Below are 41,489 nucleotides of genomic sequence, written 5' to 3'. Positions count from 1 at the left end.
TGCCGCAGCATCGGCACTGGGGCAGATGAAAGCGACAAACTTTGCCCCAGATGTTGCCAAACTGCTCAAAGATTCTGACACAAGTGTCCGTTCTGCCGCAGCATCGGCACTGGGGCAGATGAAAGCGACAAACTTTGCCCCAGATGTTGCCAAACTGCTCAAAGATTCTGACTGGAATGTCCGTTATGCCGCAGCAGAGGCACTTCCAAAGCTAGGTCAGCAAAATTTGTCATTCATTGTGCAGGTTCTGGACGCAGTTTTGCAATCTCGTCCAGAAGAAATTGCTCAACCGAGATTCCTAGCTCATTTTATAGGTGGTGGAGAGCAAGATGTAGAAACTCTCATGCAATGGGTGGGTAGACCCAAAAGTAGACCAGAGAAGCTGACCCTTGACAAGGGCAGAAACATAATGACAGTGTTCGAGAAAGCTTGGCAAGACAGTAAATCAACGCCAGATTTGCGACAAGAACTAGCAGCACAAATTGCCGAAGTTGCTTACAAAGTCTCCTGGGAAGCACAGGACATCAGTTCACTTCGAGATCACTACAACAATCTCAAACAAGCCAAATCCACCCATGCTGATGCTGTGCATTCAGTCATCAATAATCTGGAATTTCGGGACTGGTTTTCCCTTGCAACAAAAATCATCCTCATTCACCTTGCCATTTGGCTTACCCTCATCCTTGCCTACCCCAAATTTCCTCAAGTTCTGGCAACCTTTTTCTGGAACCCTTGGATAAGGCGGATTCTAGGTTTTGGTTACATCGGCTTACTCCTAACTTGGGTTCCTTACCTGCGTCGCAGACTGTTTGAACCATTCAAACCTACCTTGCTAGCTGATGCAGGATTAGATAATTTCAATGAGCAAACTTATTTTCCCGAATCTTTTGTTAAGGTTCCGCCGGGTAGCACCCCACCCCCAGCCCCTCCCCGCAAGCGAGGAGGGGTAAAGCAAGCGGCGAGAGATTCTGCAGACAACCTAGCACCAGAGATTCAATCAGTTACCCAAGCACTACCCGATATCACGGGGCAAATCGTCTTAGAAGGCGACTCTGGTTTAGGCAAGTCAATGTTTCTACGCCATTTGGTGAAAACCTCCCAGCGAATCGTCGCCTTTCTACCCGCCCAAAAATGTGACAACGGCATCATTGACGCAATTTATGCCAAGCTGCAAGGACAGGTACAAGATGCGAAATTCCTGAGAAACCTCATTTATTATGGTGCTATAGACATCTGCATCGACGGACTCAACGAAGTCACCGCCGACACGCGGGCAAAAGTCTCGCAGTTTGCAGAAAGTTATTTCCGGGGCAACATTATTATGACGACACAGCCCTTGGATTGGATACCGCCCTCAACGGCAAAGAAATATGAATTGCAGCCGTTGGAACGTGAACAAATACAGGAGTTTTTGCTTTATCGTCAGCAGATGAACCTCACCCTGCCCTATCGGGCATCCCTCTCCTTGGTAAGGAGAGGGAAAGATTTTAGCGCAGCTAAAAGCGAGGGTGAGGTGAAAAGCGAGACGTCTGTATGGCGAAACCTCACCCTGCCCTATCGGGCATCCCTCTCCTTGGTAAGGAGAGGGAAAGATTTTAGCGCAGCTAAAAGCGAGATGTCTGTACGGCGACTTAACCCCACCCCGCCTTCTTTCCCCCTCCCTGCTAGCGGGGAGGGGTTAGGGGTGGGGTTCCGAGATTACGAACAAGCCTGCGCCCGCTACATAGCAGCAGCCTTCAACAATCAACAATCCCCAGAAGATTTAGCAGCAGCGAAGCGAATTCTTTCCAACCCAATGGATTTAACGCTGGTTGCCCTGATGCTATCACAAGGTAAACAACCAGACTTGTTTCGCCTGCAAGAACAGCAATATCAGCTGATGGCGGAAGAATACCTGCGAGAATGGAAACACGAATTTCCACTCAAGAAGTTCTCGCAAGCAGTTTACCAAATGCGACTCAACGACGAAAGCGCCATTCCTGCTGATGAATTTAGGCAAGAATTAATCAGTATGGAAGATGAAAAATATAAAATGGTCATCAGCCGTCAGTGGGAAGATGCTGAAGGAGAACCGCACAAAAGCTGGTACTTTCGCCACGACAAAATAATGGAATTCTTCCTTGTACAAAACTTTCTTGGCGAAGGTAAAGAAATTCAAGAGCGTGTTAATCAACACATAAACGACCCACGTTTTCGCGGTGTTTACTTATTGTTGGCAACCTTACTCCCCTTAGATACAGCCTTAGAACTACGAGAAAGATTAATCGAATACGCCGCTAATACCAAAGACCATACATTGAGTGATAAATATGTACAGTTATTAAAGTTACGGTTGCCACAATGGACACAAGACGGTACATTAAAGCAACTTCTACAACAACACGAACAGAAAGCTAAGTGTTTGGATTTAGCAACTAAGTTTCTGGAACTCGTAGGTGCGAAAATAAAACGAGAGAAAGAACTGCACCTCACAATCGAAACTATCGAAGGCACTCTCAGTACCTACACGCCTTTACCAGTTTTGCTAACTGTGGATACGCCAACTGACCAAGATATCATCCGACTCGTTCAATCCCAACAATTGCCAAGGGAGCAGACACAAAGGGCTGGCTTGCTGATATACAGAGTTCCACCGGATACCACCGCCAGAATGGAAACGGCTAAGGTACGGTTACGCGACCATTTTGTGCTGATTCCAATTCCTCTAGCGCAAGTGGAACAAGCGCTACCCAACCAAGACGAGTGCAGAGGTTTGCTGGAACTGTATTGCGATCGCTACCTCCAGCGTGTTGATTTCTTTGATGACAAAAACGCCATTAGCGACACATTTTCTTTCTTTGGTCGCACAGAAATACTACAGCGTTTGGCAGAAGAACTGCTGAGATATCAAGGAATTGGGCTATTTGGATTACGCAAATCAGGCAAAACCTCTGTGCTGCTTCAGTTAGGATTCTTGTTGCGACAACATCCCATCGTACATATTGACCTACAACGGTATGGCGGCTCTCGTTACGGTGCAGCTTTGTTCAACGATATCCTTCAGCTTCTTTCCACCCTAGAGACTGAGGCGAAACTCCCATCTTTTGAACCATTTCCCCTAGAGAAACCAGCCGCAGAGTTAACTGGAGAATTCATCCAAAGAGTGATTGACTTTGCCAGTGCAATCCAGCAAACTAAAAAGTATAAATTGCCCATCCTGTGCTTTTTGGATGAAGTAGAACGAATTCTTCCCAGTCCAGAAGACTCGCGGGAGAAAGCAGAAGAATTTAATGCTTGTTTTGGGGCGCTACGAGTGTTGTGTCAAGAACAGCGTCAACTGTCACTTCTCGTCGCTGATGTGCATCCAGATTGCAATCGAATCAATATGTGGAAGCAACAAGGAGTGGCAACAAATCCAGTTTTTAGCTTCTTCAAAGAAGTCTTTCTGCCTCCTTTTGCTGAAGAAGAGACGAAAGATATGCTCATTAACATCGGCAAATTGATGGGCTTAGAGTTTGATGAGCAAACCCCTAAACAAATTCATCGGCAAAGCGGTGGACACCCGTTTGTCTCTCGTCAACTTGCTCGCTTTTTAACAGAAAGAATAAAAGATAAAAATCAAGATAAAAATACAAAGCCTTCTCAAAGCAGAAATATGCTCATTGAATGGGCGACGGTAGAGCGATATTTAGAAAAGACTTTGAGTCATAAAGGCGAGTTGAAAAATTACTTAGAAAAAAGCATTTGGGAAGATTTAGAAAAACGTGACTTTGAAGTGGCGATCGCCCTGCTTCGAGCCATAGCCTGCAACGAACATTTTCGTGAGGGGATAACAGAACAAGCGTTACTCAACCAACTCAAAGATAATTTCACAACAAGTCAGTGCTTAGATGCTTGCTTGTGGCTCACAAATGTTGGATTGTTGTATCACAAGGAAGTGGAACATCAGGATTTTTACCAAATCCGGATTCCACTCTTATCGCGGTGGATCCAAATGCAGATGACTGAGGAGGAGATTGAACAATGCAAAATTTTCCAGTAGAACGCCCGTTTGATAACTTCCGAGTCGCAATCACTGATCCTTCCCACTTCTTTGGACGCAGCGAATTGCTCAATACCATGCTAAGATCGCCCTTTCAAGTACGGATTCTCCTCGCTGGGCGGCGTTTGGGTAAAACAAGTGCTTTGCGTGCTGTTGAGTGGAATTTGCTGAATCCAAATACTGGTAATCCCCGGCGAGCATTTCCTGTACTGATAAACTTACAGTTAGAACAACCCAAAGACTTAGACAATCTGCGTTATCTCCTCATAGCCAGACTCCGCGAAGCAATAGAACGCTGGCGAGAAGTTCCTCTAGCGAGTCTTAGGCAGATGTACCACCAATTTCTAACTCAAGTCAAAGGTGGCGAAGTTACTCTTAGCTTTCTCAAGCAGTTAAATATTAAATTGAATATAAATAATCCCGACTACGAACGACGCTTAGATAATGATAGCTTCCGCTTGGCGTTCCTTAAAACTATAGAGGAACTTCGCAAGTTAAATTTTCAAGGTGTCTGCTTTCTCATCGATGGCGCTGAGTTTATTGTGGATAAAAATTGGGCAAGTGATGCTTGGTCATATCTGCGAGGATTGAAAGATACCGACACTGCTATCAAGCCTTTTTTGGGTCTTTTGCTATCAGGTTATCGAGATTTGAAGGAATATCAGCAGCGCGTAGGTTCTCCATTATTAAATATAGCAGAAATCGAATGGTTAGCTCCCTTAAGTGAGGAAGATACAAAGAAATTGATAGGCGATCGCGCAGAACAGGAACAGATTTCTTTCCCCGATCAAAAAATGACCTCTATTATAGAATGGTCAGGATGCCATCCATATTTAATACAACAAACTCTCAATATTATCTTCGACCACCAAACAGACTCCTGCACGAATTTAATAAATAAATTAATCCAGTATCACGACAAAGACTTTTCCTCATGGTGGAATGAAGAACAGCACTCTGGTTGCTTTGGAGAAACTGAACGAACAGTTTATCAAGCCCTGGTTGAGAACCGCAAAGGAACTCCTAAAACTTTGGCACAATATACAGGTTTAAGTCGAGGAAATGTGGCAGATGCTTTAGAAGTCATTGCGGGGACTGGTGTGATTCGGCTGTTGGATGAGGAGTATTATGCTGTAGGTTCTCAACTCTTCAAGGAATGGGTAACACAACAGACACCTTGAGTTTATATTTATTTATTCAATTCACAAAAGTCATACATATATTATTACAGTAATCTTGTTTTCTTATTCTCGACTTTAACAAGAAACAAAACTTTTATTAAGGACTCCGCTTATGACTGCTTCTAGGGAATAGACTAATACGCTTGGTGATAAAACCAGAATCTTTATCAGGAACACAATGTAGAGACGCGCCACCTCTCGTCTCTACAAAGAACGCGAATCCCACCAAAAATCCTTAACTGAACTGTATTGGGGAATACTATAGCGCTTCTCGGTTGCGTGCAATACACAACTGTAGAGACTGTACTGTACGGTCTCTACATTATTTGTGGTGGTGTATGTGATTCAAATGAGAACCGCTATATTCCAAGCTCCTCACCTTGTTATGCCCCGACGGGTTGAGCAGACGTTGGAATCATCGATGGGTCGATCGCAACCCCCAACCCTTCTGCCACACGACGACCGTAATTCACATCTGCCCGGAAGAAATGGCAGAGTTGGCGCATTTGAATATCACGTCGTGCCTGACTCAAACTGCCTACAATGTTTTGGATCAGACGCTCCTGTTGTTCGGGTGTCATGAGCCGATAGAGATCTCCCGCTTGGGTGTAATCGTCATTTCCTGCACGGTGATCATAGCGATCTGCCTTAACATTGCCTAAGTCCACAGCTGGCTCTGCATAAGCACAATTTTGCTTCGGCGTATCCTCATAGCTGTTGGGTTCGTAGTTGGGTGCATTGCCTCCATTGTTGCCGAATGCCATAGCACCATCGCGCTGGTAGTGCATCACCGGGCACTTCGGTTGATTGACAGGTAATTGCTGATAGTTCGCACCGATACGATAGCGCTGAGCATCGGCATAGGACATGATGCGAGCTTGCAATACTTTATCGGGAGAGAAGCTGATACCAGGAACGACGTTAGAAGGAGAAAATGCCGCCTGCTCAACTTCAGCAAAGTAGTTTTGAGGATTGCGGTTGAGTTCGAGAATACCCACATCAATCAAGGGATATTCTGAATGCTTCCAAACCTTGGTCAGGTCAAAAGGATTATCTCGATGGCGCGCTGCCTGTTCCTCAGTCATCACCTGAATGCAGACTCGCCACTTAGGATAGTCTCCGCCCTCGATCGCTTCAAACAAATCGCGAGTTGCATGGTCTGGATCTTCGCCCTTAACCCGTACTGCTTCTTCCGACGTAAAGTTTTCAATGCCCTGCATGGTTTTGAAATGGAACTTGCACCACACCCGTTCGCCTTGAGCATTGATCAGGCTGAAGGTGTGACTGCCAAACCCGTCCATGTGCCGATAGGTTTTGGGAGTACCGCGATCAGAGAATAGAATCGTGACCTGATGCAGAGCCTCTGGGCTAAGTGACCAGAAATCCCACATGGCGTTGGCATCTTTGTAATTAGTTTGCGGATTGCGCTTTTGCGTGTGGATGAAATCAGGAAACTTGAGCGGATCGCGGATAAAGAAGACTGGCGTATTGTTGCCTGTTAAATCCCAGTTGCCTTCTTCTGTATAGAACTTGACTGCAAAGCCTCTGGGGTCACGCTCAGCATCGGCTGAACCTTTTTCGCCTCCCACAGTAGAGAACCGGAGAAGAACTTGGGTTTGCTTGCCAATCTCTGAAAAAACTTTGGCTTTACTATAACGAGTAATATCGTGAGTAACGGTGAACGTGCCAAATGCAGCGGCTCCTTTCGCATGGACGACGCGCTCAGGAATCCGTTCCCGGTTGAAGTGAGCTAGCTTCTCCATCAGGTGAAAATCTTGCATCAGCACAGGACCACGAGCACCTGCTGTCAACGAGTTCTGGTTATCTGCAACCGGAATTCCCTCAGCGGTTGTCAATGTTTTGGGGTCAGCCATACTGGGTGATTTCTCCATCAATTTAGTCAGAGGTTGTAATTTCTTTTCAATAAGTCGAGCTTGAATTCATAAACAACCGCCTTAGTCGTAGCCGTTATGAGTTCATGGTAATATCGTAGTCGAAATGACTTTGACATAGTAGCCTCTAACCAGAGATTGCAATAAACTGTAACATTTCATCCATTCCTGAAAAGGAACTAGCGCAACCAGTATGCCCTTGAAAACGGGATTTGGCAGAAAACACCATGAAAAGTTTAAGAAAGTGATTGTGTCTCCTTTCCAAAGTGCATCGCGAATATGCAGCAGAACTAGCCTTGCTGCTGTAAAATCAATCGAGCTAACTTTCCCTAAAAAAGGTGGCACACGTGACGGGAGACGGCTCAATGCTTAAGATTGCTGCATCTACCTGTTTCAGTATAATTTCGATAATAGAGGAATTATTTAACACAATATCTGCACTGGCTACTTTTTCTGCAATTGGCATTTGACTCATAATCCGGGCTTGCGCTTGCTCTAAAGTTAAATGATTCCGCCGCATCAATCTTTCTAATTGCTGTTGTTCAGAACAGCTGACAACCCAAATTTCTGTGACTAAATCAGTCATTCCTGCTTCAAACAGCAAAGGCACAACTAATACTAGTGTTTGTGCTGATGATACGGCAATTTCTTCGAGAAAGCGATCGCGCACGTATGGATGAATCAAACCCTCTACCCAGTTGCGTTCCTCTTGATTGTTAAAAATAATCTCTCCCAACTTCTGACGGTTGAGGTTTCCATCTGCAAGTAAAATTTGTTCTCCATAACGTTGAGCGATCGCCTGAAGAATGGGTGAACCTACAGATACTGCTTCTCTGGCATAAATATCTGCATCCAAAATAGGCAAATTGTAAGCACTAGCCAAATAATTGGCAACAGTGGTTTTGCCTGTAGCAATGCCTCCAGTTAACCCGATGATGTGTGTTGTCATGAGTTGATTAAAGCAATTAGCAATTAACCATTAGCAACTACCATTATCTGCGTGGAATTGATTTAAGTCAGTGGGTGACAATAGCATCGAACGAGTGAATGGCTCGCGGCTTGATTGCTTCAAAAACAGCTATTTAACGCATTCGATGCCAACCATCGGCGCATAGTTAAGGAAATCTTGCCAAAACTCTTGACCCTCTTGCCTCACCCCATCAGGAGAAACTATCGGTTTTTGCCACCGAACCTCTTTGAAGCCGACACTTCTCAATGCCGATTCGTAAGTGGCTTGGCTAAGGTAATAGTTATCAAAGCTGAATTTCTCTCCATCAACTTTGAATGTGTATTTTATAGGTGTGCCTTCTGTGAGCGGTTCATCCACGCTTTTGATAAATCCATATTTTTCAGTTATGGGATAGGACGCAGGAGGTTGTTCGCTATTATTGTTGAGAGTGACGAAACGACCGCCCGGTTTCAGGTTGGCGAAGATGCTCTGACACATTTTAAGCAGTTGTTCTTTGGTTTGGGCGTAATTCAGCAGATAGGCAGCCACCACTAGATCAAAACTGCCAATTTCACCAAGTTCGAGTACATCAGCGACAATATATTCAATTTCTTGGGGTTGGGAGGCTTCTTCCTGTCTTGCCAGTTCGATCATTTTGTCGGAATTGTCTACCCCTACTACCCGTGCAGCGCCCTTCTGTTTGAATTGTCTGGTGTAGAATCCTTCCCCGCAAGCCAGATCCAAGAGCGATTTTCCGTTCAGATCACCTAGCAGATTAAAGAATGTATATGCCTCAATATGCAGCCGAAACGGCAATTCTTTGGATTTTTTATACTGCTGGGCAATACTGTCATAATTGGCTGTCATTTTCGTCTCCTACTGATAACACTTTTGTCAATATACAATTGTGCTGAATCTTGAGTGATTCAGATATTAAACTAACCGTTACTTCTGACAATAGATACTTGTCTTACCAAAACTGCAATTATGCTTTTAAAGATTTAAGTAGGAAATATGACAGAAAAAGTAGTTAATCACTGCAACATATGTAATAGCGTTAAGTCAAGAGGAAAATAAATTACAAACTGCTGGCTTTCCTCAAAGTATTAAAAATTGTAAATTAGTTACTTCTATCACTTGGTAGAGTTTCTGTTCTCAATGAGGCATCTTTTAGCTAGAACAAAAAAAAGCCTCACATCTCACAAGCGCGATCGCTGTTGTAGTGCAGTGCCGAACAAAGAGCAATAAACCCTCGTCTTTGCGTCAGAGAAAATAATAATTAAGCGTGCGCTGCAACTAACATTTCCTTAACTGCCCGCACAGATGATTCCACTGCACCCTCTATCCAGGCGTATTGCGTTGAAGTATGTTCCCCCGCAAAATAGATGCGACCTTCAGGTGCAACTATATCCTTATACAATCCCGTTTGCTGATAGGGCTTCATGAAAGCGAAACCCGCTAAGCTCCAAGGGTGATTGTCCCAATACCAACTCTCCATCCGCCGCAGCACGCCTTCGTTATTAATTTGAGGATGAATCAAGCCCAGATATTGCTGGATAACCGCATGGCGTTCCTCTGGGGGCAGCTTCCCTAAATGGCGTGCCAGACTTCCCCAAGTGTAGGAAGCTAATATCACGCCAGCACCAGCTGAGACTTCCGGGTCTTTAGCAGAGGCGTTGTCATTGGGATAGTAGGTTGTACCAATGGGCAAATCGCTGTACGTCCCGCCACCGTAAATCCCGTCGTCGGTTTCCCAAAAACGGCGGTTGGCTACAGCTTGCACTTTCATTGCAGAGTTATATGACAACCCACGAATCGCTTGTTGTTTGGTTCCAGAAAAAGGTGTATCGAGCCGAGACAAAACTGGGAAGGGGATGGTACACAGGACAAAATCCCCTTCCTCCCGCTTGGTGGTGCCATTTTGCGTATAAACTGCTGCTGCCTTGTGCGCTTGGTCGTCTCGTTCTATTCGGATGACTTCACAGCCCATTCTGGGTTTCGATTTGAGGAGGTGTGCAATAGCAGCAGGTAAGCGGTCTGTACCGCCGACAATTTCATCTAAATCGTTCTTCAAGTTCTCTTCAATACGGATAATGCTGAGGGCAGAGAAGTCAACTGTGTCACCCACTAATCCTCTAGCTGCTAACATCATTTCGATCGCCTCATCCGACAATCCAGCAGCTTTACACCATTGCAGAAAGGATTGCTCATCCATAGAGCGGACGAGCGCGTTTTGGGGGTACTCAGCAAATATCTCAGCTTTTTCCGACTCGCTCAGTTCGTTGAGACGGCTTTCCACTGCAAGATTCCAAACATCATCTGGTGTTAACCCACTTTCAGAACCAGACAGACCATAAATCTCAGGCAGCTTGTCTGCTTCCTTGGCTCGTATGCGCTGACCGCGCATATAATAGTATGCCTCTGGGTTCTCCGAAACAAATGGACGAAGTTCCAACTCGCACAACTCAATGTAATGGCGCGTCAAAGTGTGCGTTTTGGGAATTCGCATTGCACCCACATCACCATACAAACCATCTTCAAAGCGTAGCGTACGAACCCGACCGCCAATATGGCTGCGATCGGCTTCCAAAATCACGCAGGTATGTCCCCGCTTTTCCAATTCATAGGCGGCGCATAAACCCGCCATCCCTGCTCCCAAAATCACAACTTTTAAGGGTCTACCTGGATTGGGAATAGACTCTAACTCGTTTAGTAGGTTAGCTCCATTGGCTGCTGCTCCTTGTGCCTGCGCCCTAGTCAAACTCCTCAACTGAGTTAAACTTGAGAAGAGTGCAGCACCACCTGTAAATGCAAGACCGCGTAAAAACCAGCGACGGTTGAATGAGAGGAATTTGTTTGGTTGACTCATAAACGCAAAATAGAAGTATTTGAATCTGATAAACACAAGTGCGGTACGAGTAGCGTGTTACTGTTTAAATAGCTCTGCTCGCAGTTGGGATACTTTGTCTGTAAAGTGCTGTAAATAATCGGAGCGCGCCGCCGAGTCCATAAAAGCCGCCATAAAGCTGTTCCGTGCCAGCTTCTCGATATCATCGGCTGTTAAGTTAAATGTGTCAGCTACCTGCAAATAGTTTTCAACAACGTCTGCATGAAACATCGGCGGATCGTCCGAGTTGACGGTGACAAAAACGCCAGCATCCATCAGTCGCTTGATTGGGTGAGCTGCCATATTTGGGAAGATTTTTAACTGAATGTTACTAACTGGGCAGACCGTCAGGGGAATTTGGATTTCCACTAAGCGCTGTAACAGTTTATCATCTTCTATAGAGCGCACACCGTGGTCGATGCGTTCAACACCCATATCGAGTGCATCCCAAACACTCTCTGGACCTGCGTCTTCACCTGCGTGAGCAACAAGCCTAAAGCCTAATTCTTTTGCCCGATCGAATGCTACCTTGTGACGGGAAGCAGGGTTAAGAGCTTCCTTACTGTCCATCCCAACACCAATGATTCCGGCTTGTTCTCGGCTTTTGTGAGCTAGTTCCACCATACTCAGGCTCGCTTCTGGATCGGTTGTCCTGTCCATGTCTGCAATAAACCACATTTCTACACCGTATCGTTCTTTGCTCTCAATGCGACCAGCAGCAATACCCGAAATCACTGTTTCCCACTCAATTCCACGGTTTCGATGAGCATCATAACTGAAAAACACTTCGCGGTAGGCAATATTTTGTCGCGCTGCGTCGGCACCAAATTCAACGGTAATGGTCTTAAAGTCTTCTGCTGTTTGTAAAGTTGAAGAGGTGAGCGATAAGATATCAATAAACTGGTTGAGGTTTTCAAATTCGTAAAACTTCTTAGCGCTTTCTTCGTCTTCAAAAGGTAACTTAATAGAGTGGCGTGCAGCTAGCTTTAATAAAGTTGCTGGTTGAATTGAACCTTCTAAATGACAGTGCAATTCAGCTTTAGGGATGCATTGGATAAACGCTTTGAGCTCTTTTGTAAGCATGAAAGACCTCTACTGATTAGAAATACTTCGGTTTAGGAGCGAGATTGTTAAATACTCCTGCAAGACATTCAAGTTGGCATCTACTTGCGGGCGTGGAATGTTATTAAGAACTCAAGCATTTAACGAGGTCGCGGAAGTCCCCACCCTCAACGTACCCTAGTGGTGTGTATGGACAGCAGGCTACGACGATTGCCGAAGCGTGACCAATAGTAGCCTACGGCTACTGAGGGAAAAGATGTATGAGGAGTAGCCAAATCAATCGGTTGGTTCTTCTTGAGATTGAATGTAGTGCTTGATTCTTTCAATCTTGTCGCCGCCAGTAGATGCAACATAATAAGAACTAGACCACAGCACGCTTGTTTTGTATATAGTTGCTAAATGTTCTGAGAATTCTTTTTGAATAATTCTGCTGGACGCTGATTTTAAACTTCCAGCAAGCGCAGAAAGATTATTGTCAGGATGAAAGTCTATTAGCAAATGAACATGATCTGACTCTCCTGAAAATTCAATTAGCTGACATTTAGTTTTGATGCATACATTTGCAAATATTTCTCGTAACCGTGACCGTATTGGGGCGGTTATTGCTTTGCGTCGATATTTGGTTACAAAAACAAAGTGTAGGTGAACAGAGAAAATAGAATGAGACCCTTTTCGCAAAGCCACTTGATATACCTCTACTTCAACGATAGCATCAGTATAACCAGTAAAAAGTAGGAGGTAAATAAAATAGTGGCGACAAGGCGAATGACTTTTCGGTTATACCCAAACAAGCAAATAGAACAGTCTTTGCGGTATCACCGGAAACTTCATAAAGACTTGTTCAACGCTGCTGTATATAACAGATTCACCCAATACCAAAAGTTCAAACATTCTGTTAGCTACATAGAGCAACAGAATAGTTTGCCTCCATTCAAAGAGGTTTGGACAGAGTACAAAGAAATTAACTCTCAAGCCTTGCAAGCTACTCTTAAAAGAGTAGATTTTGCATTTGAACGGTGGTTTAAAGCCTTAGGTAAGCGTCCAAAGTTCAAGTCAATCCGTCATTACTCAGGATGGACGTATCCAGCTAAAACTGGCTATTCTGTTGAATCAAATGGTGAAAACGGATATATTGTTTTGTCTAAAATTGGACGCATTCAGATGCGTGGCAAGGCTAAGTATTGGGGAACCCCAACTACTTGCACAATTGTTTATCGCAACGGCAAATGGTATGCATCTATTACCATTGAGGTGTTGGAACAAGTACTGAAACCCGAAATATTACCAACGAATGCAGTTGGTATTGATTTGGGTTGTAAGTCAGCTTTGTCTATTACCGACGGAGAGAATCATCAACACATCGACGCTCCCAAGTTTGTGCGTAATGCTGAACGCGAGATAAAACGAGCATCTAAACACAAAAGACGAAAACAAGCGCCAAACAGAAAAAAGAAGCTTAAAGCTTCTAGAAGATGGAAGAAAGCCCAATTTAAGGTGAGTAAGCTAACTCGTAAAGTTGCTAACCAGAGACAAAATTGGGTACATCAAGTTGCAGCAGAAATTGTAAGCGGTAATAGCTTCGTTGCAACTGAAAAGCTAGAAGTCGTCAAGATGACAAGTATTGCGAAGAAAGGTAAGCGTAAAAAACAAAAGGCTGGCTTGAATAAGTCAATACTCGATGTTGGGTTTGGAATGCTCAAAAGTACCATCAAATACAAAGTTGAACAGATTGGTGGTGTGTTCATTGAAGTTCCAACCAAAAAAGTAAAGCCCAGTCAAACTTGTCCTAAATGTGGACACCAACACAAAAAGACACTCGATGATAGAGTTCATGAGTGTCAACAATGTGGATATGTCCAAGACAGGGACATCGCTGCCGCAGAAGTTATGCTTTATTGGGCAAAAGGAATTCTACCGGGGTTTGGAACGAGCCTCGTAGACGCTGATGTCGCTAGCTCTACTTCATATACCCGCAAAACTGCGGGAAGTATGAAGCAACTGGGGCGCGTGAAGCGTCAGAAATCTACTCTTACTGGGCAGGATGTAGAAACCCGCTCTTCAACGAAGTAAGGGCGGGTAGTTCATAGCTCTCCAAACTCTTTCTGGTGTCATAGGAAGTTGAGTCAGCCTGACACCCGTTGCATGAAAAACGGCATTGGCGATCGCAGGTGCAATACAATTAATCCCAATTTCTCCTATCCCCTTAGCACCAAACGGACCATTGGGATCTGCTTTTTCTACCAAAATGATTTCTATCGGTGGTACATCCTGTGCGGTGGGAATCCGGTAGGTACGCAGTGCTGGGTTAAGAATCCGTCCGTATTCGTCCTTGCGGAGTTCTTCCCACAAGGCATATCCTAGTCCCATGACAATTGCACCAGTCGCTTGACCGTGGCAAATTCTGGGATTAATTGCAGTACCTATATCAAAGGCTTGGACGCAACGCACAACTGTAATCCGTCCAGTCTCAGTATCAACTTCGACTTCGACCCCCGCAACTGTAAAGCTCAAAGAAGACACATCTGCTGTATAATCTATCTCTACTTCTAGAGATTCCTGTTCTTTTTGAGCCAATGCCACAAGTTCTTGTAGAGAAATTTCTTGCTGTTTTGCCTTCACAGTTAACCCAGCAAGGATAATTTCTTCTGGTTGAGCATGCAAGAGTTTTGCCGCAAATTCTACCAGACGCGATCGCAATTTTTGCGCGACTTTATTGACAGCTTGACCTGATATGCTAGTGGTGGAAGAAGCGTAAGCTCCGGCATCAAATGGTGTGCGGTGCGTATCAGCAGCAAGGAATTCAATATCAGCAACCTCTGCACCAAGAACCTGGGCAGCAATTTGCCGCAGGGAAGTATCTGAACCAGTGCCAACGTCAACTGATCCAGTTCTCAGTTCATACTTTCCATTGGCTTTTAGTGATAGTTTAGCCCCAGCATGATGTATTTTGGTTAAACCACTGCCCTGCATTGCAACTGCAAACCCAACAGAGCGTCGCAGATGTCCATCTATAACTCTTGGCATTCCAGGAGCATAACCCAGCGCAGAGGTGACGACATCAAAGCATTCTTGCACTGCGTAGCTGCCAATTACGTTGATGTGATCTTCTTTTTCACTTCCTAGTTTGATTTCATCGTCTGGACGAATGATATTTTTCTGACGGATTTCAATCGGATCTATACCCAATTTCTCAGCAATTTCATCCATATGAGATTCAATGGCAAAGGAGCCTTGAGTTACACCATATCCACGAAAACCCCCACCAGGCATGATATTAGTGTAAACAGCTAGCCCCATAAATCGTTGATGCGGGCAACGGTACAAACCAAGAGGAAAGCGACCTGTGTTATAAATAACAGTTGAACCATGATTGCCATAAGCTCCGGTGTTTGCTATGACTTCCATATCCTGAGCCACCAGCGTACCATCTGCTTTCACCCCAGTTTTCAGGTGAATTGTCATCGCATGGCGGCTATTAGTTGCGGTGAATTCCTCTTCCCTTGTGAATTCCCATTGCACTGGCTTTCCGGTACGTAGCGTTGCTAAGGCGCAAAGGTCTTCTGTAAGATACTCTTGTTTGTTGCCAAATCCTCCACCAATCTGTGGTTTGTAAATCCGAATTTTTTCCTTTGGTAACTGGAAAATTTGACTAAGCTGCCTTTGACAGTGAAATGGGACTTGGGTGCTGGAGCGTATCACCAGTGTTCCGTCAACTTCAAGCCAACTGACACTAACGTGAGGCTCCAAGTGAACGTGCTGAACAGCTGGAAGATGATAAGTGTTTTCGACAATCAAATCAGCTTGTGCAAATCCCTGTTCTACGTTGCCATTCTCTAGAACAACTTTAGCTGCAATATTATGCTGGGCATCATAAATTTGGGACGACTCTTGTTCATCATGAATCACAACAGCGCTATCGTTCATTGCTGCAATTGGATCGGTGACATGGGGTAGGATTTCGTAATCTACTTCAATCAATTGACACGCGAGTTCAGCAATGCTTGAAGATTCGGCAACGACAGCGGCAACGCGATCGCCAATAAAGCGCACTTTGTTGTCCAGCAAATAGTGGTCCAAGGGGTCTGGCACTGGCTCTCCTCTACCAGCAGTGCTGTAGGGTATTCGCGGTACATCCTCATGGGTAAAAACTGCATGCACGCCACTTAAGGCTTTTGCTTTTTCTGTGTGGATACACCGGATACGGGCGTGGGGATGAGGCGATCGCAGTACCTTCAAATGCAACAACCCTTCAGGCGTCCAGTCTGCTGTGTAGGCTGGTTGACCTGTGACGATTCTTACACCGTCCTGCTTGGGAATACTCTGCCCAACTGGTCCGGAGGTAGTCGTCAACTGCAAGCGTTCTGGCGTCCGACAGCTGCCCTTACCAGTCCGCATGAGAATGCTATCGATGATTGCCTGGTAACCAGTACAGCGACATAAATTTCCTTCTAAAGCTCTGCGAATTTCTGCTTCCGTCTCTTGTAGAGACGTTGCATCCAAAAGTTCTACAATTTTCTCGGCACTCATAATCATGCCGGGGGTGCAGAACCCACACTGGAACCCTTGGCAATCTAAAAAAGCTTGCTGCATCGGTGCCATTTCACCATCCACCACAAGTCCTTCAATCGTGGTGACAGAGTGACCTTCAATTTGCATGGCTGGGTAAATACAGCTATGAATCGGCGCGCCATCTACCCAAACAGTGCAACTGCCACAATCGCCAGTTTCGCAAACACGATGCACACCAACCCTGCCTAGATTGCGTAACAAACTGAGTAAGCTTGTTCCTGGGGAACAGGTTTCGCTATAGGTCTTGCCGTTGAGTTGAAAAGTTATCGATTCTGGCATAAAATTTCTGAGAGCGATCGCTGCATTAAAACTTTCGTGACGTGTTGGCGATAAGCCGCACTTGCCCTTTCATCTTCTAGAAAACAATCAACCGGAAGCTGCTCCAAGAGTGCTTCGCAGAGTTCTTTTGGAGTGGGAGGTGCTGCAAACTCCACGACTCGTGGCGCGGGTACACTAGCACCGAGTCCAAACCGTACTTGGGCTGTTTTTGGATTATAAGCTGCTACCACTATTGACACTGCATAACCGGCAGTGGCAACGCAAATCCGCTGATAGCTAATTTGCCATTCTAAGTTAGATACAGGAATCAAGATTCTTCGCAAAAGTTCTCCGGGTTGCAGGATTGTTTGCTGCACCCCAATTTGGAAATCTCTGGCTGGAACAAAGCGAGGTGGAGAACCTGAACTCACGATTTCGTAGCTTGCCCCCAACGCAACCATAACGGGTGCAAAAGTACTTGCAGCTAAGGCTAAACAAAGGTTGCCCCCCACAGTCGCTTTATTGGTGACTTTAAATGATGCCAACTCGTCAATGGCGCGGTGAAGTGCTTTCACAGATGTCCAATTGAGAGGACAGTCCCATTGGCGCAATTTTGCCATAGGGCAAGTTGCACCGATCGCTAAACCAGATGGCATGATTTCAATTTCTGACCAGCCTAATTTCTCCAAATCTATTAGCACTTTTAAATCAGGTTCGGCCTGGGAGAAGATCCAGGTGCCGCCAGCAAGAGGTACCCATCCCTGCTGCCAGTTTTCGACTGAGAGTAAATCTGTTGGACGAATGTACGTTTCGATGTTAGGCAAATCCATAAAAATCTAAAAAACTAGCTTCTTGGGTTAGAAAAACTAGTGCTGCTCCTAGTAAACATTGTGACAAAGCAAATTGTCACTTTGGAAGTTGACTCAAAAAACACAACATTTCATTAACAAACGTTTTTGGTCGGTCTATGAAAGGCCAGTGACCTGCATCTTCAATTGCTCGCCATTCAACATCTGATGCAGTCAGCATAGAACGAGAAAGTTCTGCCGTACCGCGTGGATTTCCCAGCAAATATATCAAAGGAATTTCCAGGGTACTGAGCCTTTTAGCTAACTGAGCGCCTCTAGAAAGTTCAACTAATTCTTTGCTGTTTAAGTAGTATGTCTCTTGCTGACACAAGCAGAGGCTGGCATAATAACTACGCAGTGCAGGGTCTTCCAATCCATCAGAGTATATAGAGTTGCGGATAGTGTCGAACCCATATCTCTGGAAATCTTCTAAAGAATAGGACACAGCTTGACTACTAAAGGTACAGTCTTCGATAGAAATATTACCTTCAACGTTAATGAAACCTTGCACAAGTTCAGGGTATTTCTCAGACAATATCAAACCAATCACTCCTCCCATCGAATGACCTACTATTATTACCTGACTGATGCTTTTGAATTGCAGCCACCTTGCTAAGCTATCAGCGTGTTCTTCGAGAGATTTTGGCGTCACAGACCAAAGACTTTTTCCATAACCTTCAAGGTCTAATGCAATGTGAGACCATTGGCAAAGATGCTCATTTTGAACCAGTGATTCAAAGCAGAGACCAGATTCACCCAAACCATGAATATATAAGATAGTTCCTACAGAATTGTCAGAGTTAATCCATCTGCAGAACATATTATGTTCAAAGCTAGTGTAAAACATGGCAGTATAAGGGTAATTAACAATTGTGGCTACACGCCTACATAAACTTTTGTCAAATACATTTTTCGTTCAGTGAGGTTTTTATAAATAGGACATTTCATTCTTTCAAGAAGTAATAGATAGTTGCCAACAGTACAATTGTCATTGTTTTATTTTCCATTTATTATCACTTCTTGCTGTTCAGGGGAAAATGTCTTCAATTCGTGCTTGAGACAACGTAGCCGTGGTTTTTGGGGGTCAGTCAAATCCAGCTTGTCCCAAGGCACCCTGTACCCACCCATACCTTGACGCGCTCCCAACAGGTGCAAAATTTTGAGTCCAATTGTCCAAGCTGATAGCCGTTCTAAGATGGCAGCAGATCCAATCAGATATTCCTGGACGATCCATTCATTCCCTTGCTTTTGGGCACGTACCTCTTCAATACGTCCAACCTCTTTGCCTTCTAGATCCAGCACCGGTTTGCTAAGCAATAATTCAAGATGAATTTCACCCGAAGCCATTACTTTCCCCCTGGAATCCGTTCGATAATGTGTTCGCGTAGCCATTTTTCGTTAGCTAACACTGGCGTTGCTTCGGCATCGAGGTCAACATTTACATCAATGCCAACGTCGCGCACTTTTGAAAAGGGAATCCGAAACGACTCACTGTGCTTGGCACCCCACTTGCTTGCAAGTGCTGCTACCCAACCTTCCAAGCGTGGATGCAGCCTTCGGGCAAGGGTTGGCACACCCACTTCGATGTAAGCCAGTCGTGGTGGTTGCCCTTCGGGTAACTCCATGACAATCCCATCGACTCTGCCCATTTTGCAATTATTGCGGTCAACCAACTGGTTATCCAAAACATCTCGGATCACGTCCATTTCAACCTCCAAGAAATTCCAAAGGGATGGCAATAATTGCCAAGACAAACGAGAGGGCGATCGTGAAAATGATCACGCTATTACTAATCCAACCATTGCGATACTTGCCAACGTAGTGCTGATCATTCATCAAGACAACAAAAGGTACGATCGCCGGCGGTAAGATGAGTACTGTAATCGCCATTGTGAACAGCGTCAGTTTTAAGGGGTCGATGCCAACGACCATCAGCAATGATGCCAGAAACACAAACACCGTGTAGACGAAACTAAACCGTGCCGCTTCCTTCGGTTTGAGATTTTCGCCCCAATTCCACCCCAAAGCTTGAGCCACAATATAGGTGAAGCTAAGGCTTGCCTCCAGTGCAGCCCCAAAGCAGCCGATACCCAGCGACGCTGCGAACAGCACGAAACCCCAGTAACCGAAGGGTTGGGTCAGCATCAGCGCTGCTTGCAAGTAGTTATCAACGTGGATACCCTTGGGGTGAAGTACCATCGCTGCTACAATCAGCACACCCAGCGATACCGTGCTACCGAAGCCCATGCCTAAAGAGGCAACAGCGCGATTAGCACCGATATTCTTTTCATCCCATTGGTCTTCTACTACAGTCGATGAGTAGAAATAAAACAGGTGAGGTCCTATCGATGCGCCCACGATACTAACCGCAATGTATAAATAATTTGCGGTGTTAGAGTGTGGCAAAGTCGGCAACAAGCCAGAACCGATTTGTGTTAGTTCAGGATGAAGCTTGAAAGTTGCGAAAACAAAGGTCAGCGTGATCAGTCCAAGCAGGGAAACGCCATTAGAGATGATGCCCAAGTTGCCTTTCCAAAGTACCAACCAAATCACCATAGCAACGGGCAGAGCAAACCATTGAAAGCTAATCCCCGTTAGCAGTTGTAGTGCGATACAAACGCCACCGATTTCAACCGCCAGTCCCAGAAAATCGACCACAATTTCGCCGCATAGTGGAATGACAAAATAGTTGAACCCAAAACGCTCGCGGATCGCCGAGGCTAACGTATGTTTGCTTACGGCTGCCATCCGCCCTGACATTTCTACCAGAAAGATTACGCAAATCGCGCCTAAGAGGATTGCCCAGATCAGTTGGAAGCCAAACACAGATCCAGCTTCTGCTGCTGTAGCGATCGCGCCTGCGCCCAGAAAGCCACCGATACTCGTGACGATGCCAAGCGTAATTTGCAGAATTTTATTCATGGCTGCTCACCTGCTACCGTGGCAAACGTGCTAATTGTTTGCTTTTGGGTTGATAGCTGTCTTAGCTTTTGAGCAGTCGCAGTGCGGTCTTTTTGTTCCACCGCCCTTGACATCTGACCCACTGTGGATTCAAGACCCTGTAGATGATCCAGTATCGTGCGATGTTGCGTGGGGTCAGATGATGACTGTGCTATCTTTTCTGTTTCTTTATGAAGTTTTTCAAGCGTTGTAGAGAGTGTTTGTTTTGCGTAGATCGTCGGGACATTGCCGCGTATCCAGGCATCGCCAGTCATCTCGGCAGTTGCTGCCCATGACGTCACTGTTTGTAACTCTTTTGTAAGTTCTGAAGTGGAGGATTTGCTACTACACGCGGTCAATAGTGTCAGCAACAAAAAAGCGCCACCTATCTTGTTCAACAAAAATCTGGCAGGATTGCCCATTTGATTATCTCATAAAATAGCGTCGAGTTAAGAAATAAAAAATTAGAATTTGTTTGCTATCGTTAGAATATTAAAAATTGTAAATTATTTATTTCTATCACTAGGTAGAGTTTCTGCCCTGAGTTCGGGTGCTTTTAGTCACTCATAGTTTCTGACTAAACATAGCAATCCGTGTAGGAGTTACGAACAAAAAGATCCCCGACAACTTCGGCGAAGTCGGGGGAAGCATCATAAATTGCAATGCTTTGACATCCTCTCCCGCCTGAAGTCGGGAGATTCCCGAAACAGATGGATAGGTTCCTAATTCATCGACCCAGCTTACTATCAATTGTCCTTTCGGCTTCGCTAATTACGATCAACTTGTTTTTCCGCTTTTATCGCGCTAGTGCGTTGAAAAAGTAGTTGACACTCTCCGCCCTATAAGGACGGAGAGTGTCAAATCTGCGCTACCGCCAGCATGAAATGATAGTAGAATATTGCATCTGGGAGAAAAGTAGCGATCTGCCGTTCGCGTTCGCGGAGCGTGCGCTTTGCGCTCAGCGTGTCCGTAAGGACTCAGGGACTAACGCGAGTGCGTGCGCTTTGCGCTTAGGCAGCAGCGAAGCGATCGCCGAATTCGTGGGGATTTTGTTCAAAAAAGATTCGTTAAATGATGTTGGCTGTATTTAACGCGTTCAAGCTGTCCGTTGGCAACAAGGCATTTTGGACTACATCTTCGCCTAGCATTTCTCCCAGTCCAAAAGATACTTCATGAGTGAATCGATAGTGAAGCCCTGCGTAGATGCGGCTTAAAGAAGCTTCTAAACCGGCTTCGTAGAAACTATCATATGAGCGGACAACACCAGGTAGTTCTGACGAAGTCGTACTAAAGCTGTAATCTTCACCAAAAAAGTCTTCTAAAACTGCGACGGCAGCCCCGGCAACAATCGAGTGCCCTCCTATATACTCGGGAGTAGATGAAAGGTTGATCAGTGATATCCAGTCCGGATCGGCAACTGTGTCTGGATTGCCATCAGTGTCAGCTTCCCTAATGGCAGTAATCGGTCGCCAGAAATTATGGAAGTACTTGGAATCGATCACAGTAATGCCTGCGTCAGCCTGTGCTAAGTTTAGCAACGCAAAAAACCGAGCGTTTTCGACCAACGTATTCCCCTCTTTCAGGGCTATTTCTTCCCCAATCTTGTTCCAGAAACCCTGAATACTGAAGGAGTATGGGTGGTCAAAAGACCAAAACTTAGCAATTTCTGTTTGTTCTGGTGTGCGCGTTAAGCTATTGAGGCTGCCCAAAGACTTGACTTCATTAAGGTTCTGTGCATATAACTCACTAGTCAAATCAGGAGGACCATCCGTCCGATAGTCCAAAACTGAGGGGATGACAAAGGGAGTGACTTCGCCCCAATTTGTAAATCTTGCAGGCAGGTAGTTAGGAAAAGTTGGTCGCCACTCACCTGGTTGATCGCCTGGTATGTAGTCCTGCTGGGAATTAGACGAACCATCTTGGCTACGAGCAGCGAGGAGCTGATCGGCAACAAATTGTCCTAGAACAACGCCTTTATCCTCAGCCAAACCATCAGGAATTGCCGCCAGTGACTTACTTAGCTGCTGGTTCAACTCGACAGCTTGCTGTGGGTACAAATTGAGTAGTACACGATGTGCGGCAGCAGCAGCAGCAGCCTCTGGCGATGCCCCTTTTGCTTCTTTTGGCTCTACTTCTACCAGATAAGGCATGTAGCTTCGATCAATCGCGTTCACAGCGTCGTACACTGCCGCGTGCATAATAGCTAAATTGCGTGCTAAAACTGGCGGAAACAGCCGCTCAGTGTCGGCGGCGAGGTTCAAAGCTACTGCATTCCAAGTGATGATGACATCGCTATCTTCTGCAGAAACTTGCGTGCTAGCTAAATTGTTTTCTTCATTGCTTTCAACAACGGTGTTAGCAGGGTCAACTTGTGCAATCAGATGGTAAGAACCGGGCGCTACTACAGAGGGAACACGGAGCCTGGAATCGGCAAAATTTAGAGTAATGGTTTCCGACTCACCTGACCCCAAGCTTATATCTGGTTGAATAAAGCCTAACAGTTCATCTCTACCCTGTTGGGTACCAGAGTTCAGAGGTAGTTCAAGAACTGAGTTTGTTGATGCATACAGGTTCACACCGAAACGACCCTCGACACGCTCTTCACCTTGATTTGCGATCGTAATCTCCACTTCTCCTCTGTCGTCAGGAAGGCTTGTGATTTCCCTAATGTCACCAAACTGTATTACCAAATCCGCAAAAGATCCCGCTGTAGTCATAGAGGCTTTATTCCTTTACAAATGATGTGCTGATGTTCCCACAAAAAGCAGAAAATTTAATAGCTTTTTACAAGCATCTGATTTTTACAGACATAACTAAAATTATTTATGTCGGAAAAATTATGTCGGAAAAATTTTTCTAACTACTAGGCAAAAAATGCTTTGGTCTATGACAACCCCTAATCCTGGTCTGGTAAATGTATAGTAAGTGAATATACCACAAGGAAGCATAGGAGTGCGATCGCCCATTACAACACCTTTTAAACTATGGAGCATTTCAGCCTTTGTTGTACTAGTTCGTTCGCTATTTCTACGACATCCATTGCGCACCCCCATGACAAAGTCACACCCGCACCGCCATGTCCATAGTTATGAATGATGCTTGTGTCTTGTTCTCTTTCCAAACGGACATTCTGCCTTCTAAAAGGACGCAAACCTGCACGAACAGGCTCATTAAAATCAATTTGGGCATCTTTTAGCGCTGGCATAAACTCAACACATCGCCTCAGCATATCCCTTACTGGATCGTAATTTTCTAAGTTAATATTCAAATCCCATTTATCTGGTTCTACCAAACCTCCAAGAAGGAGGATGTTATCTCCTTTTGGCACTATGTAAATCATGTCCTCGTCGGAGGATTCTTCGTGGGATAACCAATGAGCGTTGGTGATTCGAGGTATCGTTTTGCCATCGTTGTAAACACGAATCCATGCTCCTCTAAGAGGATACATATCTTCATTAGTAAGTTCTATAGCTCCCAGACCTGCACAGTTGACAATCACGTCAACATCAAAGTCTTTTTTGAGCTTTTCTTCTTCATCTTTTAAATTGCCAGATATTTTCCTGGTTAACACCTGACCATCAGCTTGCTGAACTTCTTTAAGCAACCAGCCCATGAAAATATCCATATCAATCATGGGCGCAAGATGTGAATAAGCGTCTAGTAAACCTATCTCAGTATTGATTTGATTTTCTGTTATCAAAGCAGGAGTATGCACAAAATCATAAACTTTATCTTGCAGTTCGTTCGTTCTCGATTGAGCACTAGGATTATCCTTGACCAAATGCTTAAAATAAACCACTACAGGTCGCATAAAAACACCTGTTTCTGGCGAGGAGGCAAGATTAGCAAAATAATCGTAGGAAGCCATGCACCATTTCTTGGAGCGTGTGAGCGAGATTTGGTCGTGATCATCTTCACCTAGCGCTGGAGGCGGCCATTGCCACAAAGCTGCTGCGACAACTGAAGTTATTTCTGGAGCAAAATTAGATGCTACCAGTGTTACCTTAAATCCATTTCTTTGCAAACAAAGCGATGTCACGAGACCACTTACACCCGCACCAATAACAAGTACTCTGCCTTTATATTTTTGATGACTCTCAATTGTCATTTTTTTTCCTAAATTTATTGTCTTGCCAAAACTTCAATCATGCTTTGAAAAACTTTAGTAGTAAATCTGATATGATAATTAGTTAAGTTTTACAAATTAGGTCAAAAAATAGCGTGGAGGTAAAAAATCAAAAATTAGAAATTGTTTGCTATGGTTAGAGTATTAAAAATTCTAAATTACTTACTTCTATCACTAGGTAGAGTTTCTGCCCTCAGTTCGGGTGCTTTTAGTTACTCATAGTTTGTGAGTAAATAGGTTACGCGTGAACGAGGGCGTGAATTGCAGCGAAGATTTTGTGCAATCGCCTTCACAAATTCGTCACACTTAAGTGGTATAGCTTCAAATCTATCTACCAACCCCATGTAATTGACCTCTGGTCCGAAATAGGCGAGATACCAAGGTAAGGCGTCGGCGGCATTCCAGTTACTCAAGATTGTGTCAAAACCGCCCGCATAGCCCATGAATTCGTAGGCTTCGTTGCTGATCACATTGAGCACATTCCGAAACCTCACACTGTGCAAGCTCTTTGGGCATACCCGGTGGCACAAGCGACAATAAACGCCCACCTTCGGCGATCGCTTTGCAAGGGACACGCCGATTTTCAGTTTGCCTGTTGGACTTCTTTAGCCTCTGCTTTGAGGACGGGAGCATGTACTTAGGTCACACTGCATTAGGCGTCAAGCACTGTACATTCTGCAAACACCACCGCCAACAATAGCAACATCCAACTTGATCGCTCTTCAGTGTATTATCTGTTGTTAGTTTCCATAAATTGGTGTCGTCAGCAACAAAGCCAACGCAATTATTAAGGTTTTGTGTAACTCCTGCTACCAGTATCCTTCATCTATCTTAAATATGATTAACAGTGTATAAATAATCTCCTTTTAAACTGATTTAGAAATATAATTTTTGTTAAAAAATAGACAACAGAGTCAAAAGTATGGCAAGGCCAAATTAAGTCCTGCGGTCAAGCACAACGATATCCGGGAGCGTCCAAGGTAATGTTCACGCTCAGTACTCTCCCAGATAGTTAAGTTCTCCACGGAGTCGTAGAGAATTTTTGAGTAAAATTACTTATTGACGCAGTGGTTAATTTAACTTCTGATGAATGATCCAAGGTAACTTTTAAGCGAAACAACATCAACTTCATTAACCCTAATTATGCTCAATCAAGCAGAATTCCCACAGCAACAAACAAAGCCAACACTTGATTTGATTAATTTAACCGTATTATTTATAGCAGTATTGATTTTATCCTTCGCTGCAATCTTTATCAAATTGAGCGAAAACGAACTTGGTCCAAATGCCACAATCTTTAATCGCCTTTGGATAGCGAGTTTAACACTGTTGATGTGGAAAGGGATCAACAGGGCACGCAACACAAGACCCCACGACTCTGAAGTGCAACCAAAGTCATGGACAATTCGCGATCTAGCCCTCTTTGTGGTAGCATGTGGTATTTCTGCGCTGTGCTTACTCTCTTGGGCTTGGTCTCTGACTCAGACCAGTGTTTCCAACTCAAATTTATTACATAATCTCACCCCAGTTTTCGCTACCATAGGAGACTGCCTATTTTTGGGTCGTTACTTTGATGGCAAATTTCTGATTGGCTTAGCACTAGCATCAGGGGGAGCGATCGCCGTTGGAGTTGAAGATTTGCAAGTGTCTCCCGAACACTTCATTGGTGATGCTGTTGCTTTACTCTCTGCTGTGTTCTATGCTGGAAGCTTTCTGATTAGCGAACAGCTACTAAAGAAGTTTTCAGTGACAACTATACTCCTGTGTAATTGCGCTGTTGGCTGTTTGTTGACCCTCCCAATTGTCCTACTAAACGAAAATAAAGTTTTCCCCAATTCTGGTTTGGGATGGCTAGCAGTCATCGGTCTAGGTGTTCTCTGCCAAGTGATAGGTCAGGGAATTATAACTTATAGCCTGAAAAATTTTTCTGCAGGATTTGTTTCGCTTTTCTTGCTGTTGGAGCCAATTATAACTGCAATCTTTGCCTGGGAAATCTTTGGAGAAAGGTTAAGTATCCTCAACTGGGTAGCTTTTTTCGTGGTTTTGGCTGGCATATACCTAGCAAAATCAGGTAAAGGAGCTGAGCAGTAATGGGTCAAGAACCCACGGCAGACATGCCGTGGGCTTCAGGCTACTAAGTCCCAAAAGCCCTAGTTGACCAGACTACCATTTAGGGCAAGGGAGCGGAATTTATAGCGGTAAGAACCCGGAGTAAGGTACACAAAGAAATAATGAACCACAGATGGACACAGATGGACACAGATAAATAATTACTTCATTCAATTGAATTGCGCTATATCATCCTCAGTCTTGACCCAACATTTCTGGCTGGTCTGGCTGCTGAATCTTCAAAAGAGAATGGTGTTCATTCAGACATGATATTATTCAAGCTATGGCGATCGCTCTTAAGGCAGAACTAATTCGTAACTACTATCTACCCATTTCAGGGACGGGTAGATTTACTGATCCAACATTTTTAAGAGAACTTCTGGGCTGTCCATTTTGTCCATCACCACCTCAATGAAGGCAAGTTTGTCCCTAGATTGTTCGGCTTGTTGCAGTGCTGACTCTAACTCTGACTCGGTCTTTACCTTAATGCCCCAGCCATTGTTAGCAAAAACTTCATGGAGCTTGTGATATTTCCACGGCTGGATGTCATTGTATGGCATCTTCTCACCGTGGATATCACGCTCTATTGTGTATCCATCATTGTTGATCAGAAAAATAATTGGCTTGAGGTCGTAGCGTAATATCGTTGACAATTCTTGTGCCGTCATTTGAAACGATCCGTCACCAACTAGTAGGATAGACCGTCTTGAGGGAGCCGCACAAGCACACCCGAGCAGAGAGCCTACTGAGTAGCCAATAGAACCCCAAAGTACTTGTCCAACGAAGGTGGTTCCCTTTGGCAAAGGAACTACTGCGGCTGCAAACAAACAGGTTCCAGTCTCGGCTACCACAATGTCATTTTCTCTGAGGAAATGAGCCAGTCTGTACCAAAAACGCTGCTGTGTAATAGCTGCTGTTGAGTTGGGTTGTCCGGGAGTCATGAAGCCAGCATCCAAATTCTCCCTCTTCGGCTTTAAGTCCAGCGTTTTGGCATCGCGGTGCTTCAGGTGTTTGCTTAAAGCAGGTAGAAAATCCCCCATCGCCACGTTGTTATACAGCGCACGCTTAATTTTCAGATACTGCCCATGCACTTCAATCGTTCGACCTGGATCGAGTTTAGCGGAAAACTTCCCTGTGTTGAAATCAGTCATCAAAGCACCGATACTCAATACACAATCTGCTTCTTCAATACGTTTTCGCACATAGTCCTCAGTGGCAACACCGTTATATATACCAATGAATTGGGGATGCGTTTCCTCAAGAAGCCCCTTCCCCATGTTCATCGTGGCATAAGGGTATCCAGTGGCTTCTAGAAGCGATCGCAATTCCTCATGTAGGCGAAGGCGATCCACACCCACATCAGCGAGAATGACTGGTTTAACAGCCTTCTCCAACATCGCCACACTCGCATCAACTGCCTCAGCTAAAGTGGCAGGATCGCTCTTAAAGACAGGGGGTATGAATGAATCTGACGGTGCAGCCACTTCGTGTGATGCAACATCCATGGGTAGGGAGATGTAAACAGGTAACTTCTTGAGAAGGCAGACACCCAGAACTCTGTCAATTTCTGCTGTTGCATTCTCTTGTGTCAAATACGCTTGCGCCTCCGTTACCTTCTCATACATCCGGGCAAACATGGTAAAATTACCAGTGCCAAAAGTATGGTGGACAAGCGCCCCAGATGATTGTTTTTTAGTCGCAGGAGATCCAGTAATTGCTACAACAGGAACGTGTTCAGCGTAAGCGCCAGCAATCCCATTAATGGCGCTGAGTTCACCAACACCAAACGTCGTGACTAACGCTGCAATACCATTAATTCGACCATAGCCATCAGCAGCGTAGGCTGCGTTGAGTTCGTTGCAGGTTGTCACCAACTCAATGCCCGGCTGATTGACAATAGAGTCGAGAAATTCCATATTGTAGTCACCTGCGACACCAAAGATATGCTTGACACCAATCTGCTTCAGACGAAGCAGCAGATAGTCACCAACAGTACAGTTTGTCATTTTTTTAGCTTCAATTTATCGTCTTAGGAATACACATATTTTCTATAAAGTCCACTAGTTCAGACTTTTTTAGCAAACGCGGCATTTTGAACTGTGACTTGGAAGAACCTTGAGAAATAATTTTGTTTTTTAGTTGATTCAAAGTGTCTATTTTTGAAAACGTGATACTTTAAACAGACTAAACTTTATTAGTATTAGATGCGCTAGCTTATCTACTAAAAAGCAGATGTTGTAGAGAACATTAATTACTTACTTAGATTGATGACGGCACACCGTTGCTAGCTCATCCAGGAAGAGTTTTAGGCTCCACAGTGATGAAATGTTTGGTCGGTCAGAATATCCGCAACCGAACCAACCAACAGTAAACCAAAAAGTTTTTTCCAAAGGGCATCGCTAACTGAGAGTACAACCAGAACCACCAGCGAAGGCTATAATAAAAGCTTATTAATAACCCGACGATTCAAAAATGTGAAAGTATAGAGGTTCAACGTTATCAAGAATTTTTAATATTAAGAATTCGTCGCCCATTTTATCACTGCTTGAGTCAATCCATCTAAAGTATATTCCTCTGCTTCTACATCTACACGTCCGAATAAAGAACGACAAGTTTTAGAAGTTTGGGGACCAATGGAAGCAATACAAGCTCCCTTCAACGCATCAGCAACCAGAGATGATTGATTGTCTTGAGTATTTTCAGAAAAGATCTTTTCTGCTAGTTGATAAAAAAATTGCACAGTTTTGGAACTAGCAAAGGTAATAACATCCACATTTCCACTTTGAAGAGCTAATTCTGCTGAAGGAGGTACACTTTTGGGACAGCAAGATTGATAAGCCGCCACTTCTATAACTTCTGCTTTCTTGGTGGTTAATTCTTTCACCAAAACTTCCCGTCCGCCGCTTTCTACTCTGGGAAACAAAACCTTTTTACCTGTGAGTTCTTCGGGAAAGTTTTCCACCAACGAGTCGGCGACAAAGTTGGGAGGAATAAAATCTGGTTGCAGACAGCGTTGATTGAGACTTTTGGCTGTTTTCTCACCGACAACGGCAATTTTGATTTCAGCCAAAGCGCGAGCATCTTTACCCTGTGCGAACAGTCTTTCAAAAAAGTAATCTACGCCGTTGGTGGAAGTGAGAATTAACCAGTGAAAATTGGATAAATTGGCGATCGCATTATCCAAACCTTCCCAACTCGAAGGCGGACAAATTTCCAACGTTGGCATTTCAATGACAGTTGCGCCTGATGCAGTCAGAAGTTCCGTAAATTGGCTTGACTGTCCAGCTGCGCGTGTCACCAAAATTGTTTTATTGGATAAGGGAAGTTGGGTAGATGGGGTAGATGAGGGTTGGGTAGTGGACATGGTTTTGGGGTGCAAAGCGTTATCTACTGAGAAATCCGCTAATGATATTTTCTCAGGTTGTAGATAACTGCGTAATCCCACAACCTCGCCAATTACAATAACCACTGGCGACAACGACACACCAGATGTTTGCTCAAGTATATTGTCTAAAGTGCCTGTCCAAATTTCTTGTTGCCCAGTTCCTGCCCATCGGATAATGGCAATGGGTGTTGAGCGCGATCGCCCTTGTCGCAGCAGCCGATATAAAATCTCAGCCAGATGCTGTCCGCCCATTAAAATAACTAATGTCTCCAACCGTGACAGCGCTTCCCAATCCAAAGCATCTGGTTCGTGAGCTGTAAACACAGCAAAACAACGACTCATGACTGGATCTGTCAGAGGAATTCCTGCAAACAACGGCGCTGCTAGCGCTGAGGAAATTCCTGGTACAACTTCAAAATCGCAACCAGCAGCTTTCAACGCTTCGATTTCAGAAGTGCTGCGACCAAAAATAAATGGATCACCAGACTTCAGGCGAACAACTTGTTTTCCCTGCTGACAATACTTTACCAGTAACTTGTTAATTTCAGCTTGGGGCGTACTAGGTTGACCACCGCGTTTTCCTACATTGATCTTCAAACAATCAGGCGGTATGCATTGCAACAACTGGCCATCAACTAAGGCATCGTAAACCAAAACTTCAGCATTCGATAGAAGTTTATGAGCTTTTAGCGTCAGGTATGCTATATCTCCAGGTCCAGCACCTACGAGGTAGACTTTGCCCAATTGTTCAGCCATGATTTACGAATTATTTTTACTGATTTTTTGAAGAATACGATTAATTTGTTCTGCTTTTTCCGCTTGACGCTGTGCTTGGCATAAATCTCTAGCTTTTTCTAAATTAGAAATTGCTTCTGCTTTCTTTTCTTGGCGCATGAAAGCATTCGAGAGACGCAAATAAGCATCAACTTTTTTAGGAGCGCGATTAATCACTTCTTGAAACTGTTGGATTGCTTCTTCTAGTTTACCTTGCTGCATCAAAGTATCTCCTAGCAACAAGTGAACAACATCATTTGTAGAATTCAGAGAAATCATTTGACGAAAAGCGGCTTCTGCATCTTTATAATTTTCTTGCTTATAAAGATTCACTCCTTTTTGATAAAGATTTGACGTAATCAAAGTTTTCCAAGAAAAATAGCCAAGGATGGCAATACTAGAAATGACAGCAGTTATGGCAATAATATAACTTGGTTGAAAGTTGTCAAACATTGTGTTGAAAGTTCATTTAGAAAATGGATTGTGAAGAAGAATGTAGAACTCCGCAGCTAGGAACGTGCTTCCTTTTTTTTGGTCATGCCTTAAGTCTTTATGTTATCATGAATCTGTAAACACGGTAATAGGTCGATGCCATGTACAGAGCAGTTAAAGTTAGAATCTACCCCACTGATGAGCAAGAGTCTTATCTAGCTCAATGTTTCGGTAATACTCGATGGTTGTGGAATTATATGCTTAATGCAACAACCTCTGCGTACAAAGAAACAGGCAAGGGGCTTTCTAAAGCTGCAATGGATAAGTTGTTGCCGGGATTAAAAAAGGAGTATGAATGGTTAGGTCTTGCCTATAGTCAAGTATTGCAACGAGTAACCTTTAATCTCTCAAGCGCGTTTGTTAATTTTTTTGAGGGACGCGCTAAATATCCCAATTTCAAATCCAAGCATGGTAAACAATCTATCCAATATCCTCAAAATGTGAAACTAATACCACAGGATTCTGTGATTAAGTTTCCTGGGATTTTGGGCATAATTAAAGCCGTGTTTCACAAAGAGCTACCAAACGCAAAATTCACGACTGTAACAATATCAAAAAATGCAGATGGTAGATACTACGCTTCTATTGTGTTTAATCAAGAGGACAAACCAGTAGTTGCAGTTAATGAAGCTATTGGTGTTGACCTTGGACTCAAAAACTTTGCGGTAACTTCTGACGGGTCAAAATATGATCTCCCTAAGAAGCAACTAGCTTCTTTAGAGAAGAATAGAAAACGTAAACAAAAGAAGTTATCTAGAAAAACAGACAAAACTTCTAACAAGCGTCGTAAGGCTAAACGCTTAGTTGCAAAAATCTCTAGCAAAATAGCTAGAGTTAGAGAGGATTTTCTACACAAGCTATCTCGCAAAATAGCATACGAAAACCAAGTAATTTGTGTGGAAGACCTGGCAGTTAAGAATATGGTTAAAAATCCTAACTTGGCAAAATCTATAAGTGACCAAGGGTGGGGAATGTTTTTGACTATGCTCAAATACAAAGCAGAAAAATTTGGTCACACATACCAAGAGATAGGGCGTTTCTTCCCATCTTCTCAGCTTTGTAGCGAGACTCTACTCCCAATCCCAATGCTGCGAAATGGTTATGATTCATTGGGTATTAGATTTGTGGATTGCCCGCACTGTCAGAAGCAGCATGATAGGGACATCAACGCTGCAATAAATATCAGAAATGAAGGATTGCGATTATGGGCGTTAGGAACTAGCGCTTCTGCCCAAGGAGGGGATATAAGACCAAAGTCTTCTGGACGTAAAAAATCCACAAAGTCTGAGGCAATCCCCTGTGAGTTGGGAAGCCTACACTGCCCCCAGGGGTCAGTGTAGGTAGTTCACGATGTGCAACGGGAGGTTATTGATCGATGGCTGTAGAGCAATATCGGCAATATATTCGACATCTTCTTTCAGAACGGCAAAAGCGGGCTTCGATGCAGCAAAATGCCCAAGAGTATGAAGTGCAGACGATATTTGATGATCAGCAGGATCACTACCAACTACTTTATGTAGGCTGGCGTGGAAATAAACGTGATTTTGGCTGTATTCTGCATCTTGATATTAAAAGTGGGAAAATCTGGATTCAGCATGATGGCACGGAAGAGGGAATTGCCAATCGGTTAGTTGAAATGGGAGTGCCTAAGCAGGATATTATTCTGGCGTTTCATGAACCTTATGTGCGCCAATTTACTGGGTTTGGCACGAGCGAAGCATTATAAGACTTGGTAATTGTAGTTGGCTCATGATTCTTGGTGACAAGTTAAGCTTGTATATCTGTAGTTTCATTTTCATATATTTGACTTTTACCAAAGGTAAAATAAATTGAGATATCGAGTGCGTTAACCCAGTGTAACGCACCTTAAAACAAGTCTAAATTACGGTCAATTTTTAAGCAAAAAGACAAGCTATTGGAAAAATCAGATATTCCAGGAAAAACAGTTTCCAGATGAATTGGTAAAAGCCAGCGATCGCACTTTTGTCTTGCAAGTCCACTTGTCTACTTTGCCACCACATCCAAACCAATGCTACCAGATGAGTACTCACCAAAAAAAGAGAATTCACCTCAGCAAGGCGTAGGCTCCCAACCAAAATCATCCCTACATAGCAGACAGTTAACACCCAAAGAGCAAGATTAAAAACCGCTTGCTTACCGAGTTTGAGCGTGAAAGTTTGTATATTGTACAGCAGGTCTCCTTCCATATCGGGGATATCTTTAAAGATGGCGATCGCGAACGTGAAAACCAAAATAAACAATGTCAGCAACCACACAGCAGACGGAATTGATAGAAACGCTGAATTTTGCGTTTTACCACCAGCAGATAACACCCAATTAAAGTGCAAAAACAACCCTAAATTAACAATTGACCCGCGCACTGAAAAAATACACAGCGCTGCCCAAAAAGGAAACCGCTTCAAGCGAATTGGCGGCAAAGAATAAGCAGTGCCAATCGCCAAACTCATACCCACCATTCCCAACAAAAACGGTCCTTGAAGCCAAGCCAACAGCAACGCCAAAACTCCAGTAATAGCTACAATCAATTTACCTGTAGCTGGAGAAAACTCCCCAGAGGCAAGAGGCAAATGCGGCTTATTAATCTTGTCAATTGCCACATCCTCAAGTTGATTCAGCCCCACAATATAAACATTGCCACATAGACAGGCAATCCACGCTCCCAAAAGAGGGAGTATGGGCGTAGTGGCTTGCGCTTGTACAAGATTGGAAAATAGAGACAGGGCAATCAAATACAACCCCAATACACTCAAACTCGTGCCAATAATCGTGTGAGGACGCGAAAACTTCCAAAAACTATAAAACCAACTCGCCTGAAACCCTGGCTGTGAAACCTGACTCATTATCTCCTCTCTTTGCGCTCTCTGTTGCTTGGTACGGTAGCCTGCGGCACGCCGCTGCGCGGTCTACGTTTATTTATTTCCACACAACAACCCAAACCGAATTAACCCGCGCTCATAACCCTGACGCATCAACCCCAGAGACAGCGCTCCTTGAATTGTGGTCCAACCTGAACACAGCAAACCCCAAATCGCCTTTGGAGAAAACGCTGAATCAATGACTATATCCCAAAACGGAGCAACAGCTTTCGACCAATCAGCAGTGCGAATGTTTTGCAACCCAAGTTGACTGGCGATCGCCTCATACTGCGGCAAAGAAATCACATAAGGCAAGCAATACACTCGATAAATCTCCGCCAAGTGCTTCTCCTCATCCGCTGTAAGTGGTGAATTCTCAATTGGTCGATGACACCAAGTCACCATAATCAACGTTCCACCAGGTTTGAGTACCCGATAGCACTCTTGCATAAACTTGGTTTTATCGGGCATATGCTCACCACTTTCGAGTGACCAAACCAAGTCAAAAGAGTTGTCAGGAAAAGGCATTGCTTGAGCATCAGCGACTTGAAAATGAGTCCTAGAACTCAACCCAAACTCAGAAGCGCGTTCTGTCGCTCTTGCAGCTTGCACCGGACTCAGAGTAATTCCTGTCGCCCTAGCATTAAATTTTCCTGCCAGATACAGAGAACTACCACCAATTCCACAACCCACGTCTAGGATATTTTCAGCTTGCTGTACTCCAGACCACTTGAGCAGTTCCTCGATTAAGTCAATTTGCGCCTGACGGCGGTCTTTTTTCTCCTTGCCATCTGCACCGTAGTAGCCGTGGTGCATATGTTCGCCCCATATTTCCTCCCACAGACTGGAGGAAGCATCGTAAAACTGCTGAATTTGCTGGTAAAGTGTTGCACTCATGAAGAAAGCGGTGTAAAGAAGAAGCAAATTTTAAAAATACATACTGGTAGGCTACCATGTGTGTTTTTAATTAAATAAAGGTGTTTTTGCTTTTAGGTAAGAGAAACCTTAACCCTGTCACAAATTAATGTTAAATTTTTAACCTTAGATATGACTGTATCTCGCACAATTTGCTTAGGATTTATAGCAATGGTCGCTATAGGTACTATCCTGCTGATGATGCCTTTTTCTACCAGTAGCGGTACGTGGAATGACTTAATTGTGGCATTATTCACTTCGACATCAGCAGTTTGTGTCACAGGGTTATCGGTAGTAGATCCTGGGACCTATTTTTCTTTTTGGGGTCAATTATTTATTGCGCTATTAGTACAAATTGGTGGTTTAGGCTATATGACAACCACCACCTTTTTAATTCTGCTTATTGGTCGTAAATTTGACCTAAAACAAAAAATTGCTATTCAACAATCATTAGACCGACCAGGAATGCATGGGAGTACCCAAATTATCCGCTCGATTATTGCAACAACCTTAATATTTGAAATCACAGGAGTCTTTTTACTGTTACCAGCTTTTGTTCCCCAGTATGGATGGGATAAGGGAATTTGGTTAGCTATTTTTCATAGCATTAACTCTTGGAATAATGCAGGTTTTAGTTTGTTTAAAGATAATTTGATTGGATACCAGTCCTCGGTTTTAGTTGTTTTCACAGTGACGGTATTGATTATCTTTGGGGGAATTGGTTACCAGGTCATTTTAGAAACTTACTTTTGGTTACGCGATCGCTTGCTCAAAAAACCTGCCAAGCTAGTATTTTCCCTTGATTTTAAAGTTGCAACAAGCACAACATTAATTCTTTTAATACTTGGGACAATTGCATTTTTCTTTGTAGAGTTAAGAAATCCGGAAACATTTGGATCTCTTAATATTGGTGACAAGTTATTAGTAGCTTGGTTTCAATCAGTGACTCCTAGAACTGCTGGATTTAACACTATTGATATTGGCAAAATGACTACTGCAGGTCTATTTATTACGATTGCATTTATGTTTATAGGTGCAAGCCCAGGCGGTACAGGAGGCGGACTCAAGACGACTACTTTGAGAGTCCTCACCAGTTGCACCAAAGCAATTCTCCAGGGTAAAGAAGAAGTTTTATTATATGATCGCAAAATAGCAATAAATTTAATTTTAAAAGCTGTTGGTGCTTTGATTGGTTCAGTGGCAACCGTAATTGTATCTACTATTTTAATTGCACTGACAGAGCCAGAATTGGAATTTATTCAAATCTTGTTTGAAGTCGTGTCAGCCTTTGCCACAGTAGGTCTTTCCACTGGAATTACGGGGAGTGTGTCTGTAGCCGCAAAGCTGATATTAATTGTGACAATGTATATTGGTAGAGTTGGTATTTTGCTGCTGATGTCAGCTATACTGGGCGATCCACGTCCTACCAGCATTCACTATCCTGAAGAAAACTTACTTGTGGGATAGTCAAGAGTTAGGCAGTGGGGAAGACGAGGAAGAAATAATAACTCATTAGATGCAAGTATACCGAAATGATAAAATATAGAGATCAGGCAAAAAAATTAATTAATTAAATAAAAAATTAATTGATTCGGGAAAACCGAGTTTTTGCCTTAAATAAAACAGTGTTAATAAGGATAACAACTGTGGATTTGGCGTCATTGGGATTTTTTCGCAGTCTGCGTAAAGACAATCACCAGTTTGCTGTGATTGGGTTAGGTCGTTTTGGTCGCTCAGTCTGTTCAACACTGCATAAATTCGGCTATCAAGTGCTGGCTACGGACATCGATGAAAAGCGGGTATCCCAAGCGTTGACTGAGCAGATAACTGCTCATGCTTTGCAACTAGATTCAACGGAACCAGCTGCACTGCGAGAAGCTGGAATTTTTGAATTTGATACAGTCATTGTAGCCATAGGAAATTACGTTCAGGAAAGCATTATCACAACTCTAAATGTGAAGGAAGGTGGTGTCCCCCATGTCGTGGCAAAAGCCTCTAGTGAAGTTCATTGCAAGTTGTTGAGTAAAGTGGGAGCAGATCATGTTGTATTTCCCGAATATGAAGCAGGTAGAGCTCTTGCGCGAACACTCACAAAACCGGCAATTCTAGACCGATTTGACCTTGACCCAGATAACAGTATTGTAGAAATAATCGTGCCAGACGAATTTCACGGCAGAACAATCGCCGAACTACAACTTCGCAACCGCTATGGTTTAAATTTGCTCGCTGTCAGTCAAGATGGGAAATTCCAAATTAATCCTAACCCCAACAAGCTTCTTGAACGTGGTTCAGCCATGGTTGTGATTGGGTGCAATAAAGACATTAATCGCTTACCGATTTGAAACAGATTTAAAACAAATTTAAAACAGATTTAAAACAGATTGTAGTAGGCACTCTTATCGCCTACTACAAACCCATGATTTATTTTCCTACACTCGTTGCTTCTGGCAAAATTAACATTGCATCACCAAACGAGTAAAAGCGGTATCGAGATGCAATGGCTTCTTGATATATTTTTAACAAACGTTGCCGACCAATTAAAGCACTCACCAACATCAGCAAACTAGAACGTGGTAGATGAAAATTGGTAATCAAACCCTCTACGACGCGCCATTGATAGCCTGGGTAAATAAACAAGTTTGTTTTGCCACAAAATGGTTGCAACTCGCCTTTGGCGGCTGCTCCTTCTAATGCCCTTACTACTGTTGTACCCACAGCAATAATTCGACCACCAGATGCCTGAGTTGCACGGATTTGCTCTACCGTTGAGGAAGGTACTTCAATCCATTCTTCATGCATTTTGTGAGTTTTTATGTCCTCCACCTCCACAGGGCGAAATGTCCCCACCCCAACGTGTAATGTTACAAAAGCTTGATGAATTCCGCGATCGCGCAACCGCTCTAGTAATTCTGTTGTAAAATGAAGCCCTGCTGTGGGAGCTGCGACTGCTCCTGGAGTTTTTGCGTAAACCGTCTGATACTGTTCGTTTTGAGCATCAGACGCAGTGATGTAAGGCGGTAGAGGAACTTCTCCAAATACATCCAACAATTCCACTAAGGACATCCCATCTGGCAAATCAAATTGCAACAGACGCCCACCAGTCGCCTCATCTGTTTCTAGAACTGTAGCAGTCAAGTCAGGTGGGGATGAGGAGGATGTTGTTCCCTTCTCTCCCTCATCTCCCCCTACTCCCCTTGGTTCAAAAAGAATCTTTGCTCCCGCTTTAAAACGTTTCCCTGGCTTGACTAGGGCTAACCAACAATTATGCTGGCGTTCCTCTAACAGCAGCACCTCTATCTCCGCGCCAGTGGATTTACGACCATACAGCCGCGCTGCCATGACTTTTGTATTATTCATTACCAGCAAATCTCCTGGATACAGAAGCTCTGGCAAATCTCGGAAAATATGGTGTAGGGGTGCCGCGTCTGTACCTGTAGTAGGAGAATTTACTACCAAAAGCTTGGAACTATCCCTAGGAACCACTGGGTTTTGGGCAATGAGTTCTTGAGGTAATTCATAGTCATACCCAGATAGAGAGATCTCGAATTCCACGTCTTCCTTCTTATGGCTAAATATTGTGTTTAAATTGCTTTTTGCTCGTTGTTGCTGCATTGATATATGAACTTTATCAAATTACCAGGTTTTAGCTGCTGTTGATAGAGAACTATCGGGGATCAACGCTCAATGAGTTTCCGTGGCTTTGATCTGGATGCTGGAAAATAACACGCAAACACCTTTATAAAAATTGGGTAAACCTCCCCATCTAAAAACGGGGGCTTTTACCCTAGCGGGTACAGGGGTCTGTATACGAATAATAAGGATGTACGATTGGCTTTGATCCCAAGCACCAAGATGGAATACTTGTATTACCTGGCAAATGCCAGTCTAACTCTAAGGGTTGTTCAATTTTTGCACGCTAAACCCCAAATACCTGTTTCGTTCCTCACCGTAATTCATCAGATTGATGGTTGGGTGGTTAGGGTCAAACTAAAGCGTCACCTCTCGCCTCAAGAAGAGGGCGACATTCGGGCTTTCTTAAGTGAATTAGGAATTAGCTACGAGCCGCCGATGCGAGTCCAAATGGCACTTTGGAGTTTGGAAGCGGGACAGTGTCCAGTTGACGTCATGCGTCGCTACCAAGTCGCGATTGTCTCTCATGGTAAACCGGAAAAAGAGGAAATAGAGGCGTTCCGGCAACAGTTCGTCAGGGGATTGGGCTATTGTCCAGAAACGCTGGCGTGATACCTTCAAGTTTTAACACCTGCTATGTTAAAGATTATGGTAAGCAGTAATTGATAATTGAGGTATTTTCTCTTTATCGGTTACTGTTTACCTTGGCTCTAAATTAAATAGATATAGACGTGAATCGCTAGTGGAAGCTGTAGCGGTTCTGGTGTTGAGTGCAACACATTAAGAAATAAGAACCACAGATGCACACAGATGTAGACGCCGGAGGCGGTGAGACAGCGCTGCAGGAGGGTTTCCCGACCTAGGCGACTGCGAACCCGAAGGGCTTCCCGGAGGGTAGACAGATAAATAATTACTTCATCCAAAGGAGAAGCGGTATATATTACAGGACAAAACACCGACTCTTTTATTGGTTTAAGTATCAAAAGCCGCTTTGATGTATTCCTGTAATATCAACAGGTGTTCACCCACTGATGAACTGGCTATGGCTTCTTGGGCAATTGTCAGCCCAAGTAACTCTTGTGACGGTTGATAGCATACAATAGCGACATCAAATCGGCAAGGGTAGTCTGCCTTCTCAGGATATTTAGCTAAAAACATCAAGGCTGTATGCCAGAGTTTTGTTTGCTTCTGTTTTGTGAGGGCGTTTCTTCCCCCTGCATCCCAATTTCCTTGGCTACGAGTTTTGACTTCGACAAATGCCAAAACGGGAGATGAGGAAGCTTTCCCCAAGTCTTTTTGTCTGCTTGTGGCTTTGTCTTCTCCTGCTTCCCCATCGTATTCGGCAATGATGTCGATTTCTCCTTGTCGGTAACGCCATCGACGATGCAAAATCACCCAACCATTGGATTGTAACCATTGGGCTACCAGGTCTTCTCCTGCGATACCTATATCGGGATAATGATATGGAGGATGTGCCATTAGCAAAAAGTACGATGAGTAAGTTAAGGTATCAGATGTGCGTAAGCATACTCAATTTATTGCTTTGGGTTGTGATTTGCATCACTGTATCTCTAGGTTTTGCAGGTTTTGCGCCAGAAGCTTTAGCACTTGACTACAACAAAGAAAGTTTGATAGAAGCTGGTTTCTCAGGACGTGATTTAACAGACTCTAGCTTTTCTCATGCTAATCTCCGCAGCAGCAACTTCAGCAACGCTAATTTAAGCGGTGTCAGCTTCTTTGCTGCAAATCTGGAATCAGCAGATCTTGAGGGGGCTAATCTCACAAATGCTACTTTAGACTCGGCTCGTCTCATCAAAGCAAATTTGACAAATGCGGTGTTGGAGGGCGCTTTCGCTGCTAACGCCAAATTTGATGGTGCGATTATTGACGGAGCAGATTTTACTGATGTGCTGCTGCGTAGGGATGAGCAAGATAAATTGTGCAAGGTAGCCAAAGGTACTAACCCAACGACAGGACGTGACACCCGCGATACTTTGTTTTGTCCATAAACAGTAACAAAATTTAATTGTGGGGTTAGAAAACTTAAGCCAAAACCCTTCTAAAATCTCGTTTCCAGGTTCTACCTGGAAATGCAATTTAAGCGGCTCTGCCGCAACTAAGCAAGGCAGAGCCTTCTAATGGTATTCTAAGCCTCTGACTGGGAACAAGGCAATCTCTCAAAGCATTCTCACTTACTGACTTTCATCTTAAGTTGACACCCATGGCTGCGCCCCTACCTTGTGGTGCATACAGCCCAGAATCCCTATAGGTGAGACTGGATCAGCTGCTTAATTTGTTGCACAATGTTGGTGCGATCGTAATGGCGGATCGCCGCTGCACGAGCAGCATCACCTAAGCGCTTGCACAAATCATCATTGCGCAATAGTTCCAAGCATGCTTGGGCAAAAGCTTTGGGACGATCGCGCATCAAAAATTCCTGTCCATCCTTCATTTCCAATCCTTCTGCCCCTATGCTAGTTGCGACAATTGGTTTGCCATAAGCGGCGGCTTCTATCATTTTGACCGGAAAACGAGACGCAAGCCCCTGGCTTTAGACATGGGGATAAGTCGCCAG

34 protein-coding genes and 1 pseudogene are annotated in these 41,489 nt (G+C 44.0%); 10 read left to right on the top strand and 25 right to left on the bottom strand.

The features are described 5' to 3' along the window. Together AACT52_RS37540 and AACT52_RS37535 are read left to right on the top strand one after the other, a co-directional pair. The coding region (locus AACT52_RS37540; protein WP_337251787.1) for a HEAT repeat domain-containing protein at positions 1-4,021 on the top strand (4,021 nt) is incomplete at its 5' end. Then, positions 4,003-5,202, top strand: coding sequence for a hypothetical protein (locus tag AACT52_RS37535; protein ID WP_073635338.1), 1,200 nt, complete (start codon positions 4,003-4,005; stop codon positions 5,200-5,202). The genes AACT52_RS37540 and AACT52_RS37535, both read left to right, overlap by 19 nt. Positions 5,203-5,585: 383 nt before the next feature. Here the strand turns inward: AACT52_RS37535 and AACT52_RS37530 are convergent, their stop codons facing one another. From AACT52_RS37530 to tnpA, 6 genes are all read right to left on the bottom strand, one after another. Beyond that, entirely contained in the window at positions 5,586-7,076 is a 1,491-nt protein-coding gene (locus AACT52_RS37530; protein ID WP_073635337.1) for a catalase, read from the bottom strand. 337 nt (positions 7,077-7,413) lie between these two features. Then, on the bottom strand, positions 7,414-8,043 hold the full coding sequence (gene coaE, locus AACT52_RS37525) for a dephospho-CoA kinase (protein ID WP_073635336.1): 630 nt from the start codon (positions 8,041-8,043) through the stop codon (positions 7,414-7,416). Positions 8,044-8,172: 129 nt separating this feature from the next. Beyond that, complete coding sequence (locus tag AACT52_RS37520) at positions 8,173-8,910, bottom strand: class I SAM-dependent methyltransferase (RefSeq protein WP_073635335.1); 738 nt, start codon at positions 8,908-8,910, stop codon at positions 8,173-8,175. A 412-nt stretch (positions 8,911-9,322) separates the two neighbouring features. Further along, positions 9,323-10,912 carry a flavin monoamine oxidase family protein gene (locus AACT52_RS37515; RefSeq protein ID WP_073635334.1) on the bottom strand — a complete coding sequence of 530 codons (1,590 nt, stop codon included), beginning with the start codon at positions 10,910-10,912 and terminating at the stop codon, positions 9,323-9,325. Between the two features lie 57 nt (positions 10,913-10,969). Next, positions 10,970-12,013 carry an adenosine deaminase gene (add, locus tag AACT52_RS37510; RefSeq protein ID WP_073635333.1) on the bottom strand — a complete coding sequence of 348 codons (1,044 nt, stop codon included), beginning with the start codon at positions 12,011-12,013 and terminating at the stop codon, positions 10,970-10,972. A 255-nt stretch (positions 12,014-12,268) separates the two neighbouring features. Then, positions 12,269-12,676 carry an IS200/IS605 family transposase gene (tnpA, locus tag AACT52_RS37505; protein ID WP_073635332.1) on the bottom strand — a complete coding sequence of 136 codons (408 nt, stop codon included), beginning with the start codon at positions 12,674-12,676 and terminating at the stop codon, positions 12,269-12,271. An 81-nt stretch (positions 12,677-12,757) separates the two neighbouring features. Between tnpA and AACT52_RS37500 the strand changes: the two genes are divergently transcribed. After that, the gene (locus AACT52_RS37500; RefSeq protein WP_073635331.1) at positions 12,758-14,062 is read left to right on the top strand and encodes an RNA-guided endonuclease InsQ/TnpB family protein; all 1,305 of its coding nucleotides are present in this window, start codon (positions 12,758-12,760) and stop codon (positions 14,060-14,062) included. Here AACT52_RS37500 and AACT52_RS37495 read toward each other — a convergent pair. The 10 genes from AACT52_RS37495 to AACT52_RS37450 all read right to left on the bottom strand — a co-directional run bounded on the left by AACT52_RS37495 (position 14,051) and on the right by AACT52_RS37450 (position 25,212). Beyond that, positions 14,051-16,840 carry a molybdopterin-dependent oxidoreductase gene (locus tag AACT52_RS37495; RefSeq protein ID WP_073635330.1) on the bottom strand — a complete coding sequence of 930 codons (2,790 nt, stop codon included), beginning with the start codon at positions 16,838-16,840 and terminating at the stop codon, positions 14,051-14,053. The two genes, AACT52_RS37500 and AACT52_RS37495, sit on opposite strands and share 12 nt — an antisense overlap. Continuing rightward, on the bottom strand, positions 16,825-17,649 hold the full coding sequence (locus AACT52_RS37490; protein ID WP_073635329.1) for an FAD binding domain-containing protein: 825 nt from the start codon (positions 17,647-17,649) through the stop codon (positions 16,825-16,827). The genes AACT52_RS37495 and AACT52_RS37490 overlap by 16 nt, the downstream gene beginning before the upstream one ends. 76 nt (positions 17,650-17,725) lie before the next feature. Beyond that, positions 17,726-18,487 (bottom strand): alpha/beta fold hydrolase, encoded by a 762-nt coding sequence (locus AACT52_RS37485; protein WP_073635328.1) that lies wholly within the window; start codon positions 18,485-18,487, stop codon positions 17,726-17,728. A gap of 176 nt (positions 18,488-18,663) precedes the next feature. Continuing rightward, entirely contained in the window at positions 18,664-19,014 is a 351-nt protein-coding gene (locus tag AACT52_RS37480) for a hypothetical protein (RefSeq protein ID WP_073635327.1), read from the bottom strand. Then, positions 19,014-19,373, bottom strand: a complete 360-nt coding sequence (locus tag AACT52_RS37475) for a hypothetical protein (RefSeq protein ID WP_073635326.1) — start codon at positions 19,371-19,373, stop codon at positions 19,014-19,016. Before AACT52_RS37475 ends, AACT52_RS37480 begins: the two co-directional genes overlap by 1 nt. Position 19,374: 1 nt before the next feature. Continuing rightward, the gene (locus AACT52_RS37470) at positions 19,375-20,589 is read right to left on the bottom strand and encodes an NRAMP family divalent metal transporter (protein ID WP_073635325.1); all 1,215 of its coding nucleotides are present in this window, start codon (positions 20,587-20,589) and stop codon (positions 19,375-19,377) included. Further along, positions 20,586-21,029, bottom strand: a complete 444-nt coding sequence (locus AACT52_RS37465) for a hypothetical protein (RefSeq protein WP_073635324.1) — start codon at positions 21,027-21,029, stop codon at positions 20,586-20,588. The genes AACT52_RS37470 and AACT52_RS37465 overlap by 4 nt, the downstream gene beginning before the upstream one ends. Positions 21,030-21,674: 645 nt before the next feature. After that, positions 21,675-23,324 (bottom strand): CARDB domain-containing protein, encoded by a 1,650-nt coding sequence (locus tag AACT52_RS37460; RefSeq protein WP_073635323.1) that lies wholly within the window; start codon positions 23,322-23,324, stop codon positions 21,675-21,677. 260 nt (positions 23,325-23,584) lie between these two features. Further along, positions 23,585-24,715, bottom strand: coding sequence for an FAD-dependent oxidoreductase (locus AACT52_RS37455; RefSeq protein WP_073635322.1), 1,131 nt, complete (start codon positions 24,713-24,715; stop codon positions 23,585-23,587). A 230-nt stretch (positions 24,716-24,945) separates the two neighbouring features. Then, positions 24,946-25,212: a hypothetical protein gene (locus AACT52_RS37450; protein ID WP_073635321.1), complete on the bottom strand. Its 267-nt coding sequence runs from the start codon at positions 25,210-25,212 to the stop codon at positions 24,946-24,948. A 664-nt stretch (positions 25,213-25,876) separates the two neighbouring features. Between AACT52_RS37450 and AACT52_RS37445 the strand changes: the two genes are divergently transcribed. Beyond that, the gene (locus AACT52_RS37445; RefSeq protein ID WP_073635320.1) at positions 25,877-26,824 is read left to right on the top strand and encodes a DMT family transporter; all 948 of its coding nucleotides are present in this window, start codon (positions 25,877-25,879) and stop codon (positions 26,822-26,824) included. Between the two features lie 368 nt (positions 26,825-27,192). Here the strand turns inward: AACT52_RS37445 and AACT52_RS37440 are convergent, their stop codons facing one another. From AACT52_RS37440 to AACT52_RS37430, 3 genes are all read right to left on the bottom strand, one after another. Then, on the bottom strand, positions 27,193-28,848 hold the full coding sequence (locus tag AACT52_RS37440) for an alpha-keto acid decarboxylase family protein (protein WP_073635319.1): 1,656 nt from the start codon (positions 28,846-28,848) through the stop codon (positions 27,193-27,195). A 509-nt stretch (positions 28,849-29,357) separates the two neighbouring features. Next, the gene (cobA, locus tag AACT52_RS37435; RefSeq protein WP_073635318.1) at positions 29,358-30,983 is read right to left on the bottom strand and encodes a uroporphyrinogen-III C-methyltransferase; all 1,626 of its coding nucleotides are present in this window, start codon (positions 30,981-30,983) and stop codon (positions 29,358-29,360) included. Positions 30,984-30,986: 3 nt separating this feature from the next. Next, positions 30,987-31,454: a tetratricopeptide repeat protein gene (locus AACT52_RS37430; RefSeq protein ID WP_073635317.1), complete on the bottom strand. Its 468-nt coding sequence runs from the start codon at positions 31,452-31,454 to the stop codon at positions 30,987-30,989. Positions 31,455-31,594: 140 nt separating this feature from the next. On the opposite strand from AACT52_RS37430, the gene AACT52_RS37425 reads away from it, so the two are divergent. Beyond that, the gene (locus AACT52_RS37425) at positions 31,595-32,833 is read left to right on the top strand and encodes an RNA-guided endonuclease InsQ/TnpB family protein (RefSeq protein WP_073635316.1); all 1,239 of its coding nucleotides are present in this window, start codon (positions 31,595-31,597) and stop codon (positions 32,831-32,833) included. Between the two features lie 35 nt (positions 32,834-32,868). Then, positions 32,869-33,219 (top strand): XisI protein, encoded by a 351-nt coding sequence (locus tag AACT52_RS37420; RefSeq protein WP_073635315.1) that lies wholly within the window; start codon positions 32,869-32,871, stop codon positions 33,217-33,219. A gap of 169 nt (positions 33,220-33,388) precedes the next feature. Here the strand turns inward: AACT52_RS37420 and AACT52_RS37415 are convergent, their stop codons facing one another. After that, positions 33,389-34,354, bottom strand: a complete 966-nt coding sequence (locus tag AACT52_RS37415) for a homogentisate phytyltransferase (protein WP_073635314.1) — start codon at positions 34,352-34,354, stop codon at positions 33,389-33,391. Between the two features lie 69 nt (positions 34,355-34,423). Beyond that, positions 34,424-35,266 (bottom strand): methyltransferase domain-containing protein, encoded by an 843-nt coding sequence (locus tag AACT52_RS37410; protein ID WP_073635313.1) that lies wholly within the window; start codon positions 35,264-35,266, stop codon positions 34,424-34,426. 150 nt (positions 35,267-35,416) lie between these two features. On the opposite strand from AACT52_RS37410, the gene AACT52_RS37405 reads away from it, so the two are divergent. Together AACT52_RS37405 and AACT52_RS37400 are read left to right on the top strand one after the other, a co-directional pair. Beyond that, the gene (locus tag AACT52_RS37405; RefSeq protein ID WP_073635312.1) at positions 35,417-36,751 is read left to right on the top strand and encodes a TrkH family potassium uptake protein; all 1,335 of its coding nucleotides are present in this window, start codon (positions 35,417-35,419) and stop codon (positions 36,749-36,751) included. A 179-nt stretch (positions 36,752-36,930) separates the two neighbouring features. Further along, positions 36,931-37,626 carry a potassium channel family protein gene (locus AACT52_RS37400; RefSeq protein WP_073635340.1) on the top strand — a complete coding sequence of 232 codons (696 nt, stop codon included), beginning with the start codon at positions 36,931-36,933 and terminating at the stop codon, positions 37,624-37,626. Positions 37,627-37,705: 79 nt separating this feature from the next. Here AACT52_RS37400 and queA read toward each other — a convergent pair whose 3' ends face one another. Then, entirely contained in the window at positions 37,706-38,896 is a 1,191-nt protein-coding gene (gene queA, locus AACT52_RS37395) for a tRNA preQ1(34) S-adenosylmethionine ribosyltransferase-isomerase QueA (protein ID WP_073635311.1), read from the bottom strand. A gap of 240 nt (positions 38,897-39,136) precedes the next feature. On the opposite strand from queA, the gene AACT52_RS37390 reads away from it, so the two are divergent. Further along, the gene (locus AACT52_RS37390) at positions 39,137-39,526 is read left to right on the top strand and encodes a hypothetical protein (RefSeq protein ID WP_073635310.1); all 390 of its coding nucleotides are present in this window, start codon (positions 39,137-39,139) and stop codon (positions 39,524-39,526) included. Between the two features lie 98 nt (positions 39,527-39,624). On the opposite strand, the gene AACT52_RS37385 is transcribed toward AACT52_RS37390, so the two are convergent. Continuing rightward, on the bottom strand, positions 39,625-39,897 hold the full coding sequence (locus AACT52_RS37385; protein WP_143172963.1) for a hypothetical protein: 273 nt from the start codon (positions 39,895-39,897) through the stop codon (positions 39,625-39,627). Next, positions 39,887-40,393 carry a YraN family protein gene (locus tag AACT52_RS37380; RefSeq protein ID WP_073635309.1) on the bottom strand — a complete coding sequence of 169 codons (507 nt, stop codon included), beginning with the start codon at positions 40,391-40,393 and terminating at the stop codon, positions 39,887-39,889. Before AACT52_RS37380 ends, AACT52_RS37385 begins: the two co-directional genes overlap by 11 nt. 14 nt (positions 40,394-40,407) lie before the next feature. Here AACT52_RS37380 and AACT52_RS37375 point away from each other — a divergent pair, with 14 nt between their 5' ends. Beyond that, positions 40,408-40,923, top strand: a complete 516-nt coding sequence (locus tag AACT52_RS37375; protein ID WP_073635308.1) for a pentapeptide repeat-containing protein — start codon at positions 40,408-40,410, stop codon at positions 40,921-40,923. A 254-nt stretch (positions 40,924-41,177) separates the two neighbouring features. On the opposite strand, the pseudogene AACT52_RS37370 reads toward AACT52_RS37375, so the two are convergent. Next, positions 41,178-41,435: pseudogene (locus tag AACT52_RS37370) on the bottom strand (glycosyltransferase); the annotation flags it as partial. Positions 41,436-41,489 lie beyond the last annotated feature (54 nt).

Origin of the sequence: Scytonema sp. HK-05, from assembly GCF_963872035.1 — a bacterium.
In the GTDB taxonomy this organism is placed as follows: Bacteria; Cyanobacteriota; Cyanobacteriia; order Cyanobacteriales; family Nostocaceae; genus Kalymmatonema.
Note: the sequence above shows the minus strand (reverse complement) of the source record. Positions and strands in the feature narration are given on the sequence as shown.

Coding starts and splice junctions, on each gene's coding strand:
- AACT52_RS37535 (WP_073635338.1), top strand. CDS start 4,003: ATGCAAAATTTTCCAGTAGAACGCCCGTTTGATAACTTCCGAGTCGCA.
- AACT52_RS37530 (WP_073635337.1), bottom strand. CDS start 7,076: ATGGCTGACCCCAAAACATTGACAACCGCTGAGGGAATTCCGGTTGCA.
- coaE (WP_073635336.1), bottom strand. CDS start 8,043: ATGACAACACACATCATCGGGTTAACTGGAGGCATTGCTACAGGCAAA.
- AACT52_RS37520 (WP_073635335.1), bottom strand. CDS start 8,910: ATGACAGCCAATTATGACAGTATTGCCCAGCAGTATAAAAAATCCAAA.
- AACT52_RS37515 (WP_073635334.1), bottom strand. CDS start 10,912: ATGAGTCAACCAAACAAATTCCTCTCATTCAACCGTCGCTGGTTTTTA.
- add (WP_073635333.1), bottom strand. CDS start 12,013: ATGCTTACAAAAGAGCTCAAAGCGTTTATCCAATGCATCCCTAAAGCT.
- AACT52_RS37500 (WP_073635331.1), top strand. CDS start 12,758: ATGACTTTTCGGTTATACCCAAACAAGCAAATAGAACAGTCTTTGCGG.
- AACT52_RS37495 (WP_073635330.1), bottom strand. CDS start 16,840: ATGCCAGAATCGATAACTTTTCAACTCAACGGCAAGACCTATAGCGAA.
- AACT52_RS37490 (WP_073635329.1), bottom strand. CDS start 17,649: ATGGATTTGCCTAACATCGAAACGTACATTCGTCCAACAGATTTACTC.
- AACT52_RS37485 (WP_073635328.1), bottom strand. CDS start 18,487: ATGTTCTGCAGATGGATTAACTCTGACAATTCTGTAGGAACTATCTTA.
- AACT52_RS37480 (WP_073635327.1), bottom strand. CDS start 19,014: ATGGCTTCGGGTGAAATTCATCTTGAATTATTGCTTAGCAAACCGGTG.
- AACT52_RS37475 (WP_073635326.1), bottom strand. CDS start 19,373: ATGGACGTGATCCGAGATGTTTTGGATAACCAGTTGGTTGACCGCAAT.
- AACT52_RS37470 (WP_073635325.1), bottom strand. CDS start 20,589: ATGAATAAAATTCTGCAAATTACGCTTGGCATCGTCACGAGTATCGGT.
- AACT52_RS37465 (WP_073635324.1), bottom strand. CDS start 21,029: ATGGGCAATCCTGCCAGATTTTTGTTGAACAAGATAGGTGGCGCTTTT.
- AACT52_RS37460 (WP_073635323.1), bottom strand. CDS start 23,324: ATGACTACAGCGGGATCTTTTGCGGATTTGGTAATACAGTTTGGTGAC.
- AACT52_RS37455 (WP_073635322.1), bottom strand. CDS start 24,715: ATGACAATTGAGAGTCATCAAAAATATAAAGGCAGAGTACTTGTTATT.
- AACT52_RS37445 (WP_073635320.1), top strand. CDS start 25,877: ATGCTCAATCAAGCAGAATTCCCACAGCAACAAACAAAGCCAACACTT.
- AACT52_RS37440 (WP_073635319.1), bottom strand. CDS start 28,848: ATGACAAACTGTACTGTTGGTGACTATCTGCTGCTTCGTCTGAAGCAG.
- cobA (WP_073635318.1), bottom strand. CDS start 30,983: ATGGCTGAACAATTGGGCAAAGTCTACCTCGTAGGTGCTGGACCTGGA.
- AACT52_RS37430 (WP_073635317.1), bottom strand. CDS start 31,454: ATGTTTGACAACTTTCAACCAAGTTATATTATTGCCATAACTGCTGTC.
- AACT52_RS37425 (WP_073635316.1), top strand. CDS start 31,595: ATGTACAGAGCAGTTAAAGTTAGAATCTACCCCACTGATGAGCAAGAG.
- AACT52_RS37420 (WP_073635315.1), top strand. CDS start 32,869: ATGGCTGTAGAGCAATATCGGCAATATATTCGACATCTTCTTTCAGAA.
- AACT52_RS37415 (WP_073635314.1), bottom strand. CDS start 34,354: ATGAGTCAGGTTTCACAGCCAGGGTTTCAGGCGAGTTGGTTTTATAGT.
- AACT52_RS37410 (WP_073635313.1), bottom strand. CDS start 35,266: ATGAGTGCAACACTTTACCAGCAAATTCAGCAGTTTTACGATGCTTCC.
- AACT52_RS37405 (WP_073635312.1), top strand. CDS start 35,417: ATGACTGTATCTCGCACAATTTGCTTAGGATTTATAGCAATGGTCGCT.
- queA (WP_073635311.1), bottom strand. CDS start 38,896: ATGCAGCAACAACGAGCAAAAAGCAATTTAAACACAATATTTAGCCAT.
- AACT52_RS37390 (WP_073635310.1), top strand. CDS start 39,137: ATGGAATACTTGTATTACCTGGCAAATGCCAGTCTAACTCTAAGGGTT.
- AACT52_RS37380 (WP_073635309.1), bottom strand. CDS start 40,393: ATGGCACATCCTCCATATCATTATCCCGATATAGGTATCGCAGGAGAA.
- AACT52_RS37375 (WP_073635308.1), top strand. CDS start 40,408: ATGAGTAAGTTAAGGTATCAGATGTGCGTAAGCATACTCAATTTATTG.